52 protein-coding genes and 2 tRNA genes (1 of these 54 running past the window's edge) are annotated in these 57,671 nt (G+C 39.2%); 30 read left to right on the forward strand and 24 right to left on the reverse strand.

Features of this window, described 5'->3' with window-relative positions:
• Positions 1-100 precede the first annotated feature (100 nt).
• The 8 genes from MM239_RS09965 to MM239_RS10000 form a co-directional block, all read right to left on the reverse strand.
• Positions 101-1,531, reverse strand: a complete 1,431-nt coding sequence (locus tag MM239_RS09965; protein WP_241348042.1) for a carboxypeptidase-like regulatory domain-containing protein — start codon at positions 1,529-1,531, stop codon at positions 101-103.
• The gene (locus MM239_RS09970; protein WP_241348043.1) at positions 1,524-2,234 is read right to left on the reverse strand and encodes a hypothetical protein; all 711 of its coding nucleotides are present in this window, start codon (positions 2,232-2,234) and stop codon (positions 1,524-1,526) included. The genes MM239_RS09965 and MM239_RS09970 overlap by 8 nt, the downstream gene beginning before the upstream one ends.
• Before the next feature lie 145 nt (positions 2,235-2,379).
• A complete protein-coding gene (locus MM239_RS09975) occupies positions 2,380-2,715 on the reverse strand; it encodes a T9SS type A sorting domain-containing protein (protein WP_241348044.1) in 336 nt (111 codons plus the stop codon).
• The gene (locus MM239_RS09980) at positions 2,715-2,933 is read right to left on the reverse strand and encodes a hypothetical protein (protein ID WP_241348045.1); all 219 of its coding nucleotides are present in this window, start codon (positions 2,931-2,933) and stop codon (positions 2,715-2,717) included. The genes MM239_RS09975 and MM239_RS09980 overlap by 1 nt, the downstream gene beginning before the upstream one ends.
• Positions 2,934-2,972: 39 nt before the next feature.
• The gene (locus MM239_RS09985) at positions 2,973-3,119 is read right to left on the reverse strand and encodes a hypothetical protein (protein WP_241348046.1); all 147 of its coding nucleotides are present in this window, start codon (positions 3,117-3,119) and stop codon (positions 2,973-2,975) included.
• A gap of 43 nt (positions 3,120-3,162) precedes the next feature.
• Positions 3,163-3,702, reverse strand: a complete 540-nt coding sequence (locus MM239_RS09990) for a hypothetical protein (protein ID WP_241348048.1) — start codon at positions 3,700-3,702, stop codon at positions 3,163-3,165.
• A 6-nt stretch (positions 3,703-3,708) separates the two neighbouring features.
• Positions 3,709-4,239 (reverse strand): hypothetical protein, encoded by a 531-nt coding sequence (locus MM239_RS09995; RefSeq protein ID WP_241348050.1) that lies wholly within the window; start codon positions 4,237-4,239, stop codon positions 3,709-3,711.
• Between the two features lie 108 nt (positions 4,240-4,347).
• Positions 4,348-4,527, reverse strand: coding sequence for a hypothetical protein (locus MM239_RS10000; protein WP_241348051.1), 180 nt, complete (start codon positions 4,525-4,527; stop codon positions 4,348-4,350).
• A gap of 127 nt (positions 4,528-4,654) precedes the next feature.
• Here MM239_RS10000 and MM239_RS10005 point away from each other — a divergent pair, with 127 nt between their 5' ends.
• From MM239_RS10005 to MM239_RS10015, 3 genes are all read left to right on the forward strand, one after another.
• Positions 4,655-5,833, forward strand: a complete 1,179-nt coding sequence (locus MM239_RS10005) for an Lnb N-terminal periplasmic domain-containing protein (protein ID WP_241348052.1) — start codon at positions 4,655-4,657, stop codon at positions 5,831-5,833.
• A gap of 77 nt (positions 5,834-5,910) precedes the next feature.
• Complete coding sequence (gene uvrB, locus MM239_RS10010) at positions 5,911-7,947, forward strand: excinuclease ABC subunit UvrB (RefSeq protein ID WP_241348053.1); 2,037 nt, start codon at positions 5,911-5,913, stop codon at positions 7,945-7,947.
• Positions 7,948-7,985: 38 nt separating this feature from the next.
• A complete protein-coding gene (locus tag MM239_RS10015; RefSeq protein ID WP_241348054.1) occupies positions 7,986-8,627 on the forward strand; it encodes an AlbA family DNA-binding domain-containing protein in 642 nt (213 codons plus the stop codon).
• Here the strand turns inward: MM239_RS10015 and MM239_RS10020 are convergent.
• The gene (locus MM239_RS10020) at positions 8,622-9,536 is read right to left on the reverse strand and encodes a 1-aminocyclopropane-1-carboxylate deaminase/D-cysteine desulfhydrase (protein WP_241348055.1); all 915 of its coding nucleotides are present in this window, start codon (positions 9,534-9,536) and stop codon (positions 8,622-8,624) included. The two genes, MM239_RS10015 and MM239_RS10020, sit on opposite strands and share 6 nt — an antisense overlap.
• 61 nt (positions 9,537-9,597) lie before the next feature.
• On the opposite strand from MM239_RS10020, the gene MM239_RS10025 reads away from it, so the two are divergent.
• Both MM239_RS10025 and MM239_RS10030 read left to right on the forward strand, forming a co-directional pair.
• Positions 9,598-10,638 carry an RluA family pseudouridine synthase gene (locus tag MM239_RS10025; protein ID WP_241348056.1) on the forward strand — a complete coding sequence of 347 codons (1,041 nt, stop codon included), beginning with the start codon at positions 9,598-9,600 and terminating at the stop codon, positions 10,636-10,638.
• 695 nt (positions 10,639-11,333) lie between these two features.
• Positions 11,334-15,692 carry a hypothetical protein gene (locus MM239_RS10030; protein WP_241348057.1) on the forward strand — a complete coding sequence of 1,453 codons (4,359 nt, stop codon included), beginning with the start codon at positions 11,334-11,336 and terminating at the stop codon, positions 15,690-15,692.
• Between the two features lie 10 nt (positions 15,693-15,702).
• Here the strand turns inward: MM239_RS10030 and mnmD are convergent, their stop codons facing one another.
• The 4 genes from mnmD to uvrA form a co-directional block, all read right to left on the reverse strand.
• Positions 15,703-16,386 (reverse strand): tRNA (5-methylaminomethyl-2-thiouridine)(34)-methyltransferase MnmD, encoded by a 684-nt coding sequence (gene mnmD / locus MM239_RS10035; protein WP_241348058.1) that lies wholly within the window; start codon positions 16,384-16,386, stop codon positions 15,703-15,705.
• Positions 16,387-16,393: 7 nt separating this feature from the next.
• Positions 16,394-16,876, reverse strand: coding sequence for a 2-C-methyl-D-erythritol 2,4-cyclodiphosphate synthase (gene ispF / locus MM239_RS10040; RefSeq protein WP_241348059.1), 483 nt, complete (start codon positions 16,874-16,876; stop codon positions 16,394-16,396).
• Between the two features lie 198 nt (positions 16,877-17,074).
• A complete protein-coding gene (gene prfA / locus MM239_RS10045) occupies positions 17,075-18,151 on the reverse strand; it encodes a peptide chain release factor 1 (RefSeq protein WP_241348060.1) in 1,077 nt (358 codons plus the stop codon).
• Positions 18,152-18,247: 96 nt separating this feature from the next.
• On the reverse strand, positions 18,248-21,070 hold the full coding sequence (uvrA, locus tag MM239_RS10050) for an excinuclease ABC subunit UvrA (protein ID WP_241348105.1): 2,823 nt from the start codon (positions 21,068-21,070) through the stop codon (positions 18,248-18,250).
• 354 nt (positions 21,071-21,424) lie between these two features.
• Between uvrA and MM239_RS10055 the strand changes: the two genes are divergently transcribed.
• Together MM239_RS10055 and MM239_RS10060 are read left to right on the forward strand one after the other, a co-directional pair.
• Positions 21,425-21,937 (forward strand): FKBP-type peptidyl-prolyl cis-trans isomerase, encoded by a 513-nt coding sequence (locus tag MM239_RS10055; protein ID WP_241348062.1) that lies wholly within the window; start codon positions 21,425-21,427, stop codon positions 21,935-21,937.
• Between the two features lie 93 nt (positions 21,938-22,030).
• Positions 22,031-24,442, forward strand: coding sequence for a heavy metal translocating P-type ATPase (locus MM239_RS10060; protein ID WP_241348063.1), 2,412 nt, complete (start codon positions 22,031-22,033; stop codon positions 24,440-24,442).
• Here MM239_RS10060 and MM239_RS10065 read toward each other — a convergent pair.
• Entirely contained in the window at positions 24,439-25,803 is a 1,365-nt protein-coding gene (locus MM239_RS10065) for a DEAD/DEAH box helicase (RefSeq protein WP_241348065.1), read from the reverse strand. The genes MM239_RS10060 and MM239_RS10065 overlap by 4 nt on opposite strands.
• Positions 25,804-25,945: 142 nt before the next feature.
• Between MM239_RS10065 and MM239_RS10070 the strand changes: the two genes are divergently transcribed.
• The 12 genes from MM239_RS10070 to MM239_RS10125 all read left to right on the forward strand — a co-directional run bounded on the left by MM239_RS10070 (position 25,946) and on the right by MM239_RS10125 (position 36,586).
• On the forward strand, positions 25,946-27,295 hold the full coding sequence (locus tag MM239_RS10070; protein WP_241348066.1) for a dihydroorotase: 1,350 nt from the start codon (positions 25,946-25,948) through the stop codon (positions 27,293-27,295).
• 75 nt (positions 27,296-27,370) lie between these two features.
• A tRNA-His gene (locus MM239_RS10075) sits at positions 27,371-27,446 on the forward strand.
• 110 nt (positions 27,447-27,556) lie between these two features.
• Positions 27,557-27,697 carry a hypothetical protein gene (locus MM239_RS10080; RefSeq protein WP_241348067.1) on the forward strand — a complete coding sequence of 47 codons (141 nt, stop codon included), beginning with the start codon at positions 27,557-27,559 and terminating at the stop codon, positions 27,695-27,697.
• A 112-nt stretch (positions 27,698-27,809) separates the two neighbouring features.
• Positions 27,810-29,726, forward strand: coding sequence for an amylo-alpha-1,6-glucosidase (locus tag MM239_RS10085; RefSeq protein ID WP_241348068.1), 1,917 nt, complete (start codon positions 27,810-27,812; stop codon positions 29,724-29,726).
• 11 nt (positions 29,727-29,737) lie between these two features.
• Positions 29,738-31,018, forward strand: a complete 1,281-nt coding sequence (locus MM239_RS10090; RefSeq protein WP_241348069.1) for a glycosyltransferase family 4 protein — start codon at positions 29,738-29,740, stop codon at positions 31,016-31,018.
• A 2-nt stretch (positions 31,019-31,020) separates the two neighbouring features.
• Positions 31,021-32,229, forward strand: a complete 1,209-nt coding sequence (locus MM239_RS10095; RefSeq protein ID WP_241348070.1) for a glycoside hydrolase family 57 protein — start codon at positions 31,021-31,023, stop codon at positions 32,227-32,229.
• A 72-nt stretch (positions 32,230-32,301) separates the two neighbouring features.
• Positions 32,302-32,748 carry a RidA family protein gene (locus MM239_RS10100; protein ID WP_241348071.1) on the forward strand — a complete coding sequence of 149 codons (447 nt, stop codon included), beginning with the start codon at positions 32,302-32,304 and terminating at the stop codon, positions 32,746-32,748.
• A 79-nt stretch (positions 32,749-32,827) separates the two neighbouring features.
• Positions 32,828-33,106: a hypothetical protein gene (locus MM239_RS10105; RefSeq protein WP_241348072.1), complete on the forward strand. Its 279-nt coding sequence runs from the start codon at positions 32,828-32,830 to the stop codon at positions 33,104-33,106.
• Positions 33,106-33,933 (forward strand): Cof-type HAD-IIB family hydrolase, encoded by an 828-nt coding sequence (locus MM239_RS10110; RefSeq protein WP_241348073.1) that lies wholly within the window; start codon positions 33,106-33,108, stop codon positions 33,931-33,933. The genes MM239_RS10105 and MM239_RS10110 overlap by 1 nt, the downstream gene beginning before the upstream one ends.
• Before the next feature lie 157 nt (positions 33,934-34,090).
• The gene (gene era / locus MM239_RS10115) at positions 34,091-34,981 is read left to right on the forward strand and encodes a GTPase Era (RefSeq protein WP_241348074.1); all 891 of its coding nucleotides are present in this window, start codon (positions 34,091-34,093) and stop codon (positions 34,979-34,981) included.
• A gap of 11 nt (positions 34,982-34,992) precedes the next feature.
• Entirely contained in the window at positions 34,993-36,306 is a 1,314-nt protein-coding gene (gene der / locus MM239_RS10120) for a ribosome biogenesis GTPase Der (RefSeq protein ID WP_241348075.1), read from the forward strand.
• 82 nt (positions 36,307-36,388) lie between these two features.
• A complete protein-coding gene (locus MM239_RS10125; protein ID WP_241348076.1) occupies positions 36,389-36,586 on the forward strand; it encodes a hypothetical protein in 198 nt (65 codons plus the stop codon).
• Positions 36,587-36,703: 117 nt separating this feature from the next.
• Here MM239_RS10125 and gcvP read toward each other — a convergent pair whose 3' ends face one another.
• Entirely contained in the window at positions 36,704-39,595 is a 2,892-nt protein-coding gene (gene gcvP / locus MM239_RS10130; protein WP_241348077.1) for an aminomethyl-transferring glycine dehydrogenase, read from the reverse strand.
• Between the two features lie 205 nt (positions 39,596-39,800).
• On the opposite strand from gcvP, the gene MM239_RS10135 reads away from it, so the two are divergent.
• The 4 genes from MM239_RS10135 (at position 39,801) to MM239_RS10150 (ending at position 42,732) form a co-directional block, all read left to right on the forward strand.
• Positions 39,801-41,297: a M28 family peptidase gene (locus MM239_RS10135; protein ID WP_241348078.1), complete on the forward strand. Its 1,497-nt coding sequence runs from the start codon at positions 39,801-39,803 to the stop codon at positions 41,295-41,297.
• A 246-nt stretch (positions 41,298-41,543) separates the two neighbouring features.
• Positions 41,544-41,849: a thioredoxin gene (gene trxA / locus MM239_RS10140; RefSeq protein ID WP_241348079.1), complete on the forward strand. Its 306-nt coding sequence runs from the start codon at positions 41,544-41,546 to the stop codon at positions 41,847-41,849.
• Between the two features lie 71 nt (positions 41,850-41,920).
• On the forward strand, positions 41,921-42,220 hold the full coding sequence (locus tag MM239_RS10145) for a hypothetical protein (protein WP_241348080.1): 300 nt from the start codon (positions 41,921-41,923) through the stop codon (positions 42,218-42,220).
• Positions 42,221-42,312: 92 nt separating this feature from the next.
• A complete protein-coding gene (locus tag MM239_RS10150) occupies positions 42,313-42,732 on the forward strand; it encodes a hypothetical protein (protein ID WP_241348081.1) in 420 nt (139 codons plus the stop codon).
• 143 nt (positions 42,733-42,875) lie between these two features.
• On the opposite strand, the gene MM239_RS10155 is transcribed toward MM239_RS10150, so the two are convergent.
• The 6 genes from MM239_RS10155 to MM239_RS10180 all read right to left on the reverse strand — a co-directional run bounded on the left by MM239_RS10155 (position 42,876) and on the right by MM239_RS10180 (position 48,310).
• Positions 42,876-44,624 (reverse strand): M14 family metallopeptidase, encoded by a 1,749-nt coding sequence (locus MM239_RS10155; RefSeq protein WP_241348082.1) that lies wholly within the window; start codon positions 44,622-44,624, stop codon positions 42,876-42,878.
• Between the two features lie 19 nt (positions 44,625-44,643).
• Positions 44,644-46,260, reverse strand: a complete 1,617-nt coding sequence (locus MM239_RS10160; RefSeq protein ID WP_241348083.1) for a M14 family metallopeptidase — start codon at positions 46,258-46,260, stop codon at positions 44,644-44,646.
• Positions 46,261-46,680: 420 nt separating this feature from the next.
• The gene (locus MM239_RS10165) at positions 46,681-47,046 is read right to left on the reverse strand and encodes a hypothetical protein (protein WP_241348084.1); all 366 of its coding nucleotides are present in this window, start codon (positions 47,044-47,046) and stop codon (positions 46,681-46,683) included.
• Positions 47,047-47,195: 149 nt separating this feature from the next.
• Positions 47,196-47,269: transfer RNA gene (locus MM239_RS10170), tRNA-Ala, on the reverse strand.
• A 119-nt stretch (positions 47,270-47,388) separates the two neighbouring features.
• Positions 47,389-48,003: a recombination mediator RecR gene (gene recR / locus MM239_RS10175; protein WP_241348085.1), complete on the reverse strand. Its 615-nt coding sequence runs from the start codon at positions 48,001-48,003 to the stop codon at positions 47,389-47,391.
• A 13-nt stretch (positions 48,004-48,016) separates the two neighbouring features.
• Entirely contained in the window at positions 48,017-48,310 is a 294-nt protein-coding gene (locus MM239_RS10180) for an ATP-dependent Clp protease adaptor ClpS (RefSeq protein ID WP_241348086.1), read from the reverse strand.
• Between the two features lie 53 nt (positions 48,311-48,363).
• Between MM239_RS10180 and MM239_RS10185 the strand changes: the two genes are divergently transcribed.
• A complete protein-coding gene (locus tag MM239_RS10185) occupies positions 48,364-49,812 on the forward strand; it encodes a sodium:solute symporter (RefSeq protein WP_241348087.1) in 1,449 nt (482 codons plus the stop codon).
• On the opposite strand, the gene MM239_RS10190 is transcribed toward MM239_RS10185, so the two are convergent.
• Positions 49,807-50,172 (reverse strand): helix-turn-helix domain-containing protein, encoded by a 366-nt coding sequence (locus MM239_RS10190; RefSeq protein ID WP_241348088.1) that lies wholly within the window; start codon positions 50,170-50,172, stop codon positions 49,807-49,809. The genes MM239_RS10185 and MM239_RS10190 overlap by 6 nt on opposite strands.
• A gap of 121 nt (positions 50,173-50,293) precedes the next feature.
• Complete coding sequence (locus MM239_RS10195; RefSeq protein ID WP_241348089.1) at positions 50,294-50,629, reverse strand: MGMT family protein; 336 nt, start codon at positions 50,627-50,629, stop codon at positions 50,294-50,296.
• Between the two features lie 82 nt (positions 50,630-50,711).
• Here MM239_RS10195 and MM239_RS10200 point away from each other — a divergent pair, with 82 nt between their 5' ends.
• From MM239_RS10200 to MM239_RS10210, 3 genes are read left to right on the forward strand one after another with little or no spacing between them, the layout of a single operon-like run.
• Positions 50,712-51,389: an SDR family NAD(P)-dependent oxidoreductase gene (locus tag MM239_RS10200; protein WP_241348090.1), complete on the forward strand. Its 678-nt coding sequence runs from the start codon at positions 50,712-50,714 to the stop codon at positions 51,387-51,389.
• 12 nt (positions 51,390-51,401) lie between these two features.
• Complete coding sequence (locus tag MM239_RS10205) at positions 51,402-52,088, forward strand: head GIN domain-containing protein (protein WP_241348092.1); 687 nt, start codon at positions 51,402-51,404, stop codon at positions 52,086-52,088.
• Positions 52,085-52,540, forward strand: coding sequence for a nuclear transport factor 2 family protein (locus MM239_RS10210; protein ID WP_241348093.1), 456 nt, complete (start codon positions 52,085-52,087; stop codon positions 52,538-52,540). The genes MM239_RS10205 and MM239_RS10210 overlap by 4 nt, the downstream gene beginning before the upstream one ends.
• 80 nt (positions 52,541-52,620) lie before the next feature.
• Here the strand turns inward: MM239_RS10210 and MM239_RS10215 are convergent, their stop codons facing one another.
• Positions 52,621-53,040 (reverse strand): META domain-containing protein, encoded by a 420-nt coding sequence (locus MM239_RS10215; RefSeq protein WP_241348094.1) that lies wholly within the window; start codon positions 53,038-53,040, stop codon positions 52,621-52,623.
• A gap of 501 nt (positions 53,041-53,541) precedes the next feature.
• Between MM239_RS10215 and thrA the strand changes: the two genes are divergently transcribed.
• The 3 genes in view from thrA to thrC are tightly spaced (at most 24 nt apart) and all read left to right on the forward strand, a layout consistent with a single transcriptional unit that may run on beyond the window.
• Positions 53,542-55,998 (forward strand): bifunctional aspartate kinase/homoserine dehydrogenase I, encoded by a 2,457-nt coding sequence (thrA, locus tag MM239_RS10220; protein WP_241348095.1) that lies wholly within the window; start codon positions 53,542-53,544, stop codon positions 55,996-55,998.
• Positions 55,995-56,924, forward strand: coding sequence for a homoserine kinase (locus MM239_RS10225; RefSeq protein WP_241348097.1), 930 nt, complete (start codon positions 55,995-55,997; stop codon positions 56,922-56,924). Before thrA ends, MM239_RS10225 begins: the two co-directional genes overlap by 4 nt.
• A 24-nt stretch (positions 56,925-56,948) precedes the next feature.
• Positions 56,949-57,671: the 5' portion of a threonine synthase gene (gene thrC, locus MM239_RS10230; RefSeq protein ID WP_241348107.1), read on the forward strand. The gene runs 576 nt beyond the window's last position; only the first 723 of its 1,299 coding nucleotides appear in the window; the start codon lies at positions 56,949-56,951; the stop codon falls past the right edge of the window.

Consider the following 57,671-nt stretch of genomic DNA (forward strand, 5'->3'; position numbering starts at 1 on the left):
CAAAAACACAAAAACTGGTTTAATTAAAAAAAAGAATTCCCTGGAAACAGGGTCATGGGAATCCTATGTCTATTTTCTAAAGCAAATTGATCAAACTACTTCAATTATTTAAAATCGGAATTGCTGAGTATACCCATGATGCATTATAATTTAAATTTTCGTAGCTAAACAATGTATCAGCATCAAATTGAAATCCGTCTTTACTTCGATATGCATTTAGTCTAAGTGAATGTTTATCGTTGATGTTGTGAGCAAGGTTAAAATTGAAATCATGAAAATTTGCTCTCCCATTACTGAAGGAAGTGTTTTCTTCTAAAAAATTTAATAGCCAGTCTGAATAGGTAGACCGCAAACCTATAGCAAATGTGGTATTTTTGCCAATAGGGCCATCAATACTTAATCGTCCAGTCAGCAATCCAATTCCACCATTTACTTTAATTTTTTCTTTATTCCCATATGTCCCACTGACCCTTAAGAGTGATGACAATCTACCGCCATACTCTGCGGGTAGACCTGCCTTATAAAGATCAACATCAGTTATTACGTCTGAGTTGAAAGCTGAAAACATTCCGAATAAATGGGATGGGTTGTAAATTGTAGAGTGGTTGTAAAGAATCAAATTCTGATCTGCCCCTCCTCCTCTCACATTGAACCCTACACTAGCTTCACCGACTGTTTGTACTCCTGGTAGTGAAAGAACTCCTCTAATGATGTCAACTTCCCCTAGTACAGCGGGAATTTTTTTTATAGATGATATATTAAGGTTTTGAACACCCATCTCTGTTCTTCCTATATTCGCATTTCTTTCCGACATTAGCAGAAATTCATCCATGCTGATGATGTTCTCTTCAATCTCTAAATCTAATCTCCCACTATTATAAAGTTGAACTAGCCTTCTTTCAGTAACACCTCCAAGGTTTTGTATAAACAATGTGTTTCTTCCAGAGGGTAGTTTAATACTAAACTCTCCATATGAATTTGTAATCGTGCTGATTGTTCTGCTTTGGTCGTAAATCACAGCGCCAGGTATTGAATTTCCTGTGTCATACCCAAACACACTTCCAGAAATCTCAACTGTGTCTATTTGATTATGCGACTCTCCTATTACATAAAGTTTGTTTCTACTATAACTCCTATCTATATCTTTAATTTTCAGACCATTGTCAATACTGTCAGTTTGTATAAAGAAGGATGAGCTTAATCTTAAGTTAAGAGGAGTTCCTTTAGTGATAAATACCCTATTTTCATTGTCTATGGAGAATTTTAAATCAGTCTTTTCAAAAATTATATATAAAACTTCTCTAATGTTACTGTCTTCCAATTGCAGATTTACTTTTAAATCCTTAACATCTTCTTCAATATAGTAAAAGGTGTAGGGTGTAATATTACTTACAGTATTTGCAAACTCACCGAAGGACTTACCTATAAAAACCCCAGTGATACTCCTGTTTTGATTTCCACCTGTTTGACAAAAAGTATTCAAATTAATGATTAATGAGAGGAGTATTGTAAGAAGAGAATTTTTATTCATCAGCCAATGAGTTTTGGAAAATCTCGATTATTGCTTTGTAATATGATTTTTTACTTTTTCTATATTTCAAACCATTATCCTTTAGATTTTTCTTCACCATAGATTTGTTAATATTTAGGTTTTTGAATGGTGCATTTTTCCCTTGAAGCTGTATTAGACCATTTTCTTTTAGCAGAAAATAGCTTTCATAAGAATCGAAGCGCGTATTTCTCTCAAGATCTTTTATTTCTCTTTGACGATTTTTTCTATGCAAAACATAAAGATATCCAAACACCACCTCTTCGAGAAACATTGAGCCTTCATTGCCATCTTCTATAAGGCTATTTATATTCACGAATTTCACCTTTTGATTTTTGAAAAGTAATATAAACTCATTGGTCTTGTTTGGAGGTATTATTACTTGTTTAGCATGTGTTGGGTTTAGTGCAACCAAATACTGTCTTTCTATATCGTACAATACTGATATGGAATTATATTCTATACCATTGAATTTGATATTAGAAAAATTAAATTCATTTGTTTCATAAAATGGATGGCCAATAAAGCTGTTTGGGTACGGGACATATTCTCCTCCATTGTATATATCTGGGACATGGGAAATTTTACTTTTATAAATGTCAAAGGGAGCTTGCCCATATAAGAAACCTACTAAGAAATTTGAACAAAACAGAAGAATTAAAAAGTATATATTTAAACGAGCCATTGGTTGATTTATGATTATATAAACTAAAATAAGTCAATCTTTATGTTACTCAATCTTAATTCTAACTTATTTTATGGCTGGTTTAAAATATGGATAAAAAAGATAAAACCATTACCAATGAGTATTGCTGTAACTTGTAATTCTATCACCTTACCCACAACTTCTCAACCACTATCTCACAACCATTTTGAATTTGGATAAGGTATAGGACTGGTTTTAAAGTTTTTTGACCCAGATGGTTTTGGAAGGAGGTGCCTGAGCTTTCCTGTATCACTTCTCCAAGGGGATCGATCAGCATTATATTTGTACGACCTTGATCAAAGTGTGCGGGGAGCTGTACTTGTAAAGTGTTTTGCTTTGTCAATGGGTTTGGGTAAACTATTGGCTTTTCTTGGTTTTTCCCTTGGCCAGTGATTTTAAAGACACTGCTATAAGAGTAATCTCCATATTCGTCAACTTGCTTTATTCTATAATATCTCATCAAACTGCTGTATTTCGCTGTGAATGAAGATGATATGTGCGCAAACTATCAGAATCTCCTAGGCTTGGAGTTTCTCCTACTTTTTCAAAATTCAAGACATTATCTTTCGATTCTTCTACTTCAAATAACTTATTGTTGCTTTCTTGGGCGACTTGCCAAGATATGGTGACTGTACCCCTCTCTTGAGATCCATTGATGCTAACCCACTGCTCAGGCATTATGGATAAAACCCTATAACTTCCTATCGTGAATATGTTCTAATCCAAATCTCCAAACACTAGGTTCCCAGGTGCCCAAAGCGGTGCTTGTCCAGTCAGGCGTGTTCCCTCTGCTGCTTGGCCACTTGCAGTGATTCTCAAATCGTCTACATTATCTACTATCAAGTTGTCCGCAGAGATGCGCATTATGAGCACTGAGGAGCTGCTACTAGTGGTTGAAATTTGGATCTCAGTTTGAGCCTGGTATATCTGTGTAGCTGATCTGCATGCCACCACCTGGGGAATCACCAAGTAGCTGTACCGATCTGATTCCTCCCTGACACCTATCTTCAAACTGGAAGGTCGCATTCACAGCCGTTAGCGTATGGGGAATTTGATTGTAGTGCAGATTTGCTAGATTACGCCAACTTCTGTTTGCAAAAATATAATTACCTGTTGCTACTGTGTTGATAAATAGGCCATTACTGCCAAAGTCTAATCTACTAGAGGTCATAGTGAAGTTATTTTTGAATCGAAGATCATTATCTAAGCGAACAGTTCCTGATGGTTTATTGATAGTGATGTTAGTGAGGTCTAGTGGCCAGGCATTCATTTGTTGGTTAGAGCTTCCAGTTCCACCTGTTGATTCTTGAGGTATTGGGCCTGAGATAAGACTAAGATTCCAAGAGGCAGCTAGTGGGGGCCTCAGAACTTTTTTAGCACCATTCGCAAATGAAAGGTTGTGGTAGTTTGTAGGATTTTGGGTACTTGCCATGGATGACTGCATCATCAGTTGTTAACCTAAACTTCGTCCATATACAATAGTACCTTCCAACAATACAGAAGCTGCCTCAATGTATGGGGTTTGGCCTCTAAGGATTAGGTTTGCGCCATTTTTGTAAAGAAGTGAAACCGGTCTTGTTCCTGACAATCGGATGATTGGATTACTCGTAGTCAAAGCATTTGATATAAGTGTAGCTCCTGATTCAAGAACAAACTCACCAAATGGACCAGTTGGAGCAATATTAGAGTTAAATGAAAAAATTGAACAGTTAGTTTGTATTATAGTGCCAGATTGAATAATAAAGCCCGTTGATTTGAATGGAGCATTAACTGTGAGAATTTGCTCAGGATCTGGATCAAAAACTGCGGTGAATTTGCTTTGGTCATTTTGTGCACTCCATGAAGTATTTGTTACTATTGTTCTGCTTGTTCCTCTAAATACAATCCTTCCTGTGATAGGATATATCCAATCATTTAATGATAGTAAACCTGGTGATTTTGAAAGAAATACATAGTCTGCACCAGATCGAGCCTTTAAAATCAATGAACCAAATACATTCAGATCGTAAGTCTGAAAATTAAGCTTGCGACCTGTAGAAACTTCTGCGTTCAGAAAAACACTATTGACAGACTCTTTTCCGGTGATTCTAACTTAATTTTGGAAGTCGATAAAGATATTGTTTCCTATCTCTGGTTTTTGAACAGCTGCTGTCCATGCTGTCCCACACCAAGTTACCCAAATGGCTGGATTGTCAAAATCTCCTGATGCAATTGTCCTAAAATCTCCAGCTTGTAAAGCAATTTGCCCAAAAACAGAAACATGAATAATCATACTGCAAAGAATTAACAAGATAATCCTTTACATTCGTATTTGATAAAAGTAGCATACCATATTGGTTTGCTTTACTATAAAACCAAAAATTCAAAAATTATTTAGACCTGACTTAAATATAAATAAAATGAACCCAATGTTTAAGAAAATCTTGATAGTTTTCTCACTTTTATTTGCCAATATAATTTATGTAAATGCTCAAAATGTGCAGATTAGTTTGCTCACTTGTGACCCTGGAGATCAAATATATTCTGTATTTGGTCATAGTGCTATTCGTGTGCTAGATCAGGAAACTGGTGAAGACTTGGTGTATAATTATGGAACCTTTGACTTTGACGCCCCTTTTTTCGTGATCAAGTTTACCCAGCGAACTTTAGATTATATGCTGAGTGTGACTACCTATGAGCGATTTTTATATGAATACCAATATTTTCAACGCGGGGTCAGAGAGCAAATCCTAAACCTCAATGATGTGCAAAAGGAAAATGTGATTAAGTTTTTGAAAATAAATGCTTTGCCTGAAAATAGATTATATAGATATGATTTTTTCTATGATAATTGTGCTACTCGCGTCAGAGATTTGTTTGAGGAAGTCTTGGGTAAGCAATTGGTGTGGAATGATCCCGATGATCCGCAAGAACAGACCTTTCGAGAGTTGATAGATGAATGCATTCACCCACTTCCTTGGTATGATTTAGGCATTGATCTAGCCTTAGGATCTGTAATCGATGCAAAAGCCACAGAGCGAGAAAAACAATTCTTGCCAGTGTACATGGAGGCAGCATTTGCGAGGGCTCAAATAGAAGGCGATGGTCCTACCCGAGCTTTGGCACAAGCATCTCAGCCAGTACTTCAATTCCCTCAGCAAGCGGCCTCTGCTTCATTGTTCAATCCCTTTATAGTTATGTGGCTAGTAGCTATCATTTTCATGATTATCACCTTTTTGGGTTACAAAAGGAGACGGCTTTATATTGGTTTTGATGTTACCTTATTTGGTGTCCTTGGTTTGCTTGGTTTGTTGATTTTTGTTCTATGGTTTTTGACCTTTCATTCACAGACTAAGTGGAACTGGAATATCCTATGGGCATTTCCTATGCACCTGGTACTTGTATTTGCTTTGCTTAAAAAAGAGGTCCTTCCTTGGCTAAAAAGGTATTTGATGTTTGCATTGATCATGGCAGATGCAGCTGTAGTTTTTTGGATCTTAGGTTGGCAATCATTCCATCCAAGCTTGATTCCGATTTTGCTTGTGGTGATATTAAGGACAAATTTTCTGTATTATAACATAGAAACATTCAAGAGATAGCGAACCAATAGAATAATCTATTGATGGTAAACTATTGCAATCATTATCATGTTATGTAAGGCTAATCATAATAAAAAATGGACTTTAACTTACAATCAGAGTATAAACCAACAGGTGATCAACCAGCTGCAATCAAACAGCTGGTACACGGGCTCAATCAAGGCGACCCTTCACAAGTTTTGCTTGGGGTAACTGGTTCAGGTAAGACTTTCACAGTAGCCAATGTAATTCAGCAAGTGCAGAAGCCCACTTTGGTTTTAAGTCACAACAAGACCCTTGCGGCTCAGCTTTATGGGGAGTTCAAGCAGTTTTTTCCTGACAATGCTGTAGAGTATTTTATCTCCTATTACGATTATTATCAACCTGAGGCATTTATTCCGACCAGTGGTACTTACATCGAAAAAGACCTTTCAATAAATGAAGAAATTGAAAAACTCAGATTAAGTGCTACCTCAGCATTACTTTCTGGAAGAAGGGATGTGATCGTAGTAGCCTCGGTCTCCTGTATTTATGGTATAGGGAATCCAGAGGAGTTTGGAAAAAATGTTATCAGACTCCAAGAAGGAGATCGCATACCAAGAAATCAATTACTTTTCAAACTGGTTGACATCCTATATTCCAGAACCAATGTTGATTTGACTCATGGGACTTTTAGGGTCAAAGGCGACACAGTCGATGTCTTTGTGGCTTATGCTGATTTTGCATACAGAATATTCTTTTGGGGGGATGAGATTGAGGCTATTCAGCGAGTAGATCCCGCTTCTGGGACCAAAATATCTGACGAGAAGATAATATCAATTTTCCCTGCAAACTTGTTTGTCACGGGTAGAGATGTGATAGATACCGCGATACATGAGATTCAAGACGATATGATGGCTCAAGTTTCATTTTTTGAAAAAGACATGAAGTTGATTGAGGCAAAGCGGTTGAGAGAGCGGACAGAATTTGACTTGGAAATGATTAGAGAGCTGGGTTATTGCTCTGGAGTAGAGAATTATTCACGGTATTTTGATAGGAGAATGCCAGGAACACGTCCATTCTGTTTACTAGATTATTTTCCAGATGATTACCTTTTGGTAATAGACGAAAGTCACGTCACAGTACCTCAGGTGAGAGCCATGTGGGGTGGAGATAGGTCCAGAAAAGTCAACTTGGTAGAGTATGGGTTTCGATTACCTTCTGCCCTTGACAATAGACCTTTGAAATTTGATGAGTTTGAGGACCTTACTAATCAAGTGATTTATGTAAGTGCAACTCCAGCGGATTACGAGTTGGCAAGGACTGAAGGCGTAGTAGTAGAGCAGATTATCCGCCCTACTGGATTGCTCGATCCTGTAATAGACGTACGCCCTAGCGCAAATCAGATTGATGATCTATTAGAGGAAATCGATCAAACGATCAAAACGGATGCAAGGGTACTGGTGACAACTTTGACCAAAAGGATGGCAGAAGAGCTTCAAAAGTACCTCGAGCGCGCTGGGGTAAGGAGTAGGTACATACACTCCGAAGTGAAGCCCTTGGATCGCGTGGAGATTCTGAGGGAGTTGAGGTTGGGAGTTTTTGATGTGTTGGTTGGTGTCAATTTGCTTAGAGAAGGTTTGGATTTGCCAGAAGTTTCTTTGGTGGCGATCTTGGATGCTGATAAAGAAGGCTTCCTTCGGAATGAGCGTAGCTTGGTACAGACTATAGGTAGAGCTGCTAGAAATTCCGAAGGAAAGGTTATCATGTATGCAGATAAAGTCACTGACTCTATGCGCCTGGCTATAGACGAAACCAAGAGAAGAAGAGCGCTCCAAATGGAGTACAATGAAAAGCATGGCATTACACCCAAGACTGTCATCAAGTCCAGAGAGAAAATTATGGGACAGACCAAGGTGGCTGATAGTAAGAGAAATGCAAAAGTTTATGCCGAAAGTCAAGATGCTCAACTATTGGCAGCTGCTGATCCGATCTTGCAATATTTGAGCAAGGACAAATTAGAAAAACTAATCGCTGCAACCCAAAAGCAAATGGAGAAGGCGGCCAAGGAGCTTAATTTCATGGAAGCAGCTCGTTTAAGAGACGAATGGCAAGGTATGAAAAACAGGCTTGCAGATTTAGAGAGAGGAGTATAAGCACTTTTCATTTTATAACATATAGAATCAACCATATCATGACGCTTCAAGATATTCAGAGATGGGCTAGTCAGGGGGAAGGTTTGACTGTGGAGTTCAAAAAAAAAGCTGCGCACCCAGACAAGATAGTGCGGGAATTGATTGCTTTTGCCAATACAGCTGGTGGAGTCTTGCTTCTTGGCGTAGATGATGATGGCACTGTTTCAGGGCAAAGGTTTATAGAAGAAGAGGTCTTTGTGATGGAAAAAGCCATAAAAGAACATGTTTTCCCTCTTTTGGAATATGAAGTAGCACTTTTTAAGCTTAATGAAAAAAGAGGTGTAGCGGTATTTTCTGTCTCAAGATCTGATCAGAGACCACACTATATCCTTGAAGGAAATAGAAAGAGGGCATTTATCCGCGTAGCAGATAGAACCGTTCAGGCTAGTAAAGAAGTCTGGGAAATACTCAGAAAAGGAAAGTTCCAAAAGGATATAGTCTTTACCTATGGAAAGAAAGAAACAATACTTATGCAAGCACTTGAAGAGCATGAGACTTTGACTTTGAAACAATATGCTTCCTTGGCTAAACTTCCACGTTTTCTAGCGTCAAAGACATTGATCCGACTAGTTTTGGCTAACGTCTTAGAGATCATTCCTCAAGAAATAGAAGACCGCTATCAGCTCAAAGAGTCTTTATAAAGGAAGTGATGTTCCATTCTGGCTATTGAAACCCGCTAATCCTTGCAAGCCGCCAGTGTGTAGGATGAGGATCTTTGAGCCTTTCGGAAATTCATTTTTTTGTAGTTGATCTATGATTCCAAAAATCATCTTTCCTGTATAAATTGGCTCTATTGGGATGTGGAATTCTTTATAAAACCACCTCACAAAGTCAATGAGCTCTGGCTTGACCTTGCCATAGCCTCCAAAGTGGTAGGAGTCTATCACAGAAGCTTGCCCCAAAGGCTTGATGTGATGTTTGGCTAGTAAATCTTTAATTTCTTTATGGATAAAATCTCCCTTGAGACTGGAATAGCCAAGGAGAGACTGATGTTCAAGAATAGATTTTGCAATACCTGCATATGTGCCTCCAGTACCTACAGCTGCGCATACATGAGTGAATTCCTGATCATTTTCAGTAAGTATCTCAGCAGTCCCTTGGATGGCAAAAGCATTGGTGCCTCCTTCTGGCAAGATGTAGCAATCCCCGTATTTTCCCTTTAACTGATTCTGGAAAGCATACTCTCTTTTCTGTCTGTATTTTTCTCTATCTATATATTCAAGCTGCATTCCCATAGCTGAAGCGGCTTGAAGGGTTGGGTTTAGCGGGTGATGAGCCTCTCCTCTGATAATGCCAATCGCATGAAAGCCTTCAGCTTGACATGCTGCCGCAGTAGCGTAGATATGATTTGAGTATGCACCACCAAAGGTTAAGATGCGCGTTTTCTGTTCGGACTTTGCAGCTTCTAAGTTGTATTTGAGCTTGAAAAATTTATTGCCTGAAGCCAAAGGATGAACCAGGTCAAGCCTTTTTATAGATATGCTGATTTCTTGGTTTTCCCAAAGTGGGTGATGCAGCTGTTCATTGGTGATTTCCTGTGGATCTAGCATGGGCAATTATTTTATCCCCCAAATATCCGAAACTTTATCAAACTAGCCTTACTTTTGTCTTATGGCAGAGGAAATATACAATGATCAATTTGATGAGGAAGAGATAGCGCTTTTTGAGCTTCACCATATTACTATAGACAAAAAACAGTCTTTGATCAGGATTGATAAATTTTTGACGGATAAGTTGCCCAACACCACCCGCAATAGAGTTCAAAGCGCGATAGAAGCTGGACACATTACTGTGAATGGAGGTAAAGTCAAGACAAATTATAAAATTAAGCCACAGGATGAGATCAAAGTCTATCTTCAGGAGCCGATCAGAGATGGTGAACTGGTAGCAGAAAATATTCCTCTTGACATCATCTATGAAGATGATCACCTATTGATCGTGAACAAACCTGCAGGCATGGTGGTACACCCTGCTCATGGCAATTGGACAGGGACACTGGTCAATGCACTAGCGTATCATTTCAAACAGCTTCCTGAGCTACCTGGAAACTCTGGAAGACCAGGTTTAGTTCATCGAATAGACAAAGATACCTCTGGGCTTTTGGTAATCGCAAAATCTGAAATGGCCATGTCTGATTTGGCTAATCAGTTTTTTCACCACACCATTGAGCGAACTTACTTGGCTTTGGTCTGGGGTGAGCTAGCAGAAGATCAAGGTACGGTCAATGCCCATGTTGGAAGAAGTGCCAAGGATAGGAAAGTGATGAGTGCATATCCAGATGGAAGTCAAGGAAAACACGCTGTGACGCATTTTGAAGTAATGGAAAGGTTGAGGTATGTATCCTTGATAAAGTGTAACTTAGAAACAGGAAGAACACATCAGATACGCGCACACATGAAGCATTTGGGTCATCCACTTTTCAATGATGCCATGTATGGAGGTGATAAAATCAGAAAAGGTACACAGTTTTCTAAATACACTTCTTTTATCAAAAACTGTTTTGCTTTGATGCCGAGACAAGCACTTCACGCGACTTCCTTGGGTTTCATTCACCCTGCCACCAAAGAGAAAATGTATTTTGAAATCCCACTTTCTGAAGACTTTGCTGCAGTGCTAGAGAAGTGGAGGCAATATGTTGTGTATGAGAATTGATGAATTTCAGAATTTTAAGTGAATCAGGTTTCTTATGGCTGATTTTTTCTTCTGTTTTTGATAATTTGAAAATATTTCCAATAAACAGCAAACATATTGTTAATATTAAGCCCTGATTTTAAGGATTTTCTAAGAGGAAACTGAACTTACATTATGAAGTTTTCAAAAAATGAATTTTCGCAATCGTTACAATTTTTAACTTTGTAAATTTTAAGACCTAAAATTAAATATAATGTAAATTTTTAGCTATTTTCTTGTGAAATTTTCAAGAATAAAATTTGGTTCGTATATTTGTAAAAGAAATCAGAGATAAAAAAGTTATTTCTGAACTGATTGAAGTGAGCTGGTCACGGTTCTCCATATAGAAAAGAGGTTCGATTCCTTATCAATTCAGCAGGTTATTTTGGGTTTATTGTTAATTGACTAAGCTATGAAATTGTATTTCATAGCTTTTTTTATTTACCAGAGCTTTGTATTCAAATGATTTTGCCAAGCACGAAATATTCTTTTGTTTGTCTGATAGCGAAATACTCAATGGATGAATTCATGTATCAAGTAACCACTTATGTGTTTCAATCGTTAGATTGACCAAATCAAGTTTTGAAAGCAGGATAATCATGATTCTTTTTATATCTTGAGGATGTATTCAGCAATTGTGCGGGAATTGACTTATTTTTATTGCTAGAAAACCATTTATGGACGAAACAACGACTCCTAATAACAGACTAAAAAATCCTAGATGGCTTAAATATGTGAAGCCTTTAGGGATTACTGTGCTTGTCTTATTAGTCTTGCAAATGGTGATTTATTTTAGTTCCGATTTTTTTCTCCGAAACTACCTAAAGAACAAAGTAAGCCAAGCTTCTGAACAAAAGTATGAGGTTGATTTTGACAGGTTCTATGTTTCTTTGTTTCAGCGAGGATTAATTTTTGAGGGTTTCAAGTTGATTCCTGTTGAGGAGGCTTTTGTGGATATGCCCGATGTCCCTTATTACAAAATCGAAGTCCCAAAGATTTCACTGACCCGCCTGTTTTACGCTTTCAGAAAGCGCGAGTTTCAAATAGGCATGGTGGCACTTAGTAATCCCTCCATTGAGTTCAGGCTGATCGAAGATGTAGAATCATTGCAAGAGAGCGGAGAAAAATCGCCATTACAACTTTTAGAAGAAGAAATCAGAAAGAGCTTTGGAGAAATGGGCTTGAAAGAAATCCGAGTAAAGTCATTAGTGGTGAAGGAGGCTGATTTACTTTTAAAGAATTTCATTTCACAGAAATCTATTAAAATTGATCATGCAGACATTCTAGTTAAGGATATTCAGTTATTGCAAGATAGATCTCCACAGACACCACTGAATGCAGCAGGGTTTTCTATTGATTTAGACAATTTTGAAATCCTTCTAGCAGATAGCGTGCACAATATCAAAGCATCAGAAGTTCACGTATCTTCGATAGAGCAGTTTATCAAGGCTAAAAATGTCTCAATCTCTCCTGATTTTTCGAAAAAATCAAGCACCTATTTTCAGGTACACCTAAATGATCTTCAGGTTGGTGACGCAGATATTAATAAAGTGTTTTACACGACAGAAGTAGATGTTGGGTCTTTGCGACTATACAAGCCTGTCTTTCACCTTTTTAACTCTAAAGATAGAGTGGAAGCCAGTAATCAAGATAGTTTTGAGCTTTATGCCCTTATAGAAGGGATATTGAAAGCTATTCAAGTGGAAAGTTTAGAAATTGAGGAAGGTAAGTTCACCCAAACAGTGGTAGGAGAGATTGATAAACCACGTATCAAGTCTGATCGTATAGATTTCGAAATGCAAAATGTGTACATTGGCCCAGACAATAAGCTCACCCAAGATCAGTTTTTCTTTGCAGAAAATGCTGCTTTGGTACTGCAAGGGGTTGAACTGTCACTGGGAGATCAACTCCACAAGTTTGTTGGAGAGCATGTGTCACTGTCTTCTTTTGAGGATGAGATTCTCATGCGCAATGTGAAGATTGTGCCTACTGATGAAGCTGACTCTGTTGACGATGAGACGATTTTTGAGATCGATGTGCCTGAGATCAGGATTGAGAAATCAAATTTAAAAAAAATCTATAATGAAGGTATAGTAGATATTTCTACTGTTATGATCAATAGTCCAGAGATCATCTTGAGGGATATAGAAGCAAATCGAGAAGTAGAAAAAAAGCCTTTTGACTTACAAGCTTTGACTAGGGATTATCTCCGAGCTATTTATATTGAAAAACTAGCTGTAAACGAAGGCTCTCTAGTCATTGATAATAATTTAAGAATCAGACAAGACAGCCTCTCCTTTGGCAAGTTGAATTTGGTATTGGAGAAATTTGCGCTGGATCAGTACACTGATCGTAATGGTAAGGGGATATTTTTCGCGGAAAACCTACAAGTCGAGTTAAAAGATTACGCCTTAAAACTGTCTGATAACTTACACGTTTTTAAAGCCAATAGTCTTTACCTGGATACAAAGTCCTCCATTGTGAGGATTGAAGGGTTTTCAATCAGACCTTTTCAGATAGGTCAGCTGCAAGCCAATTTAAGAAATTATGATAAGTCAACTGCCATAGACTTGTACATCCCAAGATTTATGGCAACTGGAGTGGATTTAAAGCGTGCTTATTTTAGAGGTGATCTTGATATCAAAGAAATACGTGTCCCTTCCCCAAAGATCAGTATTTATAATTTTGGACCGAGAGAGAAAGATGATTCGGATAGGGTAGATAGACAGGATATTTTAGATTTACTAAGGGCTTATTTTACCGAAGTAACTGTGAATCACCTCATTTTGGAGCGAGGAAGCCTCAACTATGAGAACTATGGAAGGGAAAAACTTAGGACTTTTTCAGAAGATAACGTCTCAGTAGCAGTCAAGAATTTTCACATTGATCAAAATACTACTCCAGCAGAAGTTGGAAACTTGTTTTCGGAAGAAGTAAATCTTGGACTGAACAATTATGTGTTTAGCATAGCAGATGGAAAATACAATATCGTAGCCGATAGGATTAGCTTCAACACAGCTCGAGAGGAGATCATTACATCAAATGTACAGCTAAGACCAAGCACGAGGACTGCCGATAAGACAAGAATTTCAGTCAATATTCCTACACTTTCTTTTACAGGGTTTGATCTTGAAAAATTCATGTTTGACAATGAACTGAACCTTAACAAAGTGAAATTATCAGGGTCTTCTGTGAATCTATTGCTCAACAAAGATGTAGATGATTCAGAAAGTGAACCTAGATCAAGGAGACGAGACAGAACCTTACCAAAGACGATCAATTTGATCAATATAGATACTGTCATGGCAGAAAAAGCCAATTTCAATCTTTCTATGAGAGAAAATGGTCATGCCAGAGAGTTGGTGGATACAGGTATTGATCTTTCAATATTCGATTTCATGTTGGATTCAGCTTCACTCGCTAAAGGAGATATTTCTGGTTTTTTTGGAGGGCTATCTTTGTCGATAGATGAATTTTGGCTGACATTGCCAGATAGTGTGCATAGGGTGACTTTTTCTAAAGTCGAGTTAGATACAAGATATGAAGGGATTTTGCTCAATAACCTTAGGATTATACCTCACAATCTTTACGGCAAACCGGGTGCTCCAATCATTTCTGGACATATTCCTACAGCCCTTATCAAAACCAAAGCAGTGGCAGATGCACAAGTGAATAAGGATTTGGTCATTTCAGAATTCAGACTTTTCAGGCCTGATATTGAGCTCTTTACAGATGAGGAAGAAAAGGCAGACTCAAGTTCGCCTTCGGATGCTGATGTGGGAGACAACATGAATCAAATCTTGGAAAGAGTAGTAATTGAAGAGTTTGAGATCGTTGATGGAAATCTATCTTTCTATGATAAAAATGCAACTAAAGAGCCACAAATTTTCAACCGAATAAATGTCTCCCTTCAAGACCTCGATCTTGACTTGGAAGAGATGTCTGGCTTTGATAGGTCGGCATTGTTGAAAAAGGAGTTCAAGGTCAGTTTGCCTGATTATGAGATTTATACTAAAGATAGTATGAATGTATTCAAGATCGGATATGCCATGATCAGTCAAGACAAAATCCAATTGCAACAGGTGAGTCTTATGCCAAGATTTGGGAAATATGCATATACCCGATTGGCAAACCAAGAGATAGATGTCATGAACTTACAAATCCCTGAAATTGTCATAGAAAAACCTGATTTAAAGTTGTTGGCAGACAAACAAATACTTAAGGCAGGAGGGCTTGCTGTTATGGATTTGGAAGGGCAGATTTTTAGAGACAAGCGATTTCCTTTACCAGAGGGAAAGTATAAAATGATGCCACAGGAATTGATGCAGCAAGTTGGTTTTGATGCTTTGATAGATACATTAAAGCTTGTGAATGGCAAGATCACCTATGAAGAGTTTCCAGAAAAAGGCATGGTCCCAGGGGAGATATATTTTTCTGATCTCAATGCTACTCTTTTTCCTTTCCACTTAAGTAAAGAGAAAGAGGATTTCGAATTGAGTCAAAGCTTTTTGAAAGGTAAGGTGAAGATCAATGATGTAGCACCTATCAGCTTATCAGGGATTATGTATTACCAAGCGCCTTATCAGATGTTTTTACAAGCAGAGATTGGAACATTTGATTTTGAATTGATCAATCCAATCCTTATGCCAAATGCTTTTGTAAAAGTCCGAGAAGGTCATGTACATGGCGGTGAATGGTCATTTGTAGCTGACAATAAAGAAGCCAAAGGTGAAATGATTCTTCGATACAATGATCTTCGGGTCGATTTGCTTGATGAGCGGACTTTGGAACTTGGCAAGGGGAGAAAGAGAATTCTGACTTTTGTATTAAATACTTTTGCTTTGAAAAGTCATAATCCCAGAAAATTCCCAAGAAACACAGTGAAAGGACAAATCTATGAACCTAGAGATACTGAAAAGTTCATCTTTAACTATTGGTGGAGGACTACATTTTCGGGCATGAAAGGTACTTTTGGTTTTGGGCAATCTCGTCCTCCTAAAAAGCTCCCACTGATAAAAAGGAAGGAAGAGGAGTAGACTCCTCTTATCAAATCTTCACCGCTCTGGTCATTTCTTTTTTCCCTGGAGGTCCTGGCAATGTTTCTACCTCCATACCTAGTGACTTGAGATCTCTTTTCAGCTGACCCATAGCGCAATAAGTCGTAAAAACCCCTTCAGGATTCATGCTGTCTACTACTTTATCCAGCATTTCTTTAGACCACAATTCAGGTTGCTTGTTTGGTGCAAAAGCATCGAAAAACACCACATCAGCAGGGTATAGCGCAACATCTTGAAGTGTGGTCTGCTCTTTTTTCATGTTGAAAAATTCTGAAACTACAACTCCCTCATTCCATGATGCTTCATGCAAAGCATTGAAATATGGTTTAAAATGCATGATCATAGGATCAATATCGGTATAGTTAAGTTGGGAGTAGACGGATTCTTCAAGAGGGTATGGCTCAATGGTATGATAGAGCACAGGGATTTTATTTTGTTCTGCCCATACCAATGCAAGCCAAGCATTCAACCCAGTTCCAAAACCTACTTCAAAAATTCTAATGGGCTTGGCTCCAGGGTGTCTCATTTCCCACGTTTCTAGACCATAGAGCATAAAAACATGGATAGATTCTCTGTAAGCACCATGAAAGGAATGATATGTTTCATTCAGTTCAGGTAGGAAAAGTGAATGAGAACCGTCTTCAGTGGTTATGATTTTGATTTCTTTAGACATGCTATTGTTATTTTTTTTCTACTAAAACAGCACTATATGCCGATACTCCTTCTTCTCTACCTACAAAGCCTAACCACTCCGTCGTAGTAGCTTTGATAGAGACATCCTCTTCTGATATGTCCATTACTTCTGCAAGACACTTTTTCATTTCTGGAATATAAGGATTGATTTTGGGGGTTTGAAGGCAGATGGTGGCATCTATATTTGATACTTCATATCCTTTTTCTCTGATGAGGATCATTACCTGTTTGAGTAAAATTTTGGAATCTATACCCTTATATTTTGGGTCTTTGTCAGAGAAGTGAAAGCCTATGTCTCGGAGGTTGGTCGCTCCAAGCAATGCATCACAAATCACATGAATCAGTACATCTGCATCAGAATGTCCCACAGCACCTTTTTCATGGTTGAGTTTGATACCTCCTAGCCAGAAATCATATCCTTCTTTTAGCTGATGGACATCATAGCCAAATCCTACCCTAATTTTTCCCATAATTATATGTTATTATTTTTTCCCTTGGGTTAAAACCCGGGGCTAATATGCCAGTTGTCCTTACAGGACTTATTGTTGGCAGGTATTGTTTATATTCTATTTTCTTTTACGAAATTCTATGTCTTGGTTTTTGACTCTTGCTCCTGCTCGCAGCAGGCAAGTCCAAATTATAATCTCTCACCTCTCTTCACCCTCCAATCAATCTTCCATACCTGAGGATTTCATTTTTTCTACATTTTCGGCAAAACGAAGCGCAGAAATAAACTCTTCGATATTTCCTTCCATGACATCGGGTAAGTTATACACTGTCTTGTTAATCCTGTGATCTGTAACTCGGCTTTGAGGATAGTTGTATGTTCTGATTTTATCAGACCTATCTCCACTTCCTACCATAGACTTCCGCTGTGCTCCTACTGCCTCATTGTGTTTGGCTAGCTCGATTTCATATAGTCTAGAGCGAAGCACTTTCAATGCCTTTTCAAAGTTCTTGATTTGGGACTTTTCATCTTGACATGTCACTACCAATCCGGATGGAATATGAGTCAATCTCACAGCCGAATAAGTTGTGTTTACAGACTGACCGCCAGGCCCAGAAGAACAATAGGTATCTTTCCGAACTTCATTCATATTGATGTTCACCTCCACATCATCCATCTCTGGCAAGACAGCTACTGTAGCGGCAGATGTATGTACTCTACCCTGTGTCTCCGTAGCTGGAACTCTTTGTACCCTGTGTACACCCGACTCATATTTCATCATCCCATACACATCGGCTCCAGTAATGGTACTGATGATCTCTTTGTATCCACCAGATGAGCCAAAGGTCAAATCCAACACAGTGAGCTTCCAGCCTTGCTTGTCACAGAATCTCTGATACATCCTGAAAAGATCGCCAGCAAAAATCGCTGCCTCATCCCCACCTGTTCCACTTCGAATCTCTAGTATACTATCTTTAGAATCATTTGGATCCTTGGGAATCAACTGCTGCTTGAGATCCTCTTCAAGCTTGATCTCTTTAGCTCTCAGTTCATCAAGCTCCAACTTTGCCATCTCTCTGAAATCGGGATCTTTTTCGTTTTCCAAGATTTCCTTTGAACTTTTGATATTATCTAATACCAATGTATATTCATCAAGTAGCTCGACTATCTTCTCTAATTCTTTATATTCTTTGGTTAGCTTAGTGTATTTCCCCATATCAGACATGGCGTCTGGCTGGATGATCAGCTGACCTACTTCGATAAATCTATCTTTAAGCGCTTGTAATTTGTCAAGCATATTTTTCTATTGTTTTTTTAATGGGGCAAAGATAACACCTCTACCCATAGGATGAAAATTAATATAAAATGTCCAAGAAGGCATTAAAATCAATACCTAAAGCCCTTCAAAAGACTCTCTAAGGTACTTGGCTGTATAATTATCTTGCAAGCCTACCATATCTTCAGGCGTGCCTTCATAGGTTAAATGCCCCCCTTTTTCTCCTCCTTCTGGCCCAAGATCTATCACCCAGTCAGCCGATTTGATTACTTCTGTATTGTGCTCGATGACTATCACAGAATGACCTTGCTCTATGAGAGCATTGATCGCATAGAGTAGTTTTTTGATATCATGAAAATGAAGACCAGTGGTAGGTTCATCAAAAATAAATAAGATATGATCTCCAGCTTTGGTTCCTCCTTTACTTAGAAATGAGGCTAGCTTCACCCTCTGCGCTTCGCCCCCAGAAAGTGTATTGGAAGACTGTCCCATGCCAATATAACCTAACCCAACTTCTTGCAGCGGTAGAAGCTTGTTTACAATTTGATTCTTACCCTCAAAAAAATCAATAGCTTCATCTATGGTCAAGTCCAATACATCTGAAATATCTTTGTCCTTATATTTTGCATCGAGGATCTCAGCTTTGAACCTTTTTCCCTTACACGACTCACAGGTCAAATGTATATCCGCCATAAACTGCATCTCTACAGTCACAGTTCCTTCTCCTTGACATGCCTCGCAACGCCCACCATCGACATTGAATGAGAAAAAAGCTGGCTTATACCCTCTTTGCTTAGAGGTAGGCAGGTCAGCATAGAGTGCTCTGATTGCATCATAAGCTTTAACATAAGTCACTGGATTGGATCTTGAAGATTTACCTATTGGATTCTGATCGACAAATTCTATCTGACTGATGTCACGATAGTCCCCTTCGATCTTTTCAAATTTCCCAGATTCATCTATCACCGTTCCCATCATCTTTCCAAGTGCAGGGTAGAGAACTTTTTTGATCAATGTGGATTTCCCAGATCCACTTACCCCTGTGACTACTGTCAGTGTTTTCAAAGGAAATTTTACCGTCAAGTTCTTCAGGTTATTCTCTCTTGCACCTTTTACAATGATGCTATCTTTCCATTTTCTATTCTTTTCTTTGATGTTGATTTTTTCTTCTCCCTTCAAATACTTGGCCGTATAAGTAGAAGAAGATTTCACCAATTCATCAAGATTGCCTTGAAACATCAACTCTCCTCCTTTGACACCTGCATCAGGGCCGATATCTATGATTTCATCAGCAGCTTTCATGATTTTCTCCTCATGCTCCACGACTATCACCGTATTGCCAAGGTCTCTAAGACTTTTCAACACTTCTATCAGCCGATCTGTATCGCGTGGGTGAAGGCCAATACTTGGCTCATCAAGGATATACATGGATCCTACTAGCGCCGAACCTAAGGATGTTGCTAGCTTGATACGCTGATATTCTCCACCAGACAGGGATGAGGTCAACCTGTTCAAGGTCAGGTAGCCGAGCCCCACCTTGTTTATGTATTCTAGTCTATTTAAGATCTCCTTGAGCAATCTTGAAGCTACATTTTGATCTTGAGCTGATAGTTCTAAAGTTTGAAAAAAATGCAAAGCATTCTCATTTGGCATCAGCACCACATCTGTGATAGAATGATCTGCGATCTTGACGTAAGATGCATCTTTTCGTAGCCTTGTTCCTCTGCAATCAGGGCAGGTCGTCCTTCCTCTGAACCTAGAGAGCATTACCCTATATTGTATCTTGTGCGTCTTACTTTCTAGGTCTTGGAAAAAATCATTGAGCCCTTTGAAGTAGGAATTACCCGTCCAAATCAACTCTTGCTCAGTAGTAGTCAAGTCTTCATAAGCCCTGTGAATGGGGAAATCAAAGTATATGCCCTTCTTGACCAAAGGCTCCAGCCACTTACCAGTAGACCCTCCCCTCCAAGGCGCAATGGCACCTTCATATACGGACATGGTTTTGTCAGGAATAATTAAATCTGGGTCCAAACCCAAGACAGAACCAAATCCCTCACAGGTTTTGCATGCGCCAAAGGGATTATTGAAAGAGAAAAAATTGACTGAAGGTATCTCAAAACTCATCCCGTCAAGCTCAAACTTATCCGAAAATGTACGCTTAGTCTTATCTGGAATCAGAATGGTGCACTCTCCATGGCCCTCATAAAAAGCCGTCTGAATAGAATCTGCTATTCTAAATTTGTTATCCTCATCCTCCTTTTGAACTGTCGCTCTATCGATGAGGATTTCATAAGTTCCTTTTGGTAATTTTTTTTCTGCAATAAGCTCCTCCACAAAATGTACCTCACCATCTATCAACACCCTAGTAAACCCCTTTTGTAAAAGTAGCTCTAGCTCTTGGGCTTTGCTTCGATCTTGAAGCACCTGGAGAGGACATGAAATCATTACCCTATCACCTTCCTCAAATGAATGCACAAAATCAACCACATCAGTTACGGTATGATGTTTCACTTCCTCCCCACTGACTGGTGAGTATGTCCTCCCTATCCTACTGAAAAGTAATTTCAAATAATCATAAATCTCTGTAGTGGTTCCCACCGTAGATCGTGGATTCTTAGTACTCACTTTTTGTTGGATAGCTATTGCTGGGGATACACCTTTGATATATTCAACATCAGGCTTTTCCATTCTTCCCAAAAATTGCCTTGCATAAGAGCTTAGACTTTCGACATACATACGCTGTCCTTCAGCAAACAATGTATCAAAAGCAAGAGAGGATTTTCCAGATCCTGACAATCCAGTCACGACCACTAGCTTGTTTCGAGGAATTGCTACACTCAAAGCTTTGAGGTTATTCACCCGAGCATTTTTGATAATTATATATTCCTTAGGATCAAGTTGGTCAAGAGTATCTGACCCAATAGGTGTGCTTACATTCATAAGGTGCAAAGTTACCCAATCAACTGCTGAAATGGTAATTTGTTGAAGAAATAAATGGACACATCCTTTCATTCTATCAAGTCTGGAATAGCAAACAAGACCGAATCACTCTTATAGATTAAAAATGAAAGTGAGAATTTGACTCTTACAAAGAATTTTCTTGATAGAAAATTGTTTGCTTTATAATAATATGAATATCCGCTTTCGCACAAAAAGAAGTATTTCACTCAAATAATAGATTACTTCGGGATTAAAATTAACTAATATCTGGATCTTGAAAATACCAAATATGACTCTGTTACTGGTATCTTTGCGGATATACTTATAGATTCAGATACGTCAACCAATAACAAAATGAAAGTAGAGAAAAATAAAGTAGTCTCAGTGAGCTACGAATTACATGTAGATGACGGTGAGCAAGGAAAGACATTTTTCGAAAAAGTTGAAAAAGACCAACCTCATCATTTTCTATTCGGTGCTGGAAACACCATCCCAGCCTTGGAAAAAGCACTAGAGGGCAAGGCTGTAGGTGACACATTTGAAGTATTTATAGACTTTGAAAATGCTTATGGGGATTATGATGAGAGCAAAAAAGCTATCGTACCAAAGGCAAATTTTAAAGAAAATGGAAAGAAGAATCCCGAAATACTCAAAGTAGGTAGGGTAATTCCCATGCAAGATGATCAAGGAAATCAACTCCGAGGAGAAATCGTCAAAATCGACTACAAAGGAGTTCACATGGATTTTAACTCCCCATTGGCTGGTTATGATTTATATTTCAAAGGAGAAATCGTGAATATCAGAGAAGCAGAACAGGAGGAAATCGACCATGGGCATGTTCATGGCCCAGGAGGACATCATCATTGATAAATCAAGGTGTAAGCCATTTCAAAAATAATGTAACTATCCTGACAAGCTTATTTCGAGATTTGTAATTCTTAATTCCTTACAAATCGAATCATGAATAGGCGTGCAGAAGAAATAATAATCCCCCTTGAAGGTATAGCAAGTGACCATTGCGCTTTAATCATTGAAAAGGCAATTGCAAAAATAAATGGCGTATTAGCACATCGTGTGGAGAGTAACAACCACCGCGCTGTAATCCAAGTCTCCGATCAAGAAAAGCTTTCCGAAGTGATCAGTACCATCAGAGACTTGGGCTATGGCGTTCCGACCATAAAGAAAACATACCCTGTATTGGAAATGTCCTGCGCTGCATGTGCTGGAAGTGTAGAAAACACCCTCAAAACCACCTTAGGTGTAATCGATGCTAAGGTCAACTATGCCAATGAAAAGGTAAGTTTAGAATTTATACCTGAGATCAATTTTAGCGAAAAACTCAAAGCAAAAGTACAATCAGCTGGCTATGACCTACTCATAGAAGAACACACCAATAGCGGTCAAACGGTCGAAAACATACACCAGAAAAAACTTAAGAGACTAAAAATCCAAACCATCTGGGCTTTGGTCTTTTCGACACCAGTCGTAGCGATAGGCATGTTTTTCATGAACATGCCCTATGCTAATGAACTCATGTGGCTATTCAGCTCTCCTGTAGTACTTTGGTTAGGCAGGGATTTTTTCATTCATGCTTGGAAGCAAGCCAAACTCAAGTCTACCAACATGGACACGCTAGTCGCATTGAGTACAGGGACTGCATACTCTTTTAGTGTTTTCAATACTGCTTTTCCACAATTTTGGGAAGACAAGGGACTCCATGCTCATGTCTATTTTGAAGCTGCCACTGTAATTATCGCATTCATACTTTTAGGAAAACTTTTGGAAGAAAAAGCAAAAAGCAAAACATCCAATTCCATCAAAAAACTCATTGGACTTCAGCCTAAAACGGTAACTATCATAGAAGAAAATGGACGGCAAGTAAATGTCCCAATAGCAAGACTAAAAGTTGGAGATTCTATCTTAGTCAAGCCTGGAGAAAAAATCGCTGTAGACGGGTCTGTACTAAAAGGAGAATCTTATGTAGATGAGAGCATGCTCACAGGTGAGCCACTGGCAGTACAAAAACAAGCGCTTGACAAAGTCTATGCAGGCACCATCAATCAAAAAGGCAGCTTCGAATTCACTGCCGAAAAAGTAGCAGGAGACACACTACTCGCACAGATCATCAAAATGGTGCAAGATGCACAAGGAAGCAAGACACCTGTTCAAAAATTAGTTGACAAAATTGCTAATATTTTTGTGCCCACGGTGATTGTAATTGCCGTTGCTTCCTTCCTTCTCTGGAACCTAATTGGTGGTGAAAATGCATTTACACAAGGGGTATTGGCAATGGTCACGGTTTTGGTGATCGCATGCCCATGTGCTCTTGGACTAGCCACACCCACAGCGATCATGGTCGGTGTAGGTAGAGGAGCCGAAAAAGGAATCCTAATCAAAGATGCAGAAAGCCTTGAACTGGCAAAAAAAATCAATACCATCATACTTGACAAAACAGGTACTATCACAGAAGGTAAACCAAAGGTGGTGAATGAGTGGTGGATAGCAACCAATCCTGAAGCTAAGCACATACTTTCCAGCATTGAAAATCAATCAGAGCATCCACTGGCAGAAGCAATTGCATCACATTTTCCCCAAGAAGAAACAATACAGGTTTCACATTTTGAAAGCATCACGGGCAAAGGGGTAAGAGCAACCTATAAGGGTCAAAAATATCATATCGGAAATCGCCAGCTGTTGGAGGATTTGCAAATATCCATTGATCAAGAAGCTTTTGTAAAAGCTGAAAAATGGAGTCAAGAATCAAAGACTGTAGTTTGGTTTGCTGATACGTCCAGCGTAATTGCGGTTTTGGCAATTTCAGATCAAATCAAACCCTCTTCTCATTCAGCTATCATACAGCTGCAACAATCCGGCATAGAAGTACATATGCTCACTGGGGATCAAGAGAGCACAGCAAAAGCTGTTGCCAAAGAAATGGGCATCACACATTTTAAAGCTGGTGTATTACCAGAACAAAAGGCTAATTACATCAGACAGCTTCAGGCTCAAGGAAAGATTGTTGGAATGGTAGGAGACGGAATCAATGACAGCTCAGCGCTTGCGCTTGCAGATGTAAGTATTGCAATGGGCAGAGGTAGTGATATAGCTATAGATGTAGCCAAGATGACTATCATTTCCTCATCACTATCAAAGCTTCCGGAGGCAATTAGACTTTCCAAAGAAACCGTTCGCACGATCAAGCAAAACTTATTCTGGGCATTTATCTACAACTTGATCGGTATTCCAATAGCTGCTGGGATACTTTATCCTATCAACGGCTTCCTACTCGACCCCATGCTAGCGGGAGGAGCCATGGCCATGAGTAGTGTGAGCGTGGTTATCAATAGCTTAAGGTTGAAGTACAGGGCTTAACCGCCCTTTTTCTTCCACTTACCTTGGGTTTTAAGCTGATTACGATTTCTTTTGGCTTTGGAATTTTTATTACCCCTCTTTTCTTTTGCCTTGTTTGGATTTACACTTGGTCTAGCTTTTTTCTCATGAAAGCCACCTTTGAAATCAGGATTATCTTTACGTTTCTGATTATCAATCTCTCTCTCATAGCCTTGCTTTTCGATAAAAGGCGTATTGGTCACACTCACTTCTTCTGGAATAGACTTCTCTTCTACAGACATCCTTATGATCTCTTCGATCTTTTCAAAATGCCATATTTCAGCGGGATTGACAAATGTAATGGCATGCCCTTCGTTTTCAGCCCTTCCTGTCCTACCTATTCTGTGTACATAATCCTCATAAATAAGTGGCACGTCAAAATTGATCACGTGACTGACCATAGAGATATCAAGACCTCTCGCAGCTACATCTGTAGCAACCAAAATCCTAACATCCCCTGACTTGAAATCCTCCATGGAGTTGATCCTTGTATTTTGACCTTTGTTGGCATGAATGACACGAATCTCACCCAGCTGCTTTCTCTCTAGATAGCTAAAAACTGATTCGGCATTTTTTCTAGACTTGGTAAATACAATTACCCTTTTGACATCCTCATCTTTCAATATGTGCTCAAGAAGATTAATCTTAGTCTTGATATTTGGCACTTCGAACTTCGTTTGCTTAATCGTCTCAGCAGTAGTAGCTTGAGCAGAGATCTCGATCCTTTCTGGGAATTCTAAAAATTCAGTGGATAGATTTTCAACTCTACTGCTAAAAGTCGCAGAGAATAATAAATTTTGTCGCTTGGTAGGAATCACTTCGAGAATTGCGCGTATCTGAGGCATAAATCCCATATCTAGCATTTTATCAGCCTCGTCCATCACCAAAGTTTTCAACTCCCGGACATGTATCTCTCCTTTGCGATAGATATCCATAAACCTTCCTGGTGTAGAAATCACTATATCGACTCCAGCTTGTATTTTCTCAATCTGTGTCTTTGGACCAATCCCACCATATAGGCATACGTATCGAAGGTCTGTGTACTTACCTAGCTGGATGACAGCCTCTTCGATCTGCATACAAAGCTCTCGAGTCGGCGCCAAAATCAAAACCCTCGGATGTTGACCTTGGGCATATTTCGCTTTGTATAGTATAGGAAGAACATATGCAGCTGTCTTTCCTGTCCCTGTCTGTGCGATACCTAATACATCATGTCCAGCAAGTGCTAATGGAACAGCTTTTGCTTGGATAGGTGTAGGTATACTGTACCCAGCTTCGGCCACAGCTTCCAGCAGCTGCTTATTCAGTTTAAAATTTTCAAAAGATAGGTTGCTATCAGACATGATTGTTTATTTTTACAGAATGAGGGGAAAACTTGTATACCATTGCTACTTGAGCTTTTTTTCAAGCAGACAACTTATACACATTTCCCGACTATGAAGAAGTATGATTTGCTTAACTTTCACTCTTAAACCATAAGTATTCATGAAAAGCATTTTGATCACCGGTGCAAATATAGTAAATGAAGGCAAGATTACCCCGATGGATGTTTTGATCCAAGACGGATTGATCTACAATGTAGGCAACGATCTCTCTGAATTTGAGGCTGACATCAAGATAGACGGCACTGGTAAACATATTTTTCCTGGTATCATAGATGATCAGGTTCATTTTAGAGAGCCAGGTCTCACGCACAAAGCAGACATCTACACTGAAAGTAGGTCAGCCGTGGCAGGTGGGATCACTTCCTATATGGAAATGCCAAATACTGTCCCACAATCTACCACGCTGGAATTGCTTGAAGAAAAATACAAAATAGCTTCCGAAAAGTCTTTGGCAAACTATTCCTTTTACTTCGGCGCTACCAATGATAATATTGAAGAAATTTTAAAAGTTGACCCTGCTAAGGTGTGCGGGATCAAAGTCTTTCAAGGCTCCTCTACGGGCAATATGCTAGTAGATAACCAAGAGAGTTTAGAGAAAATTTTTGCAGAATGTAAGCTTCTCATTGCCACACATAGTGAGAATGACAACATCATCAAAGAAAATCTAGAAAAATACAAATCAGAGTTTGGTGAAGACATTCCTGCAAGCTACCATCCAAAAATCAGATCTGAAGAAGCCTGCTATGATGCTTCAAAGAAAGTAGTGGATCTGGCAAGAAAATACGGAACAAAACTACACGTACTTCACATCAGTACTGGAAAAGAAGTTGAGCTGTTTGACGAAACGCTACCACTAGAAGAAAAAAGAATTACGGCAGAAGCATGCATACACCACTTGTGGTTCTCAGATAAAGACTATGAAGAGAAAGGCAACTTCATCAAATGGAATCCAGCGGTAAAAACAGCCGAAGATCGAGATAGAATTCTTCAAGGCGTAATCAAAGGCAACATCGATGTGATTGCCACAGATCATGCTCCACATACCGTAGAGGAGAAAAAGGAAAAATACCTCAAAGCTCCATCAGGCGGCCCACTGGCGCAGCACAGCTTGGTAGCTATGCTTGACCTATATCACGACGGCAAAATCAGACTTGATCAAATCGCCGAGAAAATGTGTCACAATGTAGCTATCCTGTTTGAAATAGAGCAAAGAGGCTATATTAGACCAGGATATTATGCAGATTTGGTGATTGTAGATTTGAATGATTCATGGACAGTCAGCAACCAAAACATATTATCTAAATGTGGCTGGTCACCATTTGAAGGGCACACATTTAAATCTAAAGTGACACATACGATCGTTTCTGGACACTTAGCGTACGAAAACGGAGAGTTCAACGAAGATAAAAAAGGTGAAAGATTAACATTTTCTCGAAAAAATATTGGCTAGTCTATTGTTTTGAAAAAAATGGAATATTACCTTTGCATTCCAATCAAGCAGCTGGCTTGATTCTAAAGCAAAAATGGTGGTTGTAGCTCAGCTGGTTAGAGCGCTGGTTTGTGGATCCAGAGGTCGCCGGTTCGAACCCGGTCTTCCACCCAATTAACCCCTCTTTTAGAGGGGTTTTCTTTTTTCAGCTTACAAACTGGAACTTGAATGGCACAAAATTTGTCAAACTCGTGGTATCATTTAAATTAAAGTAACTCGGCAATGTTTACATTATTCAAAGCTTCGCCAAAATTCCCAAAAATCCAACCAGTGAATATAAAGTTCATTCAGAGGTATTTTGAAAAGTTTGAAGAATCACTTCGAAACTTTGAGGAAGTACAAAAAGAAGGTATCGGCACCTAATTAGTGAAGATAATATAAAGGTTATGGAAACATAGCCTTTATTTTTTGCTTATTTATTTTTCTTTCCGTTTGGAAAAGCTATTTTTATGCAAATCTCCAAACTTTTAACCAAATGAGTTACATACATTTTGATAAGACGCAACTAGTAAATTTAAACTATTCTCTTGATCGTGAAATCATCAGAACAAACCGGGGAGGATCATATACCAGCACCACGATTATTGGCTGCAATACCAGAAAATATCATGGACTTTTAGTATCCCCGCAGCCAGAGATTGATAGCCAACTGCATGTGCTCTTGTCCTCAGTTCATGAAACAGTAATTCAGAGAGGCGCTAGCTTCAACCTTGGCATCAGCAAGTACCCTGGCAATTATTCTCCAAGAGGACATAAGTATTTGGAAGATTTTGACACCGAGCCAATCCCAAAGCTTACCTACCGTGTAGGAGGGGTTGTGCTACAAAAAGAGCTAATCTTGGATACCAATCGCGATAGGGTGATGATCAAATACACCCTGCTGGAAGCTCACTCTCCTACCAAAATTAAAATCAGCCCATTTTTGGCATTCCGAGGATATCATGAATTATCCAAAGCCAATGATCGTGTAGACAAAAATTTTACCAAAGCACCAAATGGCGCTATATTCCAACTTTACCCAGAATACTCGCCACTATACCTTCAGCTTTCGAAAAAGAACACATTCCACGCTGACCCAAATTGGTACTATAACATAGAATATATTCAAGAAAGAGAGAGAGGTTATGATTATCAAGAAGATCTTTTTGTACCAGGCTACTTCGAGTTTGACATTGCTAAGGGTGAATCTGTAATATTCTCTGCTGGTCTTACTGAAGCTGACCCTGCCACAAGACAGAAGGCATTTGATAAAGAATTAGCTCGAAGAATCCCTAGAAGTAATTTTGAAAACTGTCTCCTCAATTCTGCAGGGCAGTTTATACAAAAAAGAGATGGTAAGACGCATGTGATAGCTGGATATCCTTGGTTTGGTTGGTGGGGAAGAGATACGTTCATAGCAAGTCCGGGACTAACACTTCCTCAAGGAGATTTTGACACATTCTTGGAAATCATGGACACGATGGCATCAGATCTTCATGGGCCTCTTTTCCCAAATGTAGGTAGTGGTGTAATGCGCAACATGAACTCTATAGATGCACCGCTGTGGTTTTTCTGGTCTCTTCAGCAATACATCAAGTTTTCTGGAAATTCTAAAACAGTAAAGAAAAAGTACCTTTCTAAGCTCGAGACTATCATCAATGGCTACATAAATGGAACAGACAACAATATCCATATGCAAGAAAACGGCCTCATCTATGGCGGTGTAGAGGGAGTGGCACTTACTTGGATGGATGCTGTAAACTCTGATGGGCCTGTGACTCCAAGGATCGGATGTGCAGTAGAGATCAACGCACTGTGGTACAATGCACTTTCCTTTTACCATGAACTAAGCGGAGATGAAGAGGCCAAAAGTTTGGCTGAAAAAGTAAAAGCATCATTTAATCAAACTTTCTGGAACGAGAAGAAAGGCTACCTAGCTGATGTAGTACAAGGAGAGCATAAAGATTGGTCAATCAGGCCAAATATGCTTTTTGCAGTCTCCCTTCCTCACTCTCCATTGGAAGAAAGTCAAATGGATAGTATTTTAGAAATAATAAAATCAAAACTACTTACCCCTCGTGGACTTCGAACCTTGTCCCCTGAAGACCCAGGTTATAAAGGTTATTATTTTGGCGATCAGTATGTAAGAGACAGGGCCTACCACAACGGCACCGTTTGGCCATGGTTACTTGGAAGCTTTGCAGAAGGTTATTTGAGACTTCACGGCAAGTCTGGCAAGCATTTTATCGAAAAGATCATCAAAGAATTCGACTCGGTGATGACTCAATACGGTGTAGGAACCGTGGCAGAAATTTATGATGGAGACCCACCGCACCGTCCGAAAGGGTCTATCTCTCAAGCATGGAGCGTGGGAGAACTATTAAGGATGATGTATTTAGTCAAGCAAGTTTAAAATCAATTTTTATGAAAGTTTTAATGTTTGGGTGGGAGTTCCCACCACATATTTCGGGAGGATTAGGTACAGCTTGTTATGGCTTGGTAAAAGGCCTTGTGCATCACAAGCAAGATATCATATTTGTCGTTCCCAAACTTTGGGGTGATGAAGAGCCCGTGGCCGATTTTGTAAATGCCAGTGATGTGACAGTCGATTACAGGCAGCGTAAGTTCAAAGATATTTGGAAAAACCTTACCTATTTGGAAGTAAGTAGTTTTTTGGTGCCATATCTAAGTCCTGAAGAGTTCAAAAAGTATACAGACTATGCCATTCATGATAGGGTAGATGTAGATGAAAGCATCTTCAGCAATAAGTTTGAATTCAGCGGCAAATATGGAAAAGATCTCCTGCAAGAAGTTTCTAGATATGCATTAGTCGCAGCACAAATCGCGGGATCAAAAGAACATGATGTGATACACGCTCATGACTGGCTAGCCTATCCAGCAGGTATCGCTGCCAAGCAGATCAGCGGCAAGCCGCTAGTAGCACATATACATGCCACAGAATTCGATAGATCTGGAGAATCTGCGGGAGGTCCAGTCTATGAGATTGAACATGCAGGTTTACATGCAGCTGATCATGTGGTAGCAGTAAGTCACCTTACACGAAATATTGTTATCAATAAATATGGGGTTCACCCTGACAAAGTCAGCGTACTTCACAATGCTGTCCTAGATGCAAGCATCATAGAAAGCAAAGTAAAGAAAAAAGTACCAGAAAAAATTGTTACATTCTTAGGAAGAATAACCTTCCAAAAAGGTCCCGAATACTTCGTAGAAGCTGCAAAAAAGGTTTTACAAAGAGATCCTAATGTAAGATTCGTTATGGCAGGAAGTGGGGACTTGCTCAACAAGATGATTCAGAGAGTCGCTGAATTAAAAATGGGCACCAAATTCCACTTCACTGGATTCCTGAAAGGCCAGGATGTAGATGATATGTACGCCATGTCTGACGTATATGTGATGCCTTCGGTATCCGAACCGTTTGGTATAGCTCCACTCGAAGCTGTGAGACACAATACCCCCGTGATCATTTCCAAGCAATCTGGTGTGGCCGAGGTATTACAAAATGCCATTAAAATTGATTTTTGGGATGTAGATGCTATGGCTGACGCCATATTTGCCCTTCTACATTATCAGAGTATCTCCAAAATGTTTAAAGAACTGGGGAGTGAAGAACTGAAAAACCTGAAATGGGAGCATGTCGCTGCCAAGCTTGTAACTGTTTATGATAATATAACTAAAGAATAATCATGAGAACCATTTGTTTTTACTTTCAAGTCCATCAACCATTGAGGATTAAGCCATATAGGTTTTTTGATATAGGAGACGACCACTACTACTGGGATGATTATAGCAATAAAACTATCATGAGAAAAGTAGCACAAAAGTGCTACTTACCTATGAATGCATTACTCCTTGATCTGATCAATCAATATCAAGGAGCATTCAAAGTCAGTTTTTCAATCTCTGGTGTATGTTTAGACCAATTTGAACTCTATGCTCCAGACGTTTTAGAGAGCTTTAGAAAACTTGTTGCCACTGGACATGTCGAGCTATTGAGTGAGACCGATGCTCATGCACTTTGCTCCTTGAAAAGCAAAGGTGAATTCACTAAAATGATCAATGCTCATCGCGAGAAAATCAAGAAGCATTTCAATGGCTACGAACCAAAAGTATTTAGAAACACAGAGCTAATCTACTCTGATCAGATCGGCGCTATGATAGCTGACCTTGGCTTCAAAGGAATTCTTACAGAAGGAGCCAAGCATATTCTAGGTTGGAAAAGTCCTAACTATGTGTATCAAAATGCTATCAAGCCTGAACTTAAAGTATTGCTCAAAAACTTTCAGCTTAGCGACGATATCGCTTTCCGATTTAATAATAAAACATGGGCTGACTACCCTTTGACTACTCCTAAATTTGTCAATTGGATCAATGCCATTCCAAAAACAGAGGAGACATTAAACTTATTTATGGATTATGAAACATTCGGAGAGCACCAATGGGCAGAATCTGGCATTTTTGAGTTTATGAAAGCATTACCTGAAGCAGTATTCAATGGCAGTGATTTTGGTTTTTCTACACCAAGCGAGGTATTGGACAAAGCTAAAGTAATCGCACCTATCCATGTACCTACACCCATCTCATGGGCTGATGAGGAAAGGGACTTGACCGCCTGGCTAGGCAACGACCTACAAGACGAAGCTTTTGAAAAACTTTACCAAATGGAAGGTCTTGTAAACCAAATAGAAGATGAGGAAATAAAAAGGGATTGGGCATACCTTCAGACCTCCGATCACTTTTATTACATGTGTACCAAGTTCTTTTCGGACGGAGACATTCATGCCTATTTTAGCCCTTATGATTCTCCCTATGATGCTTTCATCAATTACATGAATGTGCTTAGTGACTTTATCTTGAGATTAGAAAAGAAACATAAAGAACAACTTAATTCTTGACAGCATTTTATGAACTTTAGGCATTTTACATTTCTTCTCTTCGTCTTGATAATCACTTCATGTCAAGTTAAGGTGAAAAATTCAAGCTCAGAAATAGAAAAGCCTCAAATTCAGCGATTTGACAGATCAGATGCGCATATATTAAAAGGAGTCTTTGTCCCAAAGGATAAAGACTCCTTTTTTACTTCTGGGATAGTCGCTGATGTCTCAGATGATAAAGCCAAGCCCGGGGAGAATCCTAGGTATGGTAATACTTTCCAGCAAAGCATTAGCATCTTAGGCAAGATTGAAAATATACTGTCAGAAGCTAATTTTGAAATGCAAGATGTAGTTTTTCTTAGGGTATATCTTGCCCCAGATAAAGAAGGGAGTATCGATTGGCAAGGATGGTTTGATGCGTATGATAAATTTTTCCAAACCGAAGACAATCCCAATAAAGTCGCTAGAAGCACAGTCGCAGTATACGCTCTTGCAAACCCAGACCTACTCGTAGAAATAGAAGCTGTAGCATTCAAATAACTGATTTTCAGACGCTAATTTTGCATTTTTGAATACAATATCACATATTGTATTCAAAAAACACCTAAACCTAGCGACTATGGACTTTAATCAAGACTTTCAACACCCACCAGTCAACACCTCTGATTGGTTTTTAACTGTATTTATCGCAAATATCCCTATTATTGGTTTTATCATGCTGATCGTATGGGCATTGGACAAAAATGGCAATCCTAGCAAAGCAAATTGGGCCAAAGCCAAACTAATTTGGATGGCAATAGCTGTGGGAATAGGAATGCTTGTGTTCTTTTTGATAGGATTTGGAGCCATTTCTGGATTTTTTGATAATTTTGATCCAGACCAATTTGATATGAGCTAATGCAAATCAAAGCCATATGTACTGATATAGACGGTACATTATTAAATAAAGACAGGGTACTTTCACCACGGCTGATAGCTGCAATAAATAAGTTGCCACAAGATTTCCCAGTAATCTTAGCCTCATCGCGGATGCCAGATGCGATGAGGCACCTTCAAAAAGACATGAATCGTCTAGGCGAACCATTGATATGCTACAATGGAGGATATGTCATACATGATCATGCAAAAAAGGTATTGGATGATGTGCAGATAAGCTTGTCTCATTGTGAATCTTTGGTGGAGATGGCATCTGGTACACAGGTACATATCAGCTTGTACCAAGGAGAAGATTGGTTTGAGCCAGCGCTAGATTATTGGGCTTTAAGAGAGCAAAAAAACACCAAAGTAAACCCTTCCATACTTCATTCTAAGGAAGTCTTAGAAAAGTGGAGGTCTTCTGATACTGGTGCTCATAAAGTTATGTGTATGGGGCCAGCAGAGGAGATAGATAGGTATTTCCAACTTGCCCAAGATGCTATGGGTGACATGCTTCACCTGTATAGATCCAAAGACACCTATATTGAGATAGCCCCGAAAGCAATTTCTAAAGCTTCAGCACTTGAATTGCTACTTCAAACAAACCATAATATCAAAATGGATGAAGTGATGGCCTTTGGTGATAATTATAATGATATCGAAATGCTCAAAGCAGTAGGTGTTGGTGTGGCAGTAGGCAATGCAAGATCCGAAGTCAAAGAGATAGCAGACCGCATCACATTGAGCCACAAAGAAGATGGTGTAGCTGTTATGATTGAAGAAATTTTAAAGCAGAATAACTGGATTTAATTTCATCTTAACTGAATTTAAGACAATATATCAGAATAAAGTTCTGAATTCAATAACCGTTCAGGCACTTAGTATTATTTCTATTGTAGTAGTTAATTCACAAAGAGATACAGCTCCTATGAAAAATTTCAGCTAACTTTGTGAAAAAATTATTGTCATGACCGAACAAACACACAAAGCAGGCTTTGTCAATATCATTGGAAAACCAAATGTTGGCAAGTCTACCTTGATGAATGTGCTTATCGGTGAAAGACTTTCGATCATCTCCTCCAAGGCACAGACTACACGTCACCGCATCATGGGTATCATCAATGACGACAGCTATCAAATCGTCTTCTCTGATACACCAGGCATGCTTAAGCCAAAGTATGAGCTTCACAAAAACATGATGAGTTTTGTGCACATGTCTCTGGAGGATGCAGATGTGATCCTTTTCGTAACCGATCTATTCGAAACAGAAGAAGAAATAGAAGACGTAATAGAAAAGATCAACCAATCGGGTGTACCCGTACTACTTGTCATCAACAAGATCGATCTAAGCAAAGAAGATCAATTGAATGAAGTGACAGCTTATTGGACCCAACGCATCAAAGCAGAAACCATCATACCGATCTCTGCGACCGAAAGCTTCAACACCGAACGTATTCTACAAGAGATTCTAGATAGGCTCCCTAATCATCCACCTTTCTACGACAAGGAGGAACTCACTGATAAGCCTGAGCGTTTCTTTGCATCTGAAATCATCAGAGAAAAAATCTTCCTCAATTACAAAAAAGAAATCCCTTATAGCACAGAAGTGGCGATTGAGGATTTTTATGAAGAAGATAAAATCATCCGTATCCGAGCCATAATCTATGTGGAGCGATCTAGTCAGAAGGGCATCATCATAGGTGAAGGTGGTAAAGCACTCAAAAGAATCGGAATACAGGCCAGAGAGGAAATGGAAAAATTCTTTGGCAAAAAAATCTTCTTAGAAACCTATGTAAAAGTAGAGGAAGATTGGAGAAAGAATAAAAATAAGTTGAAGAAATTTGGTTACGACCAATAAGTAATAGAAAAATGGCAAATATAGTAGCAATTGTAGGGAGACCTAACGTAGGTAAATCGACCTTCTTCAACCGACTGGTAGAAGAAAGAAAAGCCATAGAAGATAACATGTCTGGAGTAACCAGAGACAGACATTATGGGCATGCGCAGTGGGGAGGGAAATTCTTCTCTGTAATTGATACCGGTGGATATGTCACTGGATCAGATGATGTGTTCGAAGCCGAGATTAGAAAGCAAGTAACACTTGCAGTAGAAGAAGCAAACGTAATTTTATTTGTAGTAGACTGCCATGATGGTTTGACAGACCTAGACAAGGAATTTGCAAACGTACTTCGCTCTACCAACAAACCTGTATACATCGTAGCCAACAAGGCTGACAATACAAATCAAGTACACATGGCTTCAGAGTTCTATGCTTTGGGGCTTGGTGATAATGATGTCTATCCAATAGCCGCAGTATCTGGTAGTGGAACTGGAGAGCTTTTGGATGCTATCATTACGAACTTCCCTGATGAGGGCATAGAAGATCCAGATGCAGGGATTCCAAAAATATCCATTTTAGGTAGACCAAATGTTGGAAAATCATCTTTCCTCAATGCGCTTCTTGGAAAAGAAAGATCTATCGTAACTGATGAAGCTGGCACAACTCGAGATGCTATCCATACGAGATACAAACTCTACGGACAGGATTTTATCATCACTGATACTGCAGGGATTAGAAAAAAAGCGAAGGTAAAAGAAGATATTGAGTTCTACTCTGTAATGAGATCATTGAGGACACTTGAGGAGTCAGATGTGATCATCGTAATGGTAGATGCCTCTAGGGGATTTGAAGCTCAAGACATGAACTTGATCAGCTTAGGTATCAAAAACAACAAAGGCATCATGATCATGGTCAACAAGTGGGATCTTATCGAAAAAGATCACAAGACCATGGACAAATTCAAGAAGGACATCATAGAAAAACTAGGTGAAAATCGCTGGATTCCTATGATATTCACTTCCGTGATGAATAAGCAGCGGATTTTCCAAGCCATAGAACTAGCCGTAAAAGTCTATGAAAATAAGAACAGGAAAGTCACTACATCAAAAATCAATGATGTGATGCTTGCTGAAATTGAAAAGTATCCTCCTCCAGCTTGGAAAGGAAAATATATCAAAATAAAATACGTCACGCAGCTTCCTACCAAGAATCCTGTCTTTGCATTCTTTTGTAACCTACCGCAATACATTAAGAGTCCATACACAAGGTATTTGGAAAACAGGCTCAGAGAAAACTTTGATTTTGAGGGCGTTCCGATCAAAGTAGTTTACAAAAAGAAATAAAATATTTTATTCAAAGCGCTTGACAATTACATAATCGGTTGTACATTTGTGTGCTTAAAATTAAGAAACAAACAAAAACACAATGAAAAAGGTATTTGCATTATTCGCCGTAGCTGGTATGCTATTCACTGCATCTTGCGGTAACAAAGAAGTTTCTGAAGAATCTGAGATCGAAGTAATCATCGAAGATACTGAAGAGGCTACTGAAGAAGCTGTTGATTCTATCGAAGAAGCTGCTGAAGAAGTTGAAGCTGAAGTTGAAGAAACTGTAGAAGGTTAATCAATTCTAAATTTTAAATTAAAACCTCCGATTTTTCGGAGGTTTTTTCGTTAGTACTGGCTCATAATTTAAGTCAAATAAAAAACTCCCCGATCATTTTTGACCGGGGAGTTTTTTTTATTCTACTTCCGAAGCATACTCCTCGACAGGAATACAGCTACAGATCAAATTCCTATCTCCATATGCGGAGTCTATTCTTCTCACCGAAGGCCAGAACTTATTCGCTTTGACATATGACAAAGGATAAACTGCCTTTTCCCTAGAATAAGGAAGTTCCCAACTATCCGCCAATGCGAGAGCTGCAGTATGAGGCGCATTTTTCAACACATTATTTTCTTTATCGACTACCCCATCATATATTTCCTGAATCTCAGCTCTGATAGCGATCATGGCATCACAGAATCTATCCAATTCAGAAACTGTCTCTGACTCGGTAGGTTCTACCATCAAAGTTCCTGCAACAGGGAAAGATACAGTAGGTGCGTGGAACCCATAGTCCATCAGCCTCTTTGCAATATCTTCCACTTCTATGCCTACTTCTTTGAAAGCCCTGCAATCAAGAATCATCTCGTGAGCTGCTCTCCCACCTGTACCTGTATAAAGGATTGGGAAATGAGACTCAAGCCTTGTTTTGATGTAGTTAGCATTAAGAATAGCCATTTTCGTAGCATTGGTCAAGCCATCTCCACCCATCATTGCGATATAGGCATAAGAAATCGGCAATATACTAGCGCTTCCAAATGGTGCAGCTGAGACTGCATGAATAGCTTGCGTACCGCCAGTTTTAACCAAAGGATTTCCTGGTAAAAATGGTACAAGCTGCTTGGCCACAGAAATTGGCCCCATACCTGGACCTCCTCCACCATGAGGGATGCAGAAGGTTTTGTGAAGATTGAGGTGACACACATCTGCCCCTATCAAGCCTGGACTTGTCAATCCCACTTGCGCATTCATGTTGGCTCCATCCATATATACTTGACCACCATGCTCATGAATCACTTGACAAATTTCCTGAATGGCTTCTTCAAATACCCCATGAGTAGATGGATAAGTTACCATCAAGCAAGCCAAATTATTGCTATGAGCTTCAGCTTTTGATATAAGGTCTTCTACATCAATATTGCCCATTTCATCACATTTCACTAGCACCACTTTCATTCCTGCCATCACTGCTGATGCCGGATTCGTACCATGTGCAGAAGTAGGGATCAATGCAATATCTCTATGGTGATCTCCTCTACTCTGATGATATGCTCTGATAACCATAAGACCTGCATATTCCCCCTGTGCACCAGAGTTAGGCTGTAGAGAAGTATCTGCAAATCCTGTGATTTCAGAAAGCCAATTTCTCAAGTTCTGGAACATTTCATAATACCCAGCTGCCTGATCTTGCGGACAAAACGGATGTAACTGACCAAACTCTGGCCATGTCACTGGAATCATTTCTGCCGTAGCGTTGAGCTTCATGGTACATGACCCTAAAGAGATCATCGAATGAACAAGTGATAAATCCTTGTTTTCTAATCTTTTGATATATCTCAGCATTTCATGCTCTGCATGAAACTGATTGAATACAGGATGGTCTAGAAACTCGGAAGTTCTCGCTAATCCACCTGGAAGATTGATTTCCAAACTCTCGATAAGTTCATCCCAATTGATAGTGACCTTTTGGCTAGTAGACTTGGCAAACACCTCAACTACTGCCTGAGCATCTTCCAGCGTCTTCGCTTCGTCAAAAGACAAGAATATAGCTCCAGGCTCATACCTGAAGTTCATTTCGGAAGACAAGGCAAAAGCCTGAACCTTAGCTTGCTGCACATCATCCACCTTGATCTTAATGGTATCAAAAAACGATTTATTCTCTTGTTCAAACCCCAGTTTTGACAATGCTTTGGCAGTCAACTGAGCCAAACCATGTGTCCTACCAGCAATTTCTTTCAAGCCTTTTGGTCCATGATAAACGGCATAAAATCCAGCCATTACAGCTAATAGTACTTGAGCAGTACAAATATTGGAAGTTGCCTTTTCTCTTTTGATATGCTGCTCTCTGGTCTGAAGTGCCATACGATAAGCCTTGTTACCATCCTTATCTACAGATACACCAATGATCCTACCTGGCACTTGTCTTTTATAAGCTTCTTTGGTAGCGAAAAAAGCTGCATGAGGTCCACCAAAGCCCATAGGAACACCAAATCGCTGACTCGTCCCGATCACCACATCTGCCCCCATTTCTCCTGGAGGAGTCAACAAGGTCAAAGCGAGTAAATCTGTTGCAAAAGCTGTCAAGACATTACTTTCCTTAGCAGAAGCCACCAAAGACGCATGATCTATAGCCTCACCATCAAGGTTCGGGTACTGTAGAAGTACACCAAACAAAGCAGGGTCGGTCAAATCCAGTTCAGACAAAGGTGCTATTACCAGCTCTATTCCAATCGGTGCAGATCGCGTGATCAGAAGGTCTTTGGTTTGCGGGAAAATTTTCTCATCCACAAAAAACTTATTGGCTGACTTTTTCTCTCTTGGTTTTGAAGCGAATAACATGGTCATTGCTTCAGCTGCAGCTGTAGCTTCATCAAGTAGAGATGCATTTGCCATTTCCATCCCTGTAAGCTCCATCACTGTTGTCTGATAATTGATGAGAGCTTCAAGTCTGCCTTGGGCGATTTCCGCTTGGTAAGGAGTATATGCTGTATACCATCCTGGGTTTTCCAACACATTTCTCAGAATCACTCCTGGTACAATGGTGTCATAATACCCTAAACCAATAAATGATTTGAAGATCTTATTCTTTGAGGCCAATTCCTTAAAAGCCTTCAAAAAGCTGGCTTCTGACTTAGCTGTTGGAAGATCCAAAGCTTTTGTAGATTGGATTGATTTTGGTATCGTCTGATCGATCAATTCCTCTAAGGAGTTCGCGCCGATCTTGTCCAGCATCATGGCAATATCTTCTGATGAAGGGCCGTTGTGCCTATTTTCAAATTTGGTAGTTGGAGAAAGATTAATCTTCATAATCAGTATGGTAAAGGAAAATTATTCGGGTTATATCCTCTATGGAATTGAGAAGTGCAAAGGTATAAATTATTGAATCAAATTGAATTGATGTCTTCAAGATTTATCTCTTAAAACAGTTCAAATTGATAAACGGTTTTAAACTGTTGGGAATAATTTTTAAGTTTGGTATTATTTTATTGAAATAACCATCAGAATATAACTTATGAAGAGAAATTACTGGGTAGCGGGATTGCTATCGTTGTGTCTGACCTGGCAGGTTAGTGCTCAAGATGCCACAGTGCTGAAGTATGCTGAATTGATCACAGCTGAAGGATTAGAGGAAAAACTAACTTACTTGGCTTCTGATGAGCTGGAGGGAAGGGATACAGGAGAAAAAGGCCAAAAAATGGCAGCCGAATATTTGGCCAATCACTATAAAAATCTAGGTCTTGTTGGCCCAGTGAATGGTGATTATTTACAGAAATTCAACTTAGCATCCGTGACTTTTTCTGATGTCAACCTAACAGTAGGAAAACAAAAATTAGTAAACAACGAAGATTTTGTATTCATTGGTGACGGAGATATGAAGAAAGCTGCAAAAGCTGACTTGGTTTTCTTGGGCTTGGCATCTGAAGAGAATTTAGCAAAGGTTGACGTAAAAGGTAAGCTTGTTGGGCTTTGGGCTATTGGAGCAAGAGCCCAAACGGTAGTGAGTGACGTCATGGAAGCAGGAGCTGCGGGTATAGTGATCGTCACTATGGAAGGACAAGCCAATTTTGACAGACTTGCAAATAGATACAAATCCCTGAGTGGAAGAGGAAGATTGGGCTTCGAGCAACCGTCCAAACAAGAACCGATTTTCTTGATCAGTTCTGACAAAATGTCCTCTCTGTTTGAAACTCCAGTAGAAATCCTTAAAGAAGCTGCTAAAAACAATCCTGAGTCAATCAAAGCTCAAAAAGCAAGCTACTTGATCAAAAAGACAACAAAACTAGTCCCTACCGAGAATGTAATGGGCTATCTGGAAGGTACTGATAAGAAAGACGAAGTATTGGTCATCTCTTCACACTATGATCACACTGGCATCGATAGCCAAGGGAGAATCAACAATGGGGCTGATGATGATGGTTCAGGAACTGTGTCGGTAATGCAGATCGCAGAAGCTTTTGCTGCTGCCGCCAAAGATGGTATCAAGCCAAGAAGAAGCATTCTTTTCCTAAATGTAACTGGGGAAGAAAAAGGACTATTGGGCTCTGAATATTACTCTAACAATCCGATCTTCCCACTTGAAAATACGGTAAACAATATCAATATCGACATGGTTGGAAGAATTGATTATGAATACCAAGATGCAGAAGATCAGGACTATGTATATGTAATCGGTTCAGAGATGCTTTCTTCCCACTTGAAAGTAATCAACGAATACAACAACATTACTTACACAGGCTTGAAACTGGATTACAGGTATGATGCTGAAGATGATCCAAATAGATTCTACTATAGATCTGACCATTACAATTTTGCTAAGCACAATATCCCTGTAATATTCTTCTTCAATGGCGTACACGATGATTATCATCAGCACACAGATACTGTCGACAAGATCGAATTCCCATTGATGACTAAAAGAGCCAAGTTGATCTTCCATACTTCATGGGATCTAGCCAACAGAGACGAAAGAACACCTGTAGACGGTACGAATACAAGAACGGATAGATAACTTTGAATTTTTACAAAGTGTAAAGAACTAGGTAATCTTTTTAAAGCTTGCTTTTAAAGGAGATAAACTAGAATAGGTCCCCTTTGACTTTTAGGAAAGTTGAAGGGGATTTTTGTTTTTTGTGATTATTGACCTAATTACACTTTTAATTCAATGAGACCCGAAGGTTAATTCCTAACAAAACACTTGACAGCTATTGTCACGTAGAATTATAAAAATCCTTCAGAAAACAATTAAATTGCTTCAATGAAAAAGAATTTCAGAGATATTATCCATAAAAGTGAGGATGCGATATTGGTAGATTTCTATGCTGACTGGTGTGCCCCATGTCAGACGATGACACCTATATTGGAAGAAGTCATCGAAGAGGTAGGAGGAAAGATCAAACTTTTCAAGCTCAACATAGATAAAAATCCCCAAGTTGCCCAGCAGTTTGCTGTACGATCGATCCCTCATTTCATACTTTTTAAGCGAGGTAAAATCCTTTGGAGAAAAGGAGGTTACATAACCAAGCGTGACTTGATCAAGTCACTAAATGGTTTTTTGGGGTGAATTGACGAGAAATAATCTTTGAGTTCTTTTAAGTTTTTATTAGTTTAGTGATTCACCAGATGTATTTACCAATGGCCAGAATATTTTCAATTTGCCTTTTTTTTATTCTTGTACAGGCAAAGGCTCAAGATCGTAAAATCATCCAATTGGACGAACACAAAATTGACTTAAAAGAAAGCTCAAGAGAACACCAATACAACAAGCTTATCAATAAAAGAATTGGAGACATTCATGTAGATCGAATCCTGGGCTTGAATAATAAAACTGTTGAAACTATAACAAAGCATTTTGAGGGAGACGTCATAGTGAAGGAAGTAACTGAAAAATTTGATCAATTTGACAATAGAATTGAAATAGAAGTAGCTGATTAATTACTGGAATTTCATCTCTGTCTTATATCAGAAATGACTCCATTTTAGTCCAATACAATACTTTACCCAATTCTAACGCTGGAATAAAGTATGTGGATAATCAAGAATTAATATTAACCAGCAATGATTTTTATCCATCTATCAACAAAGAGAAAATAAGCATCCCTCAACTGATAAAGGAGACGATGAATATTTATATGCCTAAAGGCCAAAGTACCAATCACATTTTAAAGCTTGGTTTTTTAATCAATGAACATGGGGAAGTTGAAGACTTTCAATTGTTGAATGACAGAAAAAATACCTATAGCATCAAAAAAAATGCACTTTCTGTTTTGCAAGAAAAAGATATTGAATTCAAGCCAGCTTTAGACTTAGACGGAAAACCAACAACTAGGTGGCTATACTTTACTATCAATCAAACTTTTAAGTCTGAATCGAAATTCACATATCTTTTTGGAAAAAAAATTCACAATGGGGTCTATGTAAAAGCATGCTCATTAAAAAAAGTTTAATGCTCCAGTGTCCTTAGAATTTCTCAAGCTTATCTTTTTGGAAAAGAATTAAAAAAACCTCCCCAAATACATTTGAGGAGGTTTTTATCTAGGCTTTAAGTTTTTCTAGGTATTTTATTTCGGAAAATAGATTTGCAAATTCATCACTTCTTCCATGTCGCTTTGCCACCTTTGGCGGAGTCTACAGTGATACTGTAGTTCCCTCCCCCGCTGACGATCCAGCGAACTTTCACAGCGCTCATACCAGGAATATTTTCTACAGCTATTTTTTCTGGATTTACTTTTTGCTCCGTGACTTTATTGAAGTCTTCATTTTCCACTGTGAATGCAGCGATAGCTTTTGCTCCTGACAAAGTCACATAATCAGGTCTTTCGATTTTGTATTTCAAATCCTGACTAGAGTGGGTAGGGATCATTCGCTCGTTGTAAATCGTAGCGGTGATTTCTTTCAACCCTCCACCTAGGTCTTTTTCATTTACTTCCGTCACACTCAACTTTGGGGTATGGTAAGCATGAAGGATGGAAAAAGCTGCATTTCTATGCGCATCTTGCTCCAGCAAGAAGCCAGGATGTAGTCTTCCAAAGTTCTTCTTGAATCCACCGATTTCTACTTTTCCAAATTGTGGGTGATCATACTCTTTCCAATCTACAAATGCATCTCCGAAAGTCAGGTATTTGTCCACTTTCATCTGCTCATCTTGATTGCCTCGTCCTGCATTTTCATGAAAATAAAGGTAAGAAGTCATCAGCTCGTTGGAGTATGTGAAGATCCCTCTTCCTCCGTAGAACCAATCCAGCTGTCCTCCGAATACTGAGTACAGATCTTTGTAAACAACCAAATACCTGTAACCAGGCATAAACTCCTCGCCTTTCTTTGCAATGGCATCATAGATCCTCACGTCAGTAGCATTGTATGTGTTGAGATCTTCCTCGGCACCTGGCCCTCTGAGGATCATACCACCATAGTTGTGATAAGATTGTGCTGCTGCGATATTTGGGTGTTCCATTACAAACTCCATCACGACTCTATTCTCAGGTACAGTAAATGGATATCTCAACGCACCACTTTGAACGTAATCGGGCTGCCAGTTCCATCCCCAGTCTCTATTTGGGTCATAATAGCCAATACCGTCATCGTTGACACGACCATCACCATCCCTATCGAGTCCCTCTTGACCTAGCATTTCGTACTCACCTTTTTCATCAAGCCCTACTCTGATAAGCTTCCTAGGATCCATTGGATCTTTGATCATATTACCATAAGGTGACTTTCTGATCATCTGCGTAATGTTTCCATCTCCATCCAAATCATCCATCGGATCTTCACCAAATTCTCCATCTCCATCATTGTCAAACACCATCATTCCAGATCTTGGTGTATTGCCATTGTTTGGTCCAGTCATGAAATAGTCATGCGCATCAGGATTGATAGTAGGAGCAAAGTAGAATGTCTTGTCTTTTAACAACTCTGTGATGAAGTCTAACTCTCCATGCATCTCCATTAGATACCAAGCTGTATACAGGGTGAATTCAGTACCTTGAATTTCATTGGAGTGAATGTTTCCATCAATCCACATGGCAGGCTTATCCTCAGGCTTGCCTGTCTTAAAGTCTGTCACTGTCAGTACCCAAATGTCATTGCCCTCATAAGATTTTCCAATACTCTCAAGCTTTACCAGATTTGGATGCTTAGCGACCATGTCTTTCATGATCTCAAGTAGTGCCTTGTTGGTATGGTATCTATTCCAAGAGACTTGAACTTTCGGGTTGTGCGGTGTTCCAGCAGCACGAAAGTACCTGCCATCGGCGACCTGTGCCTCGGAAACTTGAGCCCCACCTATGCACATAGCTGCTCCAAGAGCCGTTTTATATATCCAGTTTTTAATTTTCATAACGCAAAATTTTCATTAATTAGAGTTTCACATTCAAAGTTGCAAATCCAGCATGCGCTGCGCCAGCCTTGATATCTACAGATCCGCTTCCCTTTACTACCCAGCTAAGTGAGGTTTTCTCGAATGCACCTACACTTTTGATCAATTGGATTTTTTCTCCAGCTACTAGGTCTTTCTGATCTTTGGAAATGTCGACTCTGATCTTTCTAAGCCATCTAGATCGCTCTCCTAGCTCTGAATGTGTTGGTAATGGTGAGTTATTGAAAAGGTCTGCTGTGATCCTTGTCAATCCATTGCCTAGCTTTTCTGTTTTGACATTGTGAAACTCGAGTTTAGGCTGTAGGTCTGTCAACTTAAGGATAAAGTTGGTATGCTCTTCTGCGATCTCTGCTACTTTACTGAATGGAGGATTGTGCATTACAAATGGCTTGATTCCTCCTACCTCTACTTTTTGACCTGGAAAATCAGGATGATCAACTGCCGTCCATGGGACAAAAACATCATTGATCCCTTCTTGCTCAGCCCAAGCCAAGAAGTTTGCTTCTGGGTTGCTGATCGCTTTTCCATCTGCATCTTTGACTTCTGGCACCCACCATCCAGGAGTACCGAAGCTTAACCTCCCAAAATGGAAATATGCCCACTGGAAAAAGTCACCATCAGTCCCTTGATTGTTTTGGTTATGCGCTTTTTGGGTTACTGTCTCATTGTATATTCCTGACACCATACCATTTATAGCAGCATCTTTGTTCAAAATAGTAGTGAGTATTCGTTTTCTTGAATCTCCTGCATTGTGTTTTAATGGTGCAGAGAGGTTGTTTGCTGGACTGAAAGTGACTATGGAGAAAATGTTCCATTGATCAAATAAATAATCAAGCAGAGCTCTAGACTCCACTTGAGACACTGCAAAATCTCCAGCAAGTGGTTCAAAAATTGGGAATTTATAAGTCAAAGACTTATTGAAAGCAATACCTTCAGCAAGGTCTTCTCCAAACTTACCATCTTTATCCTTGTCTAGACTTTCGGGCAACAACATGTAGCTACCTCGCTGACCTTTGGACCTATCTGACTTGATAAGAACCCTATCATCATTTTCCAAAGTGATGTAATCGCCCATAGGGCTTTCCACTCGCATCATGGTAATAAAACCATCTTTATTGAGGTCCTCGTAGCCATCTTCACTTACTTGACCATCACGATCGTGGTCAACTTTGGCAGCATTTCCTCTTCTTTCGTACTTTAAAGATGCATGATACTGCTCATATGCGTCAGGAGACATGTTTGGAAAGACATAGAAAGTAGTCTGCTCCAATTTATCTGCGTGATCCTTTACCAGCTTTTCGGCAAACTGCAAGGCCAGCTCTACACTCAAGACATGAAAACCCTCAACTCCACCTACAACGGCTATCCCAGGCTTATTGTCCATATCTCCCTTTCCTACTTTTAGCACCCAAATATCCTTACCACCTTCTGTTTTTGTTAAGGAAGTTAGTTTGGCGGGACTTCCACTGCCAGAGATGGCCTGAAGTCTTTGATTGACCTGACTCAAGGTAGGGTAATCTCCTTGAGCCATGCTAGTAGCAGAATGGGAACATAGCAGCCCTATTCCTGCAACCAATGACAGATAAATCTTCTTCATAAAGTTTAATTTGGTTATTGTATTGGCCAATGATATACTACTTGGCGCAACTATGTTACGAAAAAAACAATTCAAAAATAAGTGCTCTTAGCTAGTACCAAGTATGTGAAATTTGAAAGGCGCTTTAAATGGATGAGTGGGAGAGATGTTAGAGATCAGATACAAGAGTTTTATGTACTAAGTATAATGTAATAAGTACCAAGTAAACTCAATCTACAATCTCTCGTAGAAGCAAAAGTCAAGATACAAGAACCAAGAGGAAAACCCGAAAGGGGTTAAATATTCAGTAGCTCCGAGTTTTGACTCGGGGGTCAAAGATGAAAGTTAAGGTTAAAAGCACCAACCCCAGAGGGGTTGAATTTCTTGAAAGAAGATAAAAAAGGTGTCAAATAAATTCAGGACCTGATATAGAGGCAAGAATTAAGGGCTAAGTTTCAAGCGATAGAACAAGATCATTGGGTTTTTCTCCTCAATACTATCCTTATTCCTTCTGATAGAGTAAAACACACCCTCATTCATTGGTTTTGGAATGTTGTCTATTGTCAAATCTTGATCAAACAATTGCCTCAAATGAATTAGAGGACGATTACTTTCTAAATCAATTGCTATAAAGTAGGAACGATTATCATATACAATACGCAAAAATGCATAGCTATCAGACATCACCACCTGGCCTACCCACAACTTAAGTGTCTTATCAAACCCAGTTAAATTAAACACGTATTCAGGAATCAGCTGATCATCCACTTTTCTAAAGATCGTATCGGTATCTGTATGCGATGTCATGTCACCCCGAATGATTGGCATATAAAATAAAGATGCGTTGTTTACCCTACTTATTATCCTAGGGATTGGATGGATATGTGTGTAATCAGAATGATATAAAAAAATAACCCTCTAAATATCAAATATTTAGAGGGTTAAAATCATAATTGTGGAGAATACCGGATTCGAACCGGTGGCCTCTACACTGCCAGTGTAGCGCTCTAGCCAACTGAGCTAATCCCCCAATAATTATCGGGATAATTTTATTCAAGAGAATACCTTCAAAACAAATTAAAGGCTACAATCATCCTCCCAAACGGAGTGCAAATATAGAAAACCCTTTGTATTCACCAAAAGAAAATTTTACTCTGCTGAGTAATTTACTCTTGTCAATATACTTCTCCCCAAAGTAACTTCATCTGTATATTCTAATTCTCCACCTATAGGAATACCTCTCGCAATGGTGCTTACTTTAACTCCTCTGGCACTAAGCAACCTAGTGACATAGAAAGAAGTAGTATCTCCCTCCATAGTTGCTGGGAGTGCTAGTATTACTTCTTTAACACCAGCATCAGCTTCTTCTATCCTCTTCATTAATGAGGCAATTTTCAGCTCATCAGGCCCTACACCGTGCATCGGGGAAATGACACCACCAAGAACGTGGTATAGACCATTGTATTGAGCGGTATTTTCGATAGCCAATACATCCGGAATCTCTTCCACTACACAAATTATTGAGCGATCTCTTTTATTACTTGCACATATACCACAGATTTCTGCATCAGAAATATTGTGACAAACAGCACAGTATTTCACTTCAGTCCGCATTTTTAGAATGGCTTGTGACAAGGACTCAGATACCGATTCCTTTTGCTTGAGTAGGTGTAGTGCGAGCCTTAGTGCAGTCTTTTTACCAATCCCTGGGAGGCGACTGATTTCATTGACAGCATCTTCTATGAGTTTGGATGGGAAATTCACTAGCCTGTTGGATTTAGACTATGGCTGCTTGTATACCAGCATCAAGGATAGCTTGACACATTGGCTTCAGCTTGGTCTCACTGCCTTTCTTGACAGCACATTTACCCTTGTAATGAATGATGAAAGTGCATTGCTCAGCCTGTTCTTGTGAGTGATTACAGACTTTGATCAGTACTTTGGTTACATGTTCAAATGTATTTACATCATCATTAAATACTACAAGATCATGCGCTTCCTTATCTATCAACTCTTCGAGAAGAACTTCTATTTCTTCCAACTCCGGTAGTGCGTGTGTTTCTTGATTCATTTTGCAAATTTAATTATTATGAACAATTTAGCGTGCTAATTGCCAAACCAATTATGGATTCAAATTTAGCCCTTATCAGTATAATATCATACTTTGCCCTATTGTTTTTGATTTCTTATCTGACAAGTCGCAAAGTGACATCCGATACCTTTTTCACAGGTGATAGGCAGTCTCCATGGTTTTTGGTGGCTTTTGGAATGATTGGAGCCTCTTTATCAGGAGTCACTTTCATCTCTGTACCCGGGGAAGTAGGCAATAGCAATTTCTATTACTTCCAAGTAGTGATGGGCTATACCCTCGGTTATTTTGTAATCGCAAAGGTTTTGTTACCACTATACTACAGGCTAAACTTGATATCTATCTATAGCTTCCTACAGCATAGGTTTGGGTTTTGGTCCTACAAAACAGGGGCATTCTTTTTTATCTTATCACGTACACTAGGCTCATCTATTAGAGTTTTTCTAGTTGCAGGTGTGCTCCAACTTATACTTTTTGATCAGTGGGGTATCCCATTTTGGGTTTCTGTATTGATTACTGTAGGGCTGATATGGCTCTATACCCATAGGGGCGGCATCAAAACTGTCGTTTGGACAGATACCCTACAGACTCTTCTCATGCTGTTAGCAGTGTTATCAAGTATTTACCTTATAGGAAAAGATTTAGGTATTATTCGCATTAGCGAGTTAATCAGCACAGTAGCTAATGACACTCGTTCGGAAGTTTTCAATTGGGATTGGAGATCAGGTCAAAACTTCTTTAAGCAATTTATATCAGGAGCATTTATTACCATAGTGATGACTGGGCTAGACCAAGACATGATGCAAAAGAACCTGACTTGTAGGAGCCTAGGAGATGCGCAGAAAAACATGTTTTGGTTCACCATCATCTTGGTCTTTGTGAACCTGATGTTTTTAGCACTTGGTGTTCTGCTATACCTTTATGCAGAAGCCAACGGAGTGACTATTCCAACTCGATCAGACGACCTTTACCCTTTTTTAGCTACCACTGAGTTCACAGCCTTTGCGGGTGTGATCTTCGTGCTCGGAATTACGGCAGCAGCTTATTCGAGTGCTGATTCTACACTTACCGCCTTGACTACTTCTTTTTGTTACGATTTTCTCGAGATCGAAAAAAAGTATCCTAAAGAGAAACAAATCCAGGTACGAAAAGCTGTCCACCTTGCCTTTACAGGATTGATGTTTTTAGTCATTTTGATGTTCAAATGGATCAATGACCAAAGCATCATCAATGCAGTTTTTATCATAGCAGGATACACATATGGTCCGCTACTAGGGCTATTTGCATTTGGTTTGTTTACCAAACATGATGTTAAAGATAAATTGGTGCCGTACCTGGCTGTTGCTGCTCCTCTGATTACTTTTGTAATCAGTAAAAATTCAGAAAGTCTTCTAGCCGGTTATAAATTCGGTTTCGAAGCTTTGATTCTGAATGGGCTTTTGATGTTTACGGGTCTATACCTGATTAGGAAACGCAAACTATAACTCCTGTTTAGATAGCAATTCATTGATCCTTTTCAATCTCTGAATATTTGCTTCCAATGTGCTATTTGATCCATCAAGATCTACAAGAATCGAGATCAGTCCCTTTACCTTTTTTCCTGGTTCAGACGTTGCTGTAACTGAAGGAGAGACTGAGATCAGCTCTTGAACATCGACATCATAAAGTGTAGCTAACTTGATAGCATCCTCCATTTTAAGGTTGGATCTACCTTGCTCATACCTTGAGTAGGCAGTATAATCTCTTTTACCAAGATATTCTGCTATATACTCCTGAGTGTACCCTCTTAGCACCCTGTGCTTTCTGAGGTTTTCCGCAATGTGACTTTTCAATTCTGTATCCATACTATTTTAATCTATTTGTAGGTGTTATTACAAAAAGCATACACAATTAGAAAATATAATTAATTATTGTTGTATTTTGTTTTATTTAGTCAAAAAATTCCTTATAAAAAGATTAATACACCTATAATAAGGCAGTGCTTGGATCCCAAAATAATTGCTCAAAACCAACAATTTGATCTTTTTCAACACTAACCCCTTCATTTTCAAGCAAATTTTGCATCATTTCTGGTGAAGAAAAATGATGCTTACCCGTCAATATTCCCAATCGATTTACTACCCTATGCGCAGGCACCTCTGGTAATCCATGTGCTGCATTCATTGCATATCCTACCATACGTGCACCACTTTTGATTCCTAAATAATTGGCTATTGCTCCATAAGTGCTCACCCTACCTTTTGGGATCAATTTGACTACTTCGTAGACTAGATCAAAATAATTTTCACCACTACGTTTCATGACATTGTATTGATTTTTGACAAATTTTAGGCTTTGGACAAATTTAAGCTTAATTTTAAAGTAGAAAAAATTATAAATGGACATGGAAAGAAATATAATAATCACTGGAGCAGCAGGCAATCTTGGTAAGGCAGTAGTAGAAAAATTCAAAAGAGAGGGGTACAATATAATCGCCACGATAGAACCTGAATCTGGTGATGAAGTAGAAGGAGCTGATGATGTATATGAAGTAAATGTAACCGATGACCAAGCTGCTCATGATTTTGCAAAAGAATATCAAATGCAATATGGAGACGTCGACGCAGTAATATTGCTTGTAGGTGGGTTTTCAATGGGTAAGATTGAGGATACTAACTCAGAGGATATTCAAAAAATGATTAAGCTCAATTTCTCCTCTGCATATAACATGGTCAAAAATTTTCTACCCATGATGAAAAAAAACAACCATGGGAGTTTTTTATTCGTAGGAGCAAGGCCTGCCCTTCAACCAGAAGATGGAAAAGAAGTTGTGGCATATGCTTTGAGTAAAAGTCTTGTGGTCAACTTAGCGGATTTGGTAGCGGAAGAAACCAAGGCTTTGAAAGTTCGCTCGCACATTTTCGTGCCAAGTGTCATCGATACTCCTCAAAATAGAGAATCTATGCCGGATGCAGACTTTTCTCAATGGGTTCATCCAGATGAAATCGCTGAAGCCATGCACTATGCCCTCAATAATCCGGATCTAAGGAACATGACCTTCAAACTTTATGGTGGGATATAATCTAAACAAACTATGAAAAAACTAACCAACATCGTCACATTATTGCTTCTTATCATGGGGCAGCAAGTATTTGCTCAGACTCAAAAAGAAACTAGAGATTTGAGGAACTTCTCAAGTTTAAAAGTGAACAGTGCAATTGAAGCTGAATTGGTCAAAGGTGAGAAAAATTCTATTGCTATCGTGGCTTCTGGAGTAGACCTTGACAAAGTAGAAACCAATGTATCTGATGGCACTCTTGAAGTAAAATTAGGTAGAGGGAATTTCAGATCAAGTTCCGTGAAAGTAACCATCACCTATGTGGACATTGATGAGATTCAAGCAAGTAGCAACTCCAAAGTATTTGCAAATGATCTTCTTGAGGCTGACAGAATTTATCTTTTTGCGGCTTCTAATGCCTACATTGAGGCAAGCGTGAATGCTACAAATCTTTTTGTAGAAGGAAATACAAATGCCAAACTTGCTGTGGAAGGAAATGCTAAAAACTTGGAACTTAAACTTTATACAAAAGCTGAGCTTGACGGCAAAAAACTGACAATAGATTCAGCAGAAGTTACTGCAAATACAGCCGCTAAAGCAGAATTTAAAGTTGTAGACGCTATCAAAGGATCTGCCGCTACAGCAGCCAGCATCAATTACACTGGAGACCCAAAGCTAATAGATGTAAAAACTAACACGGGTGGCGACATCAAAAAGAAATGAGAAAGCTATTTTTGATTTTATTGACGATAAGCCTTGGTCAATTAAGTGCTTTTGCACAAGCTAATCACGAAGCCATTAAGTCAACAATAGATGCGCTTTTTGAAGGCATGAAAAATAAAGATCAATCTATGATTGAGTCGGCATTTCACACAAATGCAGTGATGCATACCGTCGCAGAAACTGACACTGGAAGTACACTAGGGAGTAATTCAGTGAGAGACTTTGTCAATAGAATAGCTACCTCTCCGGTGGAAACTATCTTGGACGAGCGAATCCTAGACTACCAGATCAAAATAGATGGGGAAATGGCACAAGCCTGGACGCCTTATGAGTTTTTCATTAATAATAATTTTAGTCATTGTGGAGTAAATGCTTTCTCATTGATAAAAACTCCAAAAGGTTGGAAAATCACCTATGTGATAGACACTAGGAGAAAAGAGAATTGTAATTAATAGATAAAACCCTCCCAACTGATCAAGAATATGGATTCAGTTTAGGAGGGTTTTACTTGATAAAGTTTGTTTGAAAACTACTATGGTTGAGGTACGAAACTCATTAGTTCCTTAGCCCCATCAAGAAGAGTTAATTTATTTTTGGCAACTTTTACATTTTTTGCTTGATTCAAAAGGGATATAAATTGATCTTCCCCACCTCCTTCACAAGCTTTTTTAGTCATAGCTCCTGGATCTAGATTCAATGAAGTGCCATCTAACTGAAAGCTTCCATTGAAATTATTACAGCCTGCAAAACCTGCCAATTTTCCCTCATCCATGAAATTCAAAAATGGAATCCCTGAAGTAAATTTACTGGCATCTAAGCCACCTCCTAAGATAGAAGAGAGTACCCAGTTATTTCCTGTAAGCAAATTTAAAGGGTTCAGGTTATTGATAGAGTTACAAGAAGAGAAACTCAAAAATACGAGCAGAAATAAGGCATTTGTTAATTTTTTCATAAAATACTAGTTTAAAATGAATTGAACAGATTTATGAAGTTATAAGAATTTTTGGATTAATCTTACTTGAAATTATTTTTCCCCAAAAACTCATGGTCTAAAATTGGAATTAAATCTAGCTTATAAGAGATCAAACAAAATAATCATTTGCCTATTCATCAAATCTTTGATCAAAAACGATAATGACTATTATCATTCATCCAATTAACATGGTAAAACCTTAGAAATTCTGCAATAAAATTTTTTGAGTTTTGAAAAATTGTAAGTAGAATTGTAAATCATTTACAAATCATGCAAACGACACAGTCACATTCTTTCAATCAGAAAGCTCCTATCGTAAGGAAAGGGGAGTGCATTTTTATAGGCATGACCACCACTACAACATTCACTACCATCACGGGGTAATCCCGTGCTGACTATCTCATATTGCCCCGTTAAAAGTGGTTTGTCAAGCTCAAGCCCAGTTATTACTATATTCAAATCAGGAAGAATCATATTTTTATGAAAATATTAAAATTTGGAGGCTCTTCAGTAGCCAATCAGGAAAACATCAAAAAAGTCTTTGAAATCATCAAAGAGGCCAAATCACAAGGTGAAATTGCTATTGTATTCTCTGCCTTTGGAGGTGTGACAGAAGTACTACTCAATAGTGCATCAAATGCTAAACATGGTGACAAATCATTTGTAGAGGCAATCAAAAAACTTGAAGATAGACATATAGAAATAGTCCGTCAACTCATCCCGATAAGTCTCCAATCCCCTGTGCTCACCTTTGTCAAAGTCAGGTTCAATGAGCTTGAGGATCTTTTCCATGGCATATACTTGATCAAAGAATGCTCTCCAAGAACACTAGACTATGTGGCTAGTTTTGGAGAAAGACTTTCCGCATTTATCTTAGCTGAAGCACTCAAAGCGAGTGGATTTGATGCCAAGTACCTTGATGCAAGAGAAGTCATCAGAACAAATGATCGATTTGGGAATGCAAAAGTTGATTTTTCAATTACCAACGACCTGATACAAGACTATTTTCACCAGCATCAAGGTATGCAAGTGATCACAGGATTCGTATCCTCTACTGCCAAAGGAGAGACTACTACCCTAGGTCGTAGTGGCTCAGACTACACTGCAGCGATCTTTGCCTCAGCACTGAATGCCGATAGCTTAGAGATATGGACTGATGTGTCAGGTGTATTGACTTCAGACCCAAGGTTGGTTTACTCTGCGTTTACTATTCCTCAACTAAGCTACTATGAGGCAATGGAACTTTCTCACTTTGGTGCCAAAGTGATATTCCCATCCACCATGCAGCCGGCGATGAAGAAAGGTATTCCGATTTTTATCAAAAACACCTTCGAGCCTAGTAATGCGGGCACATTGATCAATGGGGATGCACCCTCCGGTAAGCTGATCAAAGGTATCTCTTCCATGTCTGACATTTCATTACTGAACATCCAAGGGGCGGGAATACTTGATGTGATCGATGTGAATAGAAGAATTTTTGGAGCTTTGTCAAGCGCCAATGTCAATGTAATCTTGATATCTCAAGCATCTTCCGAGCAAATCACTTGTTTGGCAATCAAATCAGCTGATGTCTCTGCAGCAAAAGAGTCCGTAGAAAGAGAGTTTTTCCATGAGATCAGAAATGGAGAAATCGACGTGGTACATGTCATTTCTAACCTAGCTGTAGTGGCAGTAGTAGGAGAAAATATGAAGCAAAACCCAGGAGCAAGTGGAAGAATGTTCCAAGCTTTGGGTCAAAACAATGTTAACGTATATGCCATAGCCCAAGGCAGTTCTGAGCTGAATATTTCGGCAGTAGTTTCAAGAGCTGATTTGCAAAAAGCGCTAAATGCTCTCCATGAAGCTTTTTTCCTTTCAGACAATAAAGTACTTCACATATTCTTGGTGGGAGTAGGACTGATAGGCCAAGCCTTGATCAAAATGATCGCCAATCAACAAATCAAACTCCAAAAGGAAAACTTACTAGACATACAAATCCATGGAATAGCAAACTCAAGATACATGGCTTTTCATGAAGATGGCTTTGATCTGAAGAACTGCCCACTACCAGAAGATGCACCAAGTGCCTCACAGATGGACTTAGATAAATTCATAGCACAGATGGAGTCTATGAACTTCTCCAACTCGGTCTTCGTAGATTGTACAGCCAGTCAAGATGTGGCCGATTTCTATGAAAGAATCCTTGAGGCTAAGGTTGGCATCGTCACTCCAAACAAAAAAGCTAACTCTGGATCTTTGGAAAAGTACAAAAATCTAAAAAAACTAGCAGGAAAGCGCGGTGTGAAATTCCTATATGAGACCAATGTAGCCGCTGGTTTACCCGTGATCAATACCCTTCAAGATTTGATGCTCAGTGGAGATAAGGTGTTGAAAATTGAGGCAGTACTCAGCGGTTCTATGAATTATATTTTCAGTGAATTAGAAAATGGAGCACCTTTCTCTGAAGTAGTGAAGAAAGCAAAAGAATTAGGGTACACTGAGCCAGATCCAAGGGATGATTTGAGTGGAATGGATGTAGCGAGAAAAATACTGATCCTAGGGCGTGAAGCTGAGCAAGATCTCCACTTTGAAGACATCAGTATCCAAAGCATGGTACCTGAAGATTGTGAAATGACTAAAGATGTCGCAGCGTTTTTTGAAAAGCTCAAAGGTCATGATGCAGCATTTTCCAAACTTCTTAATGAAGCTGCTGACAAAGGAGAGAAGTTGAGGTTTATGGCAACTTTAGAAAATGGAAAAGCCAAAGTGGGATTACAATCTTTGGCTCAAAGTCATCCATTCTCTACCCTGAGAGGTAGTGACAATATGATCTTGTTCACTACAGAACGCTATCATGATTTTCCTATGATCATCAGGGGGCCTGGAGCAGGAGCTGATGTAACAGCTGCGGGTGTTTTTGCAGATGTAATTAGAATCGGTAACTACTCAAGATCATGAAAAAATCCGTAAGGGCTTTTGCACCAGCTACCGTAGCAAATGTATCATGTGGATTTGATATCCTCGGATTTGCTATCGATGAGCTAGGAGACCAAGTGGAAGTAACGCTAAGAGATGAGCCTGGCCTTCGGGTAGTATTGATTGAGGGTGATGGTGGAAGGCTTCCCTATGAGGCTGACAAAAATACCTGTACGGTAGCCATACAAGCAATGCTTGATCATCATGGCTTTGAAGGAGGGATGGAGATATCATTGTATAAAGGACTTCCTCTGGGTTCAGGTATGGGATCTTCAGCAGCAAGTGCAGCGGCTGCCCTGATAGCAGCGAATACCTTACTAGGTGATCCTTATGATAAAAAAGAGCTGGTAAACTTCGCTGTAGAAGCAGAAAGAATAGCTTGCGGGGCTGCACATGCTGACAATGTTGCTCCATCCTTATTGGGTGGCTTTGTTTTGATCAGAGATTATCATCCTTTGGATGTGATCAAATTGCCTGTTCCAAAAGGACTTTACTGCACCCTACTTCACCCTCATTTGGAGTTAAACACATCGGATTCAAGGTCTGTTTTGAAAAAACAATTATCTCTCAAAGACGCCACTATTCAATCTGGCAACATTGCTGGCCTGATTTCTGGTCTATATCAGTCCGATTTTGAATTGATAAGCAGATCGCTTAAAGATGTCATCGCAGAACCTACTCGTGCTTTGCTAATACCAGGATTCTACGAGCTAAGAATAGCCATTCAGCGCATAGGTGCATTGGGATCTGGGATATCAGGATCTGGGCCTACGATCTTCGTCCTTTCTCCATCGAGAAAAGTTGCCGAAGAAGTTGCAATAGCTGGTCAAGAAGTATTTGCACAAATTGGCCTAGAAGTAGATGCCTTTATCTCTGAGGTGAATGATAAAGGTGCTTATGTAATCTAATGGAAACTCTTGAAAACAACGAACATGAACTTCTACAGTACAAACAATCCAGACCATCAAGTTTCACTAAAAGATGCAGTAATCAAAGGGCTAGCTCCTGACCAGGGTCTATATATGCCTGTCGCTATACCAATGCTTTCCCAAAGCGTCATTGACAATCTTCACAAGATGAGTTTTCAGGAGATCGGCTATGAAGTCCTAGGAGCACTATTTGAAGATCAACTTGAACCGGAGCAGATCAAAACCTTAGTAGACCATACCTTAGCTTTTGACGCTCCACTAGTAGAGATAGAAGAAGGAATCTACAGCTTGGAGCTTTTCCACGGACCTACTTTGGCTTTCAAAGATTTCGGAGCAAGGTTTTGTTCCAAGCTCATGTCTATTTTGATGGAAGAGGAAAGTCAGCAAGTCAAAGTGTTGGTAGCTACTTCAGGTGATACTGGAAGTGCTGTAGCCAATGGATTTTACAAAGTCCCAGGTGTGGAGGTAATCATCCTCTACCCAAAAGGGAAAGTAAGTGACTTACAAGAGAAGCAATTCACCACCTTAGGTGAAAACATCACGGCATTAGAAATCGACGGAGTATTTGATGATTGCCAAAAACTAGTCAAGGAAGCATTCCTTGATGAAGAGTTGAATAGCAAGCTGATCTTGACATCGGCCAACTCGATCAATGTTGCCAGGTGGATTCCGCAATGCTTGTATTATTTTTATGCCTACTCTAAACTTGATAAGGCCGGCAAAAAA

This window comes from Belliella filtrata (assembly GCF_022549775.1).
GTDB classification, from domain to species: domain Bacteria; phylum Bacteroidota; class Bacteroidia; order Cytophagales; family Cyclobacteriaceae; genus Belliella; species Belliella filtrata.

Excerpts from the sequence above, each read along its gene's own strand:
- MM239_RS10105 (WP_241348072.1), top strand. The coding sequence starts at position 32,828 with ATGGACTTTAATCAAGACTTTCAACACCCACCAGTCAACACCTCTGAT.
- MM239_RS10090 (WP_241348069.1), top strand. The coding sequence starts at position 29,738 with ATGAAAGTTTTAATGTTTGGGTGGGAGTTCCCACCACATATTTCGGGA.
- uvrB (WP_241348053.1), top strand. The coding sequence starts at position 5,911 with ATGGACTTTAACTTACAATCAGAGTATAAACCAACAGGTGATCAACCA.
- MM239_RS09990 (WP_241348048.1), bottom strand. The coding sequence starts at position 3,702 with ATGATGCAGTCATCCATGGCAAGTACCCAAAATCCTACAAACTACCAC.
- thrA (WP_241348095.1), top strand. The coding sequence starts at position 53,542 with ATGAAAATATTAAAATTTGGAGGCTCTTCAGTAGCCAATCAGGAAAAC.
- MM239_RS10180 (WP_241348086.1), bottom strand. The coding sequence starts at position 48,310 with ATGAATCAAGAAACACACGCACTACCGGAGTTGGAAGAAATAGAAGTT.
- MM239_RS10015 (WP_241348054.1), top strand. The coding sequence starts at position 7,986 with ATGACGCTTCAAGATATTCAGAGATGGGCTAGTCAGGGGGAAGGTTTG.
- era (WP_241348074.1), top strand. The coding sequence starts at position 34,091 with ATGACCGAACAAACACACAAAGCAGGCTTTGTCAATATCATTGGAAAA.
- MM239_RS10225 (WP_241348097.1), top strand. The coding sequence starts at position 55,995 with ATGAAAAAATCCGTAAGGGCTTTTGCACCAGCTACCGTAGCAAATGTA.
- MM239_RS10215 (WP_241348094.1), bottom strand. The coding sequence starts at position 53,040 with ATGAAAAAATTAACAAATGCCTTATTTCTGCTCGTATTTTTGAGTTTC.
- MM239_RS10185 (WP_241348087.1), top strand. The coding sequence starts at position 48,364 with ATGGATTCAAATTTAGCCCTTATCAGTATAATATCATACTTTGCCCTA.
- MM239_RS10210 (WP_241348093.1), top strand. The coding sequence starts at position 52,085 with ATGAGAAAGCTATTTTTGATTTTATTGACGATAAGCCTTGGTCAATTA.
- MM239_RS10070 (WP_241348066.1), top strand. The coding sequence starts at position 25,946 with ATGAAAAGCATTTTGATCACCGGTGCAAATATAGTAAATGAAGGCAAG.
- MM239_RS09965 (WP_241348042.1), bottom strand. The coding sequence starts at position 1,531 with ATGAATAAAAATTCTCTTCTTACAATACTCCTCTCATTAATCATTAAT.
- MM239_RS10145 (WP_241348080.1), top strand. The coding sequence starts at position 41,921 with ATGGCCAGAATATTTTCAATTTGCCTTTTTTTTATTCTTGTACAGGCA.
- MM239_RS09980 (WP_241348045.1), bottom strand. The coding sequence starts at position 2,933 with ATGCCTGAGCAGTGGGTTAGCATCAATGGATCTCAAGAGAGGGGTACA.
- MM239_RS10020 (WP_241348055.1), bottom strand. The coding sequence starts at position 9,536 with ATGCTAGATCCACAGGAAATCACCAATGAACAGCTGCATCACCCACTT.
- MM239_RS10005 (WP_241348052.1), top strand. The coding sequence starts at position 4,655 with ATGAACCCAATGTTTAAGAAAATCTTGATAGTTTTCTCACTTTTATTT.
- ispF (WP_241348059.1), bottom strand. The coding sequence starts at position 16,876 with ATGGGAAAAATTAGGGTAGGATTTGGCTATGATGTCCATCAGCTAAAA.
- MM239_RS10125 (WP_241348076.1), top strand. The coding sequence starts at position 36,389 with ATGAAAAAGGTATTTGCATTATTCGCCGTAGCTGGTATGCTATTCACT.
- MM239_RS10190 (WP_241348088.1), bottom strand. The coding sequence starts at position 50,172 with ATGGATACAGAATTGAAAAGTCACATTGCGGAAAACCTCAGAAAGCAC.
- der (WP_241348075.1), top strand. The coding sequence starts at position 34,993 with ATGGCAAATATAGTAGCAATTGTAGGGAGACCTAACGTAGGTAAATCG.
- MM239_RS10155 (WP_241348082.1), bottom strand. The coding sequence starts at position 44,624 with ATGAAAATTAAAAACTGGATATATAAAACGGCTCTTGGAGCAGCTATG.
- gcvP (WP_241348077.1), bottom strand. The coding sequence starts at position 39,595 with ATGAAGATTAATCTTTCTCCAACTACCAAATTTGAAAATAGGCACAAC.
- MM239_RS09975 (WP_241348044.1), bottom strand. The coding sequence starts at position 2,715 with ATGAGATATTATAGAATAAAGCAAGTTGACGAATATGGAGATTACTCT.
- MM239_RS10165 (WP_241348084.1), bottom strand. The coding sequence starts at position 47,046 with ATGACATCGCATACAGATACCGATACGATCTTTAGAAAAGTGGATGAT.
- MM239_RS10060 (WP_241348063.1), top strand. The coding sequence starts at position 22,031 with ATGAATAGGCGTGCAGAAGAAATAATAATCCCCCTTGAAGGTATAGCA.
- MM239_RS10000 (WP_241348051.1), bottom strand. The coding sequence starts at position 4,527 with ATGATTATTCATGTTTCTGTTTTTGGGCAAATTGCTTTACAAGCTGGA.
- MM239_RS09970 (WP_241348043.1), bottom strand. The coding sequence starts at position 2,234 with ATGGCTCGTTTAAATATATACTTTTTAATTCTTCTGTTTTGTTCAAAT.
- MM239_RS10065 (WP_241348065.1), bottom strand. The coding sequence starts at position 25,803 with ATGTCTGATAGCAACCTATCTTTTGAAAATTTTAAACTGAATAAGCAG.
- MM239_RS10080 (WP_241348067.1), top strand. The coding sequence starts at position 27,557 with ATGTTTACATTATTCAAAGCTTCGCCAAAATTCCCAAAAATCCAACCA.
- trxA (WP_241348079.1), top strand. The coding sequence starts at position 41,544 with ATGAAAAAGAATTTCAGAGATATTATCCATAAAAGTGAGGATGCGATA.
- MM239_RS10200 (WP_241348090.1), top strand. The coding sequence starts at position 50,712 with ATGGAAAGAAATATAATAATCACTGGAGCAGCAGGCAATCTTGGTAAG.
- MM239_RS10085 (WP_241348068.1), top strand. The coding sequence starts at position 27,810 with ATGAGTTACATACATTTTGATAAGACGCAACTAGTAAATTTAAACTAT.
- MM239_RS10095 (WP_241348070.1), top strand. The coding sequence starts at position 31,021 with ATGAGAACCATTTGTTTTTACTTTCAAGTCCATCAACCATTGAGGATT.
- MM239_RS10030 (WP_241348057.1), top strand. The coding sequence starts at position 11,334 with ATGGACGAAACAACGACTCCTAATAACAGACTAAAAAATCCTAGATGG.
- MM239_RS10160 (WP_241348083.1), bottom strand. The coding sequence starts at position 46,260 with ATGAAGAAGATTTATCTGTCATTGGTTGCAGGAATAGGGCTGCTATGT.
- MM239_RS10110 (WP_241348073.1), top strand. The coding sequence starts at position 33,106 with ATGCAAATCAAAGCCATATGTACTGATATAGACGGTACATTATTAAAT.
- MM239_RS09985 (WP_241348046.1), bottom strand. The coding sequence starts at position 3,119 with ATGCGCATCTCTGCGGACAACTTGATAGTAGATAATGTAGACGATTTG.
- MM239_RS10205 (WP_241348092.1), top strand. The coding sequence starts at position 51,402 with ATGAAAAAACTAACCAACATCGTCACATTATTGCTTCTTATCATGGGG.
- MM239_RS10195 (WP_241348089.1), bottom strand. The coding sequence starts at position 50,629 with ATGAAACGTAGTGGTGAAAATTATTTTGATCTAGTCTACGAAGTAGTC.
- MM239_RS10025 (WP_241348056.1), top strand. The coding sequence starts at position 9,598 with ATGGCAGAGGAAATATACAATGATCAATTTGATGAGGAAGAGATAGCG.
- MM239_RS10055 (WP_241348062.1), top strand. The coding sequence starts at position 21,425 with ATGAAAGTAGAGAAAAATAAAGTAGTCTCAGTGAGCTACGAATTACAT.
- MM239_RS10135 (WP_241348078.1), top strand. The coding sequence starts at position 39,801 with ATGAAGAGAAATTACTGGGTAGCGGGATTGCTATCGTTGTGTCTGACC.
- uvrA (WP_241348105.1), bottom strand. The coding sequence starts at position 21,070 with ATGAATGTAAGCACACCTATTGGGTCAGATACTCTTGACCAACTTGAT.
- prfA (WP_241348060.1), bottom strand. The coding sequence starts at position 18,151 with ATGCTTGACAAATTACAAGCGCTTAAAGATAGATTTATCGAAGTAGGT.
- mnmD (WP_241348058.1), bottom strand. The coding sequence starts at position 16,386 with ATGTCTAAAGAAATCAAAATCATAACCACTGAAGACGGTTCTCATTCA.